The sequence below is a fragment of the Legionella brunensis genome, from assembly GCF_001467025.1.
GTDB classification, from domain to species: Bacteria; Pseudomonadota; Gammaproteobacteria; order Legionellales; family Legionellaceae; genus Tatlockia; species Tatlockia brunensis.
Map to the genome: position 1 here is coordinate 263,522 of NZ_LNXV01000029.1, position 57,671 is coordinate 321,192.

Sequence of the window (57,671 nt, forward strand, 5' to 3'; positions counted from 1 at the left end):
CACATTTGACCAAAACAATCTAGTCGTGACTTGTGCCAATCCAGTTGTTGGCCTAAAATCTCAAGCAACTCGCTGATATATTTCATATTATATCCTTTTTTAGACGAAATGATTATATGAAATACATTTAAAATCAGCGAGTTATTTCTTAGCTTTGCTTCCTATCTATCTTTTCAGAAATTTTTGTCCCGTACAAAGCAATTTATAACTAGATTACATCAACGTAACATCTATACTTTTCACAATATTAACTGCAATTACCAGCTCGATGATTACAGACTATATTTCGTAGGTTAGCAAATCGGGTATCTAACACCGAACTTCCTTGCAACATGATACGCTCATTAACATACCCATAAGATGTTATACCTACAATGGCATTCCTATAAGGATTATTGGCCCCCACCTGGCCAACGGCGGTAAGACCAAAATTTTGTACCCATGGCCCCCCGCTGGAGCCACCTTGCATATCAGAACCATATTCGACATTGTTGGGAGCAACCGAACGAAAACTCTGAGCCATCACCTGGTGCATTTTTGAACAAGAATCTAAATTACAAGGATATCCTAAAAGATGAACATGATTTGGAGTCAAGGAGACAAGTCGATAACCTAAATAACCAGTAACAGAGCCAAGACGCCTAACAGTACCACTAATGGTTTTATCATTAACTTCAATCATGGCATAGTCCGCAGCATTTGGAACGTTTCCTCCTCCTGTTGCCCATGTAGAGGTAGTAACAACATATCGCCATGACCAAGTCTGGTAAGGAGCCTTCCCATCTCGATAAGCCGGTATGAATAAAAAATTAGTAAAATAGCCAGAGCGGTTTCCTGAATGTACGCAATGGCCAGCTGTAACAATGACTCTTTGCTGAAGAACAGATGCTGAGCAAGTATAATTACCAGCTCCAGGAATAGTAAAGAATAATCGCCCTACAGTTCTGTAGGGATATGACAAATCGGCTGTTAAAGGAACTAAACGAGAACTTGTAAAATTAGCACCAGATAATCCGCGCTCAAAAAAGAATTGGGATGTGGTTTCCTGTTTCAAATCAAGCATATTTTGAGGAATCAAAGGGGTTGAACCAGGCTCAATTTCGTTTTCTGGAGGAGCACCTTCTTCTCCTTGAGGGAATCCTTCCACCTCGGAAGGTGCTTCTAATGAGTCTTTATCGATTTCCTGAACTTGATTGGGATCCGCTTTTGGATAAGGCATTTCTTTAGCATTCATCAAGCGTTCAGGGGTCCAATACTCAAGCAATGATTTCTCTGACTGCTTGTTTTCAACACCCTGTTCAATTTCATTATCCGCAAGCACTTGAAATGAATAAAGTGAAAAAATAAGAATGCTGCCTTTGATAAGTATGCTCATGATTAAACTCCTTTTAATCGGCTATAAGTATATTAATAAAGAGAGCTATATCCGCGATGATAGCTTTGGTTACTCTAGTTGAGTGAGAGTGAATTTTGGAGCGGGTATGCTTAAACTCTATAGTTCCATAAGAGAGTGGCATCGTCAAATCTTAAAGGCAATGCCCCTAATTAGGTCCACAAAACTGGATATTGTAGATTCTTGTCTGATTTTTAATCAGACAAGAATAGGGAATTGCGATGCTAGCTAGCAACTTTCCAAGAGCCATCTGCCTGACGGCAGGCTTTGCCATAGATTTGTTGTGACTTACCGCCAATTATTGCTCTGGTGATATATTCACGGCAAGGCTGACTATTTGTATAGTAAGTTCTTGTGGGTTGTACTGTATAACGGTTGCCGTTGTCTGGATTTTGCCAAACTACAGCGCGACCTGTTGGAGCCGTTTCTAATGCTTTTTGCATCTCCAAGCGATCGAGGCGATCCATGGTACGACCAATGTTACCCCCTAGAAAAGCGCCTAATAAAGCGCCACCTGCAGCCGCAGCAACTTTACCGGAACCACCACCAAATTGGCTACCAATAAGTCCACCAACAACACCGCCTGTGACAGTACCTACACCTTCGTTTGTTACTTGCGCACAACTAGCAAGAAAAACAGATAGTGATAGAGATACCAACGCTATTTTTTTCATGAATTCACCTAGTATCGTTGTAAAATCGGTTTGTATTCTAGCATCACGTTTAGATATTATCCATAATTCGCGCAATTTTTAACCTTTTACTCTTGACGAACTCGAGGTGAAAATTGACATAACAATTCATAAGCAATTGTTCCCGCAGATAATGCTATTGATTCTACAGGAATATGTTGCCCCCATAACTCGACTGGATCCCCAACTTTTACCTCAGGACAATTTGTTAGATCCACAGTTAGCATATCCATAGAAACACGTCCCACAATAGGAACGTGGCTACCATTGACCCAAACTGGAGTATTCTGAGCGATATGTCGGGGATAACCATCACCATAACCTACTGCCACCACGCCAATAATCGAAGGTCTTGAAGTTTGCCAAGTCCCGCCATAACCCACACGGGCTTGGGCAGGATAATGATGGATTGCACTAATTGCCGAAACGAAACGCATGACAGGCATTAAACCTAATTCTTGTCCTGTTTGATTATTAAAAGGAGAAACGCCGTATAGCATGATTCCAGGACGTACGACATCCGCATGGGTTTCTGGCAATGCTAAAATGGCTGCTGAATTACTAATACTTTTTGTTAGTTTTATCGCTGGTAAATCAAGTTCTCTAAAAACTTGCAATTGCCTTTGGTTGCTTGGGTGATCAGGTTCATCAGCGCACGCTAAATGGGTCATTAAACCAATCTCTGAATCAACCCAGGGACAATTAGTTAAGGCATTAATGATCTCATGTACCTCTTGAGGTGCGAAACCTAAGCGATGCATCCCTGTATTCACCTTCACCCACACTCTAATTTTATTGGCTAAAGGATTCGCCAATAACCATTGCAATTGGTATGGCTGATGAATGACACATTGCAGTTTATGGGCAGCAACTAAATGCAGCTCCTCTGGATTGAATACTCCCTGGAATAAAACACAATCACTGCGGATACCTAGTGCTCGAATAGCCATTGCTTCCTCAAGACACGCAACGCCAAAGGCATAAACTTGTCCTTCCAGCACTGGGACCACGGCGGCTAAACCACAACCATAAGCATTCGCTTTAACCATAGCAATAACTTTTGAGCCGGGAGCACAACGTTTTATGAAATTGAGGTTATGCAGGAGTGCCGTTGCATCAATTTGCACACGAGTGGGTCTTGCCACGCTAATCTTCCCCTTGGTAACCATTAAAAGCTAAATCTTCAAAACGCGTATACTTACCAAGAAAAGCAACCCGGACTTTACCAATAGGGCCATTACGCTGTTTTGCAATAATAAGTTCCGCTGTCCCCTTATCAGGGCTATCTTCATTGTAAACTTCATCACGATAAATGAAACAAATTAAGTCCGCATCTTGCTCAATTGCACCTGATTCACGAAGATCAGACATCACTGGGCGTTTATCTTGACGTTGTTCAAGGCTACGGTTTAACTGTGATAAAGCAATGACAGGTACTTCCAATTCTTTTGCTAATGACTTTAAACTACGCGAAATTTCTGAAATTTCTGCTGTGCGATTATCTGCCTTAAAACCAGGCACTTTCATTAATTGCAAATAGTCCACCACAATCAAGCCTAATTGACCATGCTCTTTGGCTAGTCGTCTTGCACGGGCGCGCATTTCTGCAGGACTTAAAGCGGCTGTATCATCAATGAATAAAGGCGCTTCTGATAATAAATGAACCGCAGAAGTCACTCGTGGCCAATCGTCATCTTCTAATTTCCCAGTGCGCAGACGGTGCTGGTCTATTCTTCCTAAAGAAGACATCATACGCATCGCTAATGAATCTGAGGGCATTTCCATAGAAAATACCAATACTGGCTTTCCTGCCTTTATCGCGGCATGCTCCGCCATGTTCATTACTAATGTGGTTTTACCCATTGAAGGTCGTCCAGCCACAATAATAAGATCAGAAGGCTGTAAACCAGAAGTTCTCTCATCAAAATCGGACAAGCCAGTAGGTAAACCAGTTAACGCATCACCATTGTGATAAAGTGCATCAATCTTCTCGACTGTTTTCACCAGAATTGTTTTAATACTTTCAGGGCCACCATCACCTGCTGTTTGCTCAGCAATCGCAAATACTTTAGTCTCAGCAAAATCCAAAAGTTCTGTAACTTCTCTTCCTAAAGGATTGTAAGCCGAATCAGCAATATCATTGGCGACAGTGATTAACTGTCGTTGTACTGATTTTTCACGCACAATGTCAGCATAAGAAGACACGTTAGCGACACTGGGTGTATTATTTGCTAACTCAAAAAGATAAGTTTCTCCACCAGCATCATCAAGTTGGTTCGTTGATTTTAGGATATCCAGTAAAGTCACCACATCAAAAGGCTGTTCTTTTTTTGCCAACTCGCTAATAGCACGGTAAAGAACCCTATGCTCAGTACGATAAAAATCGGCATCACATAATTTCGTATTGATGACATCCCAAACCTGATTATCAAGCATTAACCCACCGATAATAGCCTGCTCAGCTTCGGCTGAGTGTGGGGGAGCTTTCAAAGAATCAACAGTATGTTTTCGTGTTTTTAGTTCTGCAGCCATGATGATGATGGTAAAAAACTGGTATTCTGCCTATTGTAATGCTGAATAAAAAAAAAGACACACCAAAGTGTGTCTTTTTAACTGTTATTCTTTATAAGGGCAGAATTAGCGAACCCAAACTTGAGTGCGGCCTAGCGCAGAAACGCCGACATAACCACGTACATAAAGCTTGTTGCCTTTTAAAGTCATTTTGGCGCGATAAACTTTTCCGGTCTTAGGATCGAGGATTTGGCCACCCTCCCACTCACCATTGCCTTTATCTTTTAAGCCCCAAACAAATTGTAAACCTTGGATAGGTTTGCCTTTAAAACCACCTGGACATTTAGAGCAAATACCAGTATCACCAGGTTGTGGATAAATTTTTACAATAGTGCCATTTAACGTACCACCAGATACTGATAAACGAACAACAGCCCTCTTCTGGCCTGTTTTGTCATCAATAGTTGTCCAAGTACCAGCCGGTGATATTGCCAAAGCAGCTGGTATGAAAAATACTGTTAATACAAATGCTAATAATGCCTTCCATTGTCTCATGAGATTTCTCCATAATTTTTCTCATAAAAAGAATAGGCTAGGATTTCTAGGTTTGCAATCTAAAAAATTCTCAACAAGATAAATTTTGTTAAATAGCCCATATCCTTGAGTGCGGATGCATTATTCTGTGGGCAAAGGCATAAAAAATTGCTCTATATCTTTGGTAGTTAAACCGGACACCCCACTAATGCTGTCGGACAATATGCCATCGAATAATTGTCTTTTTCTATCCTGCATTGCCAAAATAGCTTCTTCAACTGTGCCAGTAGTGATTAATTTGTAAACAAACACTGGATTTTCTTGGCCAATTCTATGACTTCTATCTGTTGCTTGATCTTCAACTGCAGGATTCCACCAAGGATCATAATGAATAACTGTATCAGCGCGAGTTAAATTTAAACCTGTGCCTCCTGCTTTTAAGCTAATTAAAAAAATAGGAATATCTCCTTGTTGGAATGTATTAACAAGAGCTTGTCTATTTTGCGTTTGGCCAGTTAGTTTTAAATACTCATAATTGCGATTGATCAATTGTTCTTCAATCAGTTTAAGCATAGATGTAAATTGCGAAAAAATTAGAATATGTCGACCTTCATCGACCAGACTTTCCAACAATTCCATTAAAGTGTCTAGCTTTGCTGATGCCCCATAAGCAATTTCAGCCTCAGGCATTGATAGTAATCTAGGGTCGCAACAAACCTGTCTTAATTTTAATAAGGCATCCAAAAGCACAATATGACTTTTTTCCATTCCTTGCTTGGAAATTGCTTCACGTACTTTTTTCTCCATGCTCATTCTTATCGCTTCGTAGAGATCACGCTGCGGTCCTATTAACTCAATAGTACGAGTCATTTCCGTTTTGTCAGGTAACTCTCGCGCAACCTGATTTTTAGTTCGACGCAATATAAAAGGCTGTACGCGCTTTGCTAATAGTTGTCTTCTTTCCGTGTCATATTGTTTTTCTATGGGCTTTCTGAAAAATTGACTAAATTGCTTAGCCTCCCCTAATAAACCAGGCATTAAGAAATGGAATAATGACCATAACTCCCCTAAGTGATTTTCCAAAGGAGTGCCTGATAAACAAAGTCGATGTTTTGCTGAGATTTGCTGAATAATTTGTGTAGTTTTAGTACGAGCATTTTTTATTGATTGAGATTCATCCAGAATTAAATAATAAAATGGATAATCAATAAAACGCGATTTATCACGCTGAATCAGTCCATAAGTGGAAATAACAATGTCGTAGTCATCAAAATTATCTTGATGACGAGAAGCTCCATGAAATACCAATAGCTTCAGTTCTGGGGTAAAGCGCTTTGCCTCCTCAAACCAATTGCCGACCAGGCTTGTCGGCGCAACGATAAGACTGGCTTTGGTTAAACGTCCTTGCTCTTTCTCAACTTGCAAATGGGCTAATGTTTGTACCGTTTTACCTAACCCCATATCATCTGCAAGCACGCCCCCAAAATGACTTGCACGTAAAAATTGTAACCAATTAAGTCCCTCTTGTTGATAATCTCGCAGAGTGGCATTTAAACCTTGAGGGACAGGAATTTTCGGCAGTTTAGTTGATGTCGTTAGCTGTTGTAACTGTTGGCGTATGGTTTCTGCTCCAAGCCACCGAGCAGAAATGGCGAGCGTTGCTTGTTCAGTTTCCTGCATGAGTATCAATTGATAGCGATTAATCTGCAATCGTGCTTCATTTTTAGCATGGCGTGTGCCGTATTGAAGGAGAAAGCGAATCAATGGTTTAATTCGCCCTAACGTTACCTGCAGAACTTTTCCATCAGGCAAAGGCATTTTCACACGGGTTGTATTAGGCAGATCATCAATCTTATTTTTATCGAGACGACCAATCAAATCCGCTATTAAAGGGACAATACTAACTTGTTTACCATCAACCAAAATTCCTAACTGATATGAAAAGAAATCATTACTCTGCTCTTCGATTTCCGAAAACCATTCAACTTCATCGGCTTCAACTAATTCTTTATAAATAGGATGAATAAATTCAACCTGCCATTTCTTTTTTTCAAGTACAGGAATTATTTCTTTGTAAAATCGAGGCAAATCATTCTCACTATGAAAATGAGTCAATATTTTCTCTTTGCTAATATCGTATTCAGACCACAATTTTTCAGCAACAGAGGGGCTACGAAGACTAAGGACTTGGGTAATTTCATGGTAGATTTCTTTTTCAAAAGTAAAATTGCGTGGAATTTCTAATAGTTTTTTTCCTGTTGCCTGCATTAATTTATCATTGGTATCCGCAGCATTGACTTTTATTCCCGCATAATCAAAAAATACATCTACCACAAATAACATCTTTGGTTCTGCATTGGTTTGCTCTTGCGGATCGGCAGTTAATTCAATTGCATCAAAAATAAGACGAATAGAAGGCTCTATAAGTTGTACTTCTTTATCTTCATAAATTTGAGGTGTAGGCATATCAGGATTGCTGATGGTGATTTGCATCGCAATTGATGCGATTTGCTCCAACTCAATTGGTGGGGTATTAAGAATTTTTTTTAATTGCCCTAAGTTATAGGGAACATCAACAAAACCTAAAACATTCTCTTCTTTATCAAAGTACCAAATCTTATCCAGGAACATAGGGCAAATTTTCTCATCATAGGCTTGTAAAACAGCATGCTGTTTGCCGTCTGATGCTAATTGCCAAACTAATATTGCCGGTAAAGTTTCACCCAGTTCTAATTTGGGTTCATTTGCTTGCGCTAAATAGACTCTTTTTGTATTTAAAATCTGTTGCAGCAAGTCACTATTCCTAATTGAGAATTTATCAAACCAAAGTTGGCCATTATTTTTCTCAATTAAAGTTGCAATAATTTTTTCATCTTCAGCAGTAAAATATTGTCGGCGATTGTTGGTGACACTATTGAAAAAAATTTTCTTCCCTATACCTCCCTTTTTTCGCCGTTTTACTATCGCTGGTTTTACAATGATACGATGTTCATATTCATGAAATTGCGGCTCAACTAGATAAACAACTTCGTGAGAATTATCTCTTGTAATTTTTTTCTCTTCCTTTTCTCGTAAATCAGCTAACCAGGAGTCCAAAGACTGGTCTTTATTTTCTGTAGAAGGGGCTGGAATTTCATAGTTTTCTCTTACCTGTAAAGCAAACAAACTAGCCACTGCATGTTTGCAATTAATATGATAAGAACAACTGCAGTGAGCGGGATTTGCGGGCCAGGATTTGAGGTCAATGTGAACATCATAAATTTGACTGGAACCACCCTTAACTCGAGCCTTGAGTAAACCATCACTAAGGCGAATATTAAGAACATATCCTTTTTGCTGATACTCTTGACCATACATCAAGATGGTCGGTAAAAAAACTTCAGCCATCCGTGATAATGCATCTTTGAGCATACAACTTTACTCTTGAGAAGTTAAACGAGAAATTATAACCAATTCAGCTTATTTTTGATATTAGATAAGTCCACATTGCTCTTGAGAAAAACCAGGACGTGACTACAATACAATCTAATTAATTAATTATAACTCTCATTGAACAATATTTAATTCTTGTGTTTTCATAATTACTCGCCCTCTTAATACTCAGTTAATATATATGAAGTACTATCTGGTACAACATAAAACACATTGTATTTTTATCATGAAAATTTTAGCGAGTATAAATTTTATAAATCGAACACTGCGTGCAGTATATCTTAGCCTACCTGCGGAACATAAGGTCTTAGGAAATGATCTATTGATGAAATGCCGGCAAGAATTAAAATTGGGCAAGTATAAAGAAGCTTATAAAATTGCACAAAACCTTTATCAACTGAGTGGAAAGCCCAAAGAAGAAGTGACATCATTATTTCATGGTGTTCTCTTTGCTGAAGATGTGTTAACGGATAACTCCACCATCCTTATTAATCAAAAATCTCCTTACTACAAATCACTATGTAAGCTAAGCGAAGAGTTAGACTTTAGTATTACTACACACCAATTTCCTCAAGGTAATTGGACAAAAGATTATGTCATTTCCGTAGGCGACGAAATTCTAACCTCAGCAGTAAAAGTAAAACCTTATTTAACGCCATCATTTATTAGTACTGCTAAGAATAATGACAAACTCTATTATGGAAAGCTTAATTTAGACCAACATCACCAATCAAAAACTAATATAAAATCTTATTTTGATTGGTGGAACAGCTCCAAAGAGGTGATTGGTCAAACAACCTTACTCCATAAGGTAGTTATTGAAGGTGGTAACCTATTTTGTGCAATTAATAAATTTGGTGAGCGTTTTTACTTGGTTGGAGAAAACGTAGTATCGGAAACTATGGCTTATAATGATTGCAGCCGTAGTATAGCCATCGAACTAATCCTTGCAGAACTGCCTTGTGGTCCCAAAAATCTGCTGATAATCCCTCAGTGGACTTATCACCTTGACTTACAAATGGCTTATTTAGGGAATGGACAGTTTATTGTTCATTCTTTCCAACAAAACGACATCGATTTTGAATTGAGTGCAGATATAATTGCGAAAATCAAAGACACTTTCACCTCTCTTGAGAAAAAATTCGAGAAGAGCATTATTGACCAGACCTGCACATTACTTGAAAAGCATGGCTTTGAAGTAGCTAAAGTTTTTGGTTGCTTATTTTATCTCGATAATCATGAGGATCCCGCTGAACTTGCCTTTGTTCCTTATTGTAAAAGCTCAGATTGCTATGATGGTGCTTTGGCTTTAATGATGAACGGTGTAGCACTTGATTTAAACAGTGGTCGCTATTTCATTGCCTCCCACTGCGAAATGAAGTCTTTTGTCTCGCAATTCGAGGCATCACTACAAAAGTTAGGTATCAAAGAACTTCGAAGCGTCGATATGCTCGAAGGCTATGACTATGATGGCTCTTTTTCAGGAATCTATTATGGCATTATGGGGGCAACCAGTGTTACTCAAGTTGTGGCAACTATGAATGGTGCCTTGCGTTGTCAAACCTCAGTAATTAGTAGAAGTATCCTACGTATTCATAGTTTTGAACAAGAAGAAAGAATCTCCTCTCGATTTTTCCAGGTACCTAAAGTCAAAATAGATGATGAGAAGGAAAAGAAAGCTTTTAGCACTGAATCTAATGGAAAGGATACCTTAGACGGACCTACGTATATTTAAACTAAATTAGACAAGGATGTCCTGCCATTTTGTTAAGTCATTATTCAATGAAAAGGTTAACTTTGGATAAAGTTGTTATAGAATTAGGTAAAGTAATCACATTGGCTAGTATCTAAGGAATGTCCCATACTCTACAAATTCTAATGGCTCAAATGAACCCTACCGTGGGAGCCATTCAAGCAAATACTGAAAAAATTTGTAATATTGTTAAAGCATATCAGCACCAATACGATGTTATCGTTTTCCCTGAATTGGTAGTAACCGGCTATCCCCCTGAAGATTTGCTTCTGCGTGAGGATTTTCATCAACAGGTTGAAAACGCATTACAAACCATTCAAAAGCATAGCAAAGAATGCTATATCATCATTGGTCATCCCAGTTTAGAAGAGAAAGACTGCTTTAACGCTGCCAGTGTATTTTATAGTGGCACTCGCATGGCCCGCTACTATAAGCAACATCTACCCAATTACGGTGTATTTGATGAACAACGTTATTTTACACCGGGAGAAGCCAAACCTTGTATCTTGTCAATTAAGGGTTATCAACTCGGTGTCTGCATTTGTGAGGATATTTGGCACGTTGGTCCTATTGAACAATTACTGCAAGTAGGAGTGGACGGTGTTTTTTGTATAAATGCCTCCCCATTTGACTACCAGAAACAGCAATTACGTGAAGAATTATTACGTAAGCACACCTCACACGGCATAGCCATTTTTTATGTCAATCAAGTGGGAGGACAAGATGAATTGGTTTTTGATGGCCAATCCATGGCTTTTGATGCGCTCGGAGCCTTATGTGCTAGAGCACCGGCTTTTCAGGAAACCCTACACGCAGTGACACTTAGCGACAAAAAAATTACAAGTGAAATTACTCCCCTACTTGATTATGAAAAATTAATTTATGAAGCATTGGTCTGCGGTACTCGTGATTATGTAGAAAAAAATGGTTTCCCCGGAGTTTTACTAGGGTTATCAGGCGGTATTGATTCGGCTCTAACTTTAGCCGTTGCCGTTGACGCTCTAGGTCCTTCGAGAGTTCATGCAGTCATGATGCCTTCTCGCTATACAGCCAATATTAGTCTAGAAGATTCGCAGCAACAATTAACTGCGATGGGAGTAGGAAGTACAACCCTGTCCATTGAGCCAGCTCTCAACTCTTTTTTTGAAACATTAGCGCCCTCTTTTGCTGGATATGAACCTGATATTACGGAAGAAAACATTCAGGCAAGAATTCGTGGTGTATTATTAATGGCTCTTTCTAATAAAACAGGAAAAATGGTACTCACCACCAGTAATAAAAGTGAAACAGCGGTGGGCTATGCAACTTTATATGGTGATATGGCTGGGGGGTTTGCTGTATTAAAAGATGTCTTAAAAACCCAAGTTTATGCGCTTGCACGTTACCGTAACCGTATCTCTGCTGTTATCCCTGAACGTGTTCTTACACGCGCGCCTTCGGCTGAATTAGCTGAAAATCAGACTGATCAAGACTCTTTGCCAGAATATGCAATTCTTGATGAAATTATTAAGGCGTACATGGAAAATAATATTGACGCAGAAGAAATTATTAAAGCCGGTTACCCTTCAGCTGAAGTGAATAAAGTTATTCGTCTCATTACACGAAATGAATATAAGCGGCGGCAAGCGGCACCTGGAATAAAAATATCGCCGAGATCTTTTGGTCGTGATTGGCGTTTACCTATTACCTCGGGATGGATCTCGTAAACTATCCAGTCTCAGTAGTAAAAACCTCAAGGATCATAATATAAATCACCGCAAATGGATCCCGCGGTAAAGACCAGCGGGATGCCACTTCAACCATCATAAATGATGCAAGCCCGCTTTTTAATTACTTAAGCTACACTCACTCTTGTCCTCAATTCTCTTTTCATCATCCTCTCCAAAGACTTTGGTAGAAGGGGCTTTGTGACCAAAAAGAGTCGCCACCGCAAATTTAGACACATCCAATTTTCCGGGTTTTTTTTCTGTTGAAGTCAGGGGAAGCTCTACTTCCTGCTTCGCAACAGGAATAGAAGCCTTTGTTTTTCCATGGTTGCGTTTACCCAATACGCTCTCTAGTTCGGAAAATTGGGCGAGATTGAGGTGTGTCGCAGCTTTAAAGTCAGCAAGCGTTTTAGCAAGCTCATTTAATCTAGAATCACCTAAGGCCTCAGGCTCACAATCCCACTTACTCAATAAAGATAGAGCCTTAGAGGGACATTCCTGCATATTGACTTTAATGCATTTTTGCAAAGTATCTATATAGTAAAGTTGATAGTAAAGTTGGTAATTACACTCCTCTCTAGTAAGAATAAACGAACCAGGTTTCAACTGCAGTTTAGTCGTTGGCGCAAGCTGATTCATTGCATGACAAGACACCTTTTGAACAGTAACAGAAGATTGTTTGATGTATTCACGGAGTTTTTCTTTTGCCGCAAAACTTAAATTACCAGCAGACACGTCATTGTTACTTTTCAGAACTTTTTCAAAGCCCTCCATAGCATCAGCATTAGACCAAGCTTGTATATTCACCCTAGCGTTCACCCCGCCTATTTGTCTTTGGTATAAAACCCATTGCCCTGTCTTTGTATCAGGCTCACGAGTTAATATAAAGGTGTCTCTTGTAAGTTTATAAGCTGGTATCTTTGACCAATCGTCAGTCGTAATTAAAGTAATACCATGTATTTCCTTTAATAAGTTTTTAATTTTACTTTGTTTCACCTCATCAACGTTGCGACGAGTATTCACCTCTCTTAAATAAACTTTGAGACGTAGGACATCACTTTCTGAGAAACTTGATTTCTTACTTATCCAAATTGCAAGATCGGGATAATCTTCCAGATTTAATGGATTCTCTTTCCCTAAGCTATCATACCAATAAAGCTTGGTTGGCTTGGTTTCTTGTCTGAGAACATACGTAGAAGCCAAATTAGCCAGCTTTGAAGAGGCAGGATCAAATAATACTTGGGTTTTATCTAACATGACTTCAAGTATTCTTTTGCATTCTGCTTTAATTTCACGAACAGAACCGGACTTAGTAATTAACTCTGCTAATAATTTGTTTTTTTCTTGATCAGAATTACTATTTATTTTGAGCAATAAATTTTTTAGCTCCCCTTCCACATGACTTAGTACAACAGCCAGCTCATTACTTATCGTTAATGTAGTCGCTTTGCCGTTAAAATCATACCAGCTTAACTCCCATTTTGATTTTTCCGAATCCAATTGACTAACGCTCAAATAAAACACTTGATGATCGGGGTTTTTGATAGCCAGCAATTTAGCTCTTTCTTCATCACTAACAACATGAATGGTTTCTGCTTCTTTATTTTTAGCTTCACGCATAAGCTTTAATTCTTTTTCTCGCTCTGCTGCCTGTCTTTCACTGATTTCATATTGTTGGAGAAGTACTTTGATTTTTTTTAACAATAACTCTCTTAAAGGCGGGATAATAACTTCGTGAAGGTAGCTATCAGGCTCCTTCTCATACCCTGATATCGAGTTGATTAGAAGAAGAAATAACTCAGTATTGGCAGAAGTTGTCTCCCATTTTCCTGCACTAAAAAATTGTTGGAACTCTTGCAGACGGATTGTTGGCTTGGGGAATATCTTTAAAGTATCTATCGTGTGACTAAATTCTTCTGAGCGTTTACGACTAAAACTATAAACCCACCACCAAATTGTAGAATCTTCATTACTGTATTTTTTTTTTGCCTGACTAAAAATATTGATTAATTTCTGTTGTCCTTCTTCATTATCAGCGGCGATGCAGGTAAGTAGCTTGTCAGCGAATGTGGTTAATTCATTTATGATTTTATCTGGCATTTTTCCTTTGCTCCTTGTTCAATGACCATCCATTTTCTTATCTTAAACTATTAGTCGCGTAATACAACTACATTCTGTAGAAACGCTATTTTTTTTGGTTATTCTTCGCTAAAAATGCTTTGTCAATGTCCATTTTAAAAGTAAAAAAAAAACCAAATGACAACAAATAAGCCAATTCGATAGAAAAAAAACTGATATATCAGGTCCTCGCTATTCATAGTATCCATAACGGATGAAGTCCATTTTCCTAGCTACTATTCTAAGAACCTACTATTAATCCACTTTCAGTAGGCCTATCAAATTCATCTCCACGAAAACGATAAAAGCTGCTTGCAAAATAAAGGCAAATCGCTAACATTGGATTGCTGTTAAATAATAATAAAAAGGGATCTCATGAGAATTGCATTTTTTTCTGCTGCCATGCTTGCCTCTAGCCTTGCATCGGCTGCGGTGCCTATTGATGGCTGGTATGCCAGCGTTTTTGGTGGTTATACCTATATACCTGATAATATCAGTAACACTACTTTTGGCCTTTTGCGCGCTCACCCTTCCTACAATAGCGGCTGGAATGGTGGTGGACGCATAGGTTATCAAAGCATGCCCTTACGCTATGAAGGTGAAATTACTTACATTGACGCAAACCTAAGTAAATTTAAGATTAACGATGCCAGACAAGTAGGGGTAGACGGCGAAACTACAGGTACATTTGCCATGGCAAATGTTTACTATGACTTCCCCGAAATGGTGCCATGCATCGCTCCCTTTTTAGGTGTTGGAATTGGCTACGGATATGTGACTGCTCGTCTTAATGGTGACGGCCCTATAGGAATTTTGGGCCCTGCTTTGCATACGCGTTTTAAAATAACTGACAACGTTTTTGCTTATCAGGGAACGGGTGGTTTTACTTACAATTTTGCAGAAAACTACGCTGTTAACCTTGCTTATCGCTACATTGGAACACAACGTGCCACTGAGTTTAATAAGGTATACCAAGCTCATTTAGCAAGCGTGGGAGCAATTTATCGCTTTGATGGTGCGAGTTATAAGTAATGTAAAACTTCATCTCGTAAATATGCACCGCATTGTATGGGATCCAGCTTGAAATAGTTAAGTTCGGGATAAGAAAACTCTATCTTATGCCGAATCTGCATTAAGGATAAGTCATGAAAAATACGCTTAAATTTGGGCTAGCAGGGCTAATCGCTGCTAGCAGCTCTGCCTTCTCCGCAGTTCCTGGAGATGGATGGTACGCAGGTCTTATGGGGACACTTAGCCATACACCAAGTATGGACTTTACAATCTCTTCAACTGACTTCACCACAATTAATAGTTTTCTTACCTCCCTCGGTTACGCTCCTTTGACAAGTACTGCTGGTAGTGTGAACTACTCATCCATTGGTGGCGGTGGTGGTGGACAACTAGGCTACCGTTACTGCGGATTTCGATTCGAAGGGGAACTGTTCTATAACTACAACTCCTATGACGATATAACGCTAGGTGGATACACGTTGAATACCAGTCCGAATAGCACTCTAGCCTATCCATTTTCCAATCTCAGCATTAGTGGTAATACGACTTTAGGCGCAGCACTTTTTAATGTCTACTACGATTTCTATGATATGGATTGGGACGATGTAAGCTGGATGCCTTACATTGGCTTAGGTATTGGTTACGGTTATGTACGAAATAAAGTAAATCTGGAGTTTAATAGCACGAATTCTTCCGGTGCTACAGTAGTAACCACACTCGTTGATTTATCTGAAAATACATCAACCCCTGTTGGACAAGCCATTCTAGGCGTTAGCTATTTATTTAATGATAGTTTCTCCATGGGTCTTGATTATCGCTATATGACAACACGAGAATTAAGTAGTTTTAATGAGCGTTTCACCCTCCATACACTTAATTTGAATTTTAATTACTGGTTCAACAATGCATAATCCAGTTAGCCACTTTTTGTGGCTAACAATAGGGAAAATGTGCGCTTTTTTTGCGTCTGCTTTAAAATAAGGACTAAGAATGAACAAGTTTCTTAAGTTTACCCTTGCAGGGCTCGTAGCTACCAGCAGCTCAAGCTTTGCATCGCTTCCTCCTGACGGATGGTATTTTGGATTATTCGGTATTGCGAGTTACATTCCTACGAGTGACTTTACGCTCACAGGCTCACAATTCACAACCCTTTACAATAACATCAATAATTACAATAACAATCTTCCTGCAAATGCGAGCGTAGTTCCTCTTCCAACGAACGCAAATGGTGAAATTAAATACCAATTTGGTGGTGGTCTTGGTGGACAATTCGGCTACCGTTGGTGTGGGTTTCGTTTTGAAGGTGAGTTACTCTGGGATTATAACACCTATAAAAATATCACCATTGATGGTTTAAGTTTTGGCAGAAACCAACAAACAATCACTTCGCAAACCTCAACGGGCGTAACCATCACATCCGTTACCTCCCCATATAGCATGAGTGGCCATGCTCAGGTGCTAGGAGGACTTTTCAATATTCTTTATGATTTTTATAATCATGAGGCCCAAGATGTAACCTGGATGCCTTATATTGGAGCCGGTATTGGTTTTGCAAATATTAAAAACGACTGGATCATTAATATTAACCAGCTTAATCCCTCGACGGGGGTTTATGGTTTCTTCCCGGTGTTAGACGTCACCAATAGTGAATCCACTCCGATTGCCCAAGCCATTGTTGGATTTGATTATCAGATGGATGATTATTTTTCAGTCGGGATGGATTATCGTTATCTCATGAGTAAACAGCTCAATAATCTCAATGATCGTTTTACATTCCATACCCTCAATTTTAACTTTAATTACTGGTTTAATGGTTAAATGACTTATCTAATAGCACCATCTCTACTTTCCGCTGATATGACGCGACTTGGCGAAGAGGTCAGCTCTGTAATGCAAGCCGGAGCTGATCTTATTCATTTCGATGTTATGGATAATCATTATGTGCCCAATCTCACCTTTGGCCCTCCCATTTGCAAAGCACTGCATCAACGGTTTCCCAAAATTCCCATCGATGTCCACCTCATGACAAATCCAGTTGATGATTTAATTGTTAATTTTGCGAAAGCGGGTGCTAAACGAATCAGCATTCATCCCGATGCTACAATTCACCTGGATCGCAGCCTTGAGCTAATCCGTCAACAACACTGTGAAGCTGGCTTAGTATTAAATCCAGCTACTTCCCCTGAATGTATAGAATGGGTTTTACATAGGCTTGATTTTGTTTTAATCATGACCGTTAATCCAGGCTTTGGTGGCCAAAAATTAATCCCTGAAGTTATACAAAAAATAAAGTGGATTAAACAACAAACTCCCACGCTGCCAATTTGCGTCGATGGTGGAGTAAGCATTGAAAATATTGCAAGTTTAGCAAAAGCTGGAGCTACCCAGTTTGTGGCAGGTTCTGCTATATTCTCAAGTGATGATTATGATAAAACGATTGCCACCATGCGCAACGAACTGAAAGCAATCTGAGCTTGAGAAATTTGATATGAAAAAAATTCTGTTAACATTTTGCATGGTAGGCCTTGTGTTTACGGTGCATGCATTATCAGGCACTGATTACCTAAATCGGTTTATGGCTTATACCGAATGGAGTCAAAATTTGCCCGCAAATCCCGGTCCAGATTTTTTTACATTTATTGATAGCGATACCCCACTTGCCAAAAAATTACGCGAAAAATGGCTGTATCAATTGGCTCAACAAAAAGATTGGATAAATTATTCAAAGCATTATAAGCCTTCTCAGGATATTAGTTTGCAGTGTTACGCATTGCTTGCCGATTACCAACAAGGCAAACAGCTGGAAGCACTAAATGGAGCTAAACCCTTGTGGCTTCACGGCGACTCACAACCTGCGGCTTGTAATGAGCTTTTTTCTTTATTGCTGAAAAATGAAAATTTTGATGAGCGTCTCATTACGCAACGAATTAATTTGGCACTCGATCAACGTAATATTGGCCTTGCCCGATATTTGTTAAAACAATACAAACAACCTCGCCTAAAAGATGAACAACTATTGTTGGGTATTTTTCAAAGTCCAGCACGAATCACGCAACTGGAACCCGGTGAACTCCATGACAGCTTTTACCTTTTTGGCTTAAAGCGTATGGTTTCTACCAATATGGATCAAGCCATAAAGCTTTCACAAACTGAAAAAAGCAAAAAAATGTTAACGGTCGCCCAACAACAAAATTTTCTTGCTCATGTAGCTTTGTACAAGGCCATGCGTAATCATGAAGATACGCAGTATTGGTTCTCCAAAGTAAAACCTGCCTACTACAATGATGTCCTTCTTGATTGGCAGATTCGCTATGCACTTAAACGCCAACAATGGGCTTTGGTTGAACAATTAGTTAATCACTCAAAAGATAAAGATAACCCTTGCTGGCAATATTGGCTGGCGCGGGCACTTGAGGCACAAGGTAAAAATGTCCAAGCGAAGGAAATTTATAAAGAGCTCGCCAAATCAAGAAATTATTATGGTTTTTTAGCAAGTTCTCGTCTCAACAAATCTCCTAGCTTTGAAAATGAGCATCCTGTCGTTGATATGTCCATCCTAAAACCTTATCAACCTTTTACTGACAATATTAAGTCACTTTATCAGACCAAACAGGAAGCCCAGGCATCCAGACTGTTAAATGATTTTGTGATTGAGCTCCCTAAAGAAGATAAGAGTGCATTGGCTTATTGGATTGCCAATGATTTACAATGGCATGGCAAATCCGTATATCTAAGTAATACCACGGAGGATTTAAATAATCAGCTTATCTTGCGTTTCCCGTTAGCCTACCGCAATGCAGTAAGTGAGTATTCCAAGAGTTACAGCATCCCTCAAGAGTTAATTTATGCAATTATTCGGCAAGAGAGCGGTTTTCGTGATAATGTGGTTTCTCCCGCAGGAGCTCGTGGCTTAATGCAGGTCATGCCTGCCACTGCAAGTTCAGTCGCTAAACATGAAAAAATTGCTTATGCTGACAAAATACAGCTTTTTTCATTTCAAAAAAATATCAATATCGGGGTTGCTTACTTAAAACAACTTGGCAATTGTTACAATAAACATCCGGTTTTAATGGCTGCAGCCTATAATGCAGGTCCACATCAGGTTAATTATTGGCTAAAAAACCATCCACCTAAACAAATGGATATTTGGATAGAAACACTCCCATGGCGCGAGACGCGGAACTACCTAAAAAATATCATTGCTTTTTACACTGTCTATCAATATCGCATGCATACAAGACCAAATTTAGGTGCCTTTATGCAGCCATTATAGGGTACCCTGCTTATATTGTGGCTAAAGTTTGCAGCATTTATAACATTTTACCAGCGCTCATCAATACCACGGCTTCCTTTGTACTCTTCAATTCGGCGCTGGGTTGCTGGGGAAATGTCTTCTGGAAGATTTTGCAAATCAAACCATCTTGCATCTGAGATCTCTACAGAGGTCATTACTTCTTTGGCAAAATTTTCAATGAGATAAAAAACAATATAGTCATCTCGTTTTTCTTTAGAGCTATGGTAAACATTGAACAGTCTTGGCTCAGTCAAACATTTAATACCGACCTCTTCAAAAAGCTCTCGTTGTACCGCCTGCACTGGAGTTTCCCCTCTTTTAACCCCTCCACCTATGGTGTACCAACCTGAAATATAACTATGCTTAATTAAAAGAACTTTATCATCTTTGATAACTAATGCACGCGCCCCAACCGTTTTTAACGGAAGTAATGAAAGAAAAATACTTTTTATTTTCCATAAAAAATGGCGCATTAGCTAACTCCCTATTTCTAAATAAATCTAATTTTAAAATTACAGTTTGACTCAATGATTATTTACCAGTCTATTTTAGAATTGCCATTGGTCAAATTTTGAACTATTATAGAGTTATGGATAGTATTTGTTGCTCAGCTAACATTAAAATTTGGGAATCCTGATTTGTAGGCATGGTGTGCAATTTAAGCCTAAAATGTCTCAAGAGGTTTCCACCATTGTAGGAACAACTGAAACGCGCAGATACTATCTGCTTTATCCCCCATTAACAACCACATTTCTGTTGATTTTCCGTGAGCATATCTTGCCTGAACGGACTTAATTTTTGGATAAAAAATCCTACTACATTGCGGCCTATCCAATTTTCAGTACCATTAAAACGCTTTACGGAAGTTGCCTGCTGAGAGGTTCCGATAAGCACTTTGTCGACATAGCTGAAACAATCTTTTTCGCCAGGCTTCATTTTTGTCAAAATATACTTCATGGTGGCGTGAGTAACTTTTAACTGTTCATGTATAGCAAGCATCTCAACAATTTTTTCACCAGAAACAAAACGACGCTCATATTGCGTAACAGGACGCTGTAAATCAGTTTCCCCTGTCGAAAATTCAATAGTAAGCGGTGGTTTTTGTGTATCGATTATAATTTTGATAAAAGCATGATGCCCCAAATAACCTTCTAATGACGGACTTATGAATTGTGCTTGAAAAGTATTGATTTCATAAGCTACTTCCTCCTGCAAAAAATCAGTCAACACAGTCTGGTCGTTCTTAAAATAATCCTGTAACAGCTTTTGTTTAACTTTTTCCTTATGGATTGCGAAAGATTGAAGGTTTGTTTGTTGCAAATTATCAATGCACTCATGGATTCCATCCAAACAGTATTTAATTTGTCGAATCAATTCATCTTTAAATAATTTTTTAGGAATTCTAAAGCCAATGGCAGCGCCTACCACAATCCCAGTTGCCACACCTGTAGCAAAGGAAGATAGCGGGTTTGTTAAATTCCATATTCCGCGAGCTAATCCGGCAAACCCACCGATTAATCCGCTTGCTGTCCCTAGTAAAAATGCTAAAAGTGCAGCACCTAAGTTAATGAGATGATGAGAAATTTTAGTAGTCAGTGTTTCGGTTTGTGCTAGAGAGGTTAGATACTTGTATTCACGAAGAATTCTTTCATAACAATCCCTTTTATCGACGTATGATAACAAGTGACCGTCCATAATTATTTCCAAGCCCTCAATTAAGGCTTTCATTCCTTCTATAAATTTACTATTAAATTCATTGTTAATATCTTTTACTGCACTAACTGCCAGTAATAAATGATACTTAATTTCATTTTGGGGTAAATTCGCTATCTTCTGAGTACAAGCAAGAATAAAGTTATTGTATTCAATGGTTTTCATAGGCTGTAGGCTCAAACTTAACTACTCATTCAAAAGAATTATCATACCTTACTATATGCGCAATGATTAGAGAACAAGTCCATGCAATTGAAATACACCTTTTTCAAATTGATACCTAATAGCGTAATATTCTTGATTGTACTCTCCTTCCGATAAGGTTTGGGAGACCTTACTATTTTGGCTTACCTAGGGGCCGGGTAAAAGAGAGAATTAGTCCATATCATTAGCTAGTGTGTATTTGGTAAAACCGGTCTGTGTTCATAATTTCTTTGAAATTAAGCTCTGGTTCAGACGCTTCTTCAAGTTTTTCACGAATGAATCTAAAATTAGTGGCATCACCCATATCAAATATTTCTATTATTTTTTTAGCTGGGGAAGCCATTTTTGAGAGCTCCTCTTTTTTAATTAAATCCTTTATTTGTGACAAGTTATACAATATATTTTTGCTATCATTAGTATCCGTATTTTGAATAATAACTATCATATTTTGAATAATAGGATGTTTTTTTCTAACATTTGATAATTGCTCACTCTCAAGAAGTTTAAGCACCGCGGCGAGATTCTGTTCTCTTTCAACAACCTCAATTCGTTCTATGCGCATGGAGTATTTCATATTATTGGATTTGTCTTTGAGCAAGACCTCATCTGCACCCATTTTGGGATTCTGTTCTTTATAAGCAGAAGGGTTCAATAGTTTATTAATATCATCTTTTGAGAGCTTAAACTTATCTCTATGCTTCTCAATAATTTTCAGATCAGATTCTTTATTTTTTTCAATAACTCCGGTTTTTACAGCATTTTGAATAGTTGTTATAAAATCTTCTTGACTAATGGAGGCAGGAGATATTTCAATAATTTTATCAATTGTATTGAAGTAACTTTTCTCAATAGCAACTTTTTTTAAACTTGGTATGTAATTTGGGGCAGAAATGCATATAAAAGAAGTTTTCGCGAAAATTGGAAAATCAGAAAGTTGATTTATAACCAATTCAAAAATCTCACTACTTGGTTTGACCTGTAAAGTAAAATCTAATATTTTTCCTGTCTGAGGGCGTAAATTCCCATTGGCAGCATCATTAATAATGTGCTGATAAGCTTCAATATATTGTTTAACTTTCTCCGTATTCCCCTTTTCTATAGCATTATATAAGTGATGAATGTCTTTATTTTTAATAACTTTACTTTGTGAGCCATCTGATTTTATTTCATTTTTCTTATCTTTTTTAGCAGAAAGTAATCCTAAAACAGTAACAATTTCTCCAAGATCATCTATATATAACTGTGTTTCTGGTCCATATTTATTTTTATAGAATCTCATTAAATTTTTAAGTTGATGTTCAACCTGTTCTTTATTAAGTAATTTAGATTCGTAAAAGTTAGGGTCATATATTTTAAAGCCAAGAATTTTACTCGGATCATTTTTATCTCTTCTAACTTCTAGAGAAAACTGATGCCCTCCGTCCTCGCTGCCTACCCCTAAACCTATAACCCTAGCTTCCGGACAACTAGATAGCAATCTATCAATAAAGCTAATATCATTTATTTGTTCTTTCTCAAACTTTAAAAAATGCTTAGTCCGCATTTTTTTTTTATAATCTCTAAACACAGGCACATCAGCTAACGTGGATAACTTACTCTCTGTAGATCGGGAGGTAGTATTGATTCTTAATGCATAACTATGAAAGCGTTTTAAATGCTTTTTAGCATCCTCGATAGGTGTCTCCATAAGCTTTTTAAGGCCTTCAACATATGATTTATCTTCAAGTTTATCTTCCAAGATCCGGGTCGTACGGTCAAAAGTCAGGCCCATGCACAAACCTATTTTATTTAAACCATCTTTTTCAAAGAAGTTATAAAATTTACTTATTAGACTAACTTGAGCAAAAAATAAGTCTTTTTCTGTTTCCAAAATCGATGACTCATTATATTGCTCTGGCGTTAATACTTTTGCGATATTGTCATCAGAGACAATAAGTGCGCCCTGGAATTTAGCTGTTTTTGTATTTTGCAGTTTTGCCGAATCAATAAAACCATCGAAAATTTTGACATCGCTAAAGTCAGTTCTATCTAAGTTAATATTTTGGCAAGTATGTAAATTATATATCACACAACCTTTGAGTGATAAACCAGATAGATCAACATTTTTTAGATTATTGGGTAAATCAAACTGAATATTATGAATTATTCGTGAGTATCCATTTTTATCAAGCAATTCACCTAAGTTTAACGACTCACCTTTAAAATCATTAAGAAGAGATTGTAATTCCTTTTCGCTTATCGCTTTAAAAGATACTTGAGATTCAATAAGGGAATCTGTACTAGAAAAATCACCATTCATAACTGATTTATCAAGGTCGCTAATCATAGTGTGCCCGGTAAGTGATATTTATAAACATATTATAGGTATCAATTTGGGAGGACTTCAAACACGCATCTGTTGTTTTGAGAATATTACCCAATAATAGCCTCGACCATTGAGTATTTCCGAGAATTATTTCGAGCACATATCAGGCATCCAGGCTTATTTTTTGCTCAGTTATAGATTGTTGCCTACTATAGGTGTTTTTTGTTACATAACTATCATATTTTTATTCCTGAGCAAACCCGCAGTATAATTGCCTCGATTAGATCGCCATATGAATGGCACGATTTGTAATGAGCTGAGACACTAAGCTGACTGGAATCGTATGTACTTTAAAGACACTTCCACACGATCGGCATAGTTCAATCAAACATCGCTTTGCCCAACCTGAGTGAGCCTAGTTGAAAGGAGATCAATTCTCATGTTTGCCGAAAGTTCAAGGGAAAAAAGAAAATCTATGAATGAAGCCATCATTGAGATAAGTCAATTCAAATTCAAATCTGAGAAAACAAATATTTTTTGAGTATAATACAAATAATTATTTTTTAGGGTATTAAGCATCACATTAAAAAGCATTAAATATTTTCTAAAAATCAATAAAAAAACAGCAATTAAAACAATTTTTTTAAATAAAAAGCCAGACTAAATAGAATTTAATATCACAAAATCTAGGGTTTGGCAGATTAAAATCTGCCAAACCTTCATTTTTATTGCTTAAAAGCCTGCTTCAAAGCATAACTTGAAACGCCGTATGCTAACAAAGCCGCTTCATAATGCGAGGGTAATGCGCAGAAATCATGAAGAATGCCACCACACTCCATAAATTCTGCATGATTACCGCCGTCAACTAATTGCTGATAATATTTTTTGGCATCATCATGAATAGGATCACATTCTGCAGCAACAATTAATGCAGGCGGCAGATTTGAAAAATCCTTTTGAAATTGTGGGTTGGCAATTGGATCTTTTTCATCTTCAGGTTTTGACAGATATTGTTTTCTCATCCAATTTAATGTCGCAGTTTCAAGAAAATAACCGCTTTCGAAAGTTTTATCGGAAGGCATCTTATTATTTAAATCTACCCATGGGTAAAACAATAATTGGAAACAGATTTTTAAGTCTTTATTTTTTTTAGCTAGATGACAAATACTTGCTGCGATATTTCCACCAGCACTGTCCCCCCCCACTGCCAAGATACCATTACTACCAAATTCTCGAGCATTTTCTTGTACATAACGAGCGACGTTATAACAATCCATATGAGCAGTTGGAAATTTATGTTCTGGAGCACGGCGAAAATCAACAGCGACCACTAGGCAATGAGCCCCATCACATAATGATCTACATGCATAATCTAGAAAATCAAGTTCACCAAAAACAAACCCGCCACCATGACAATAGATTAAGGCAGGTAAATTCATAGCATCATGCTTTGGTTTATATAAACGAACCTTGATATCAGCTTCTTTCAAGTGAATGACCCTGTCTTCAACATGGACATCAATGGGCTTTAATTTTCCAGAGACAGGTGCAGTTAGCTTGTTAAATACCTGCCGTCCCTTTTCAGGCGATAATTCAAGAAGATTACTGCCATTTAAAGCAGTTTTTGCACGTTCATTTAAACAATGTATAAATTCTTTTGAATCAGGGTGAAGAGCATGCGATGTGTTCATGATAAACTCCTTCCTAGAAATTTATTAAGAATAGGCACTCACTAAACTAGGTATATCCAAAATAAAAATAGCAGAAAAAAATAAAGACGCAATTTCTTAAAGATCTCATCACCCTTAAAAAGCATAGTCTTAATGGCTTTGAAACCATACTGATATATTCATTTGCAATGATTCGATAATTATCAATTTGACTCAATTAAAACCAAAAGTTAAAATATATGTAACTCTTTTTCAGACTCGACTACGATGCCTATTCATACTAAAAAAATTAATCAACGATCATTAAGAAAGAAATCTATTAATGAAGATGTTACAGACTTACTATCAAATAATCTGCATACCTTTGTAGAAGAGTTTTTTATAAATGATCAGGAAAAGATCAAAGAGGTTCTATCACCAGAACGCCGCGCAGATGGACGTTACGTTACCAGTGAGGCTAATCTTAATAAATTTATCGACTTACGAATTTTTCGTGAAACGCAAATAAAGGGCTTTTTACGTTGGCTCACTTCTACCCCTCCCTTGTTAAGAGTATTTTTTACCTGGGTTTTTATAACGAAAATGAGAATGAAACTTGCCTATTTTGACCAGCAAGAAAACAACGACCCTGCAAAGATTTATAAACAAGGTCCTGAACATGCTATTAATAATGATAATTCAGAAACGTTCACTATCCACAATTTAGGACATGCTACTCAATTAATCCAAACCTCAGGCATGAATATTCTTACTGACCCCGTTTTTGGCGATTTAGCCCCCTTCGTGTATCCAGCAATGACACGCAGTTTAGGGCAAGATGTCAAAGCAGAAGAACTACCCTCTATTGATGTTATACTTATATCCCACAACCATCGAGATCACGTGGACACCACCTCGTTAAAGAAATTACTTGTCCACCAACCACAATTATTGGTGCCTGCTGGGGATGAGGAGTTTTTTCGATCATTAGGATTTACCAAGGTTCAGGCTTTTGAATGGCATGAACAAATCACCATTACCTCAAAAACTGATAAAAAAGTTACTTTTTGCAGTGTCCCTGCCGATCACCGTTCTGGACGTAATGGTCATGACTCCCATCACTCTTTAGTAACCGGATGGACTATAAGTCCTAAAGAAAGAAGAGAAATTCTTTACTTTGCTGGAGACACTGCAAGAATCAACAATGCCCGCATGACAGGATTAGCTCTTGATATTTATCATCTCTATCAGCATAAAAAAGGCTTAGAACCTTCAGAACTGCCTCGTCTGATTAATATGGAGCCTGGTGGACCCAATTATACTCGCAAAGATATGTCACCAACCCACCAATCTGCAGTCGATAGTGTGGTTAGCTCTTTTCGTCTGGCTTTGGCGTTGGAAGAAATAAGTTGTAAAGATAAAGGTATTGAAAATCAAATTTCTGCATCTGCATGGTTGGAATCAACTGCAACTATCTTTATGCACCAAAATAAATATGAGTTAGGTCCCGATCGTTTTAACGAAAATTATTTTATTTTTACGCGCCTTTGCAGTTATTTACAAATGTCAGATGAAACATTAGAAGTACACAAGCAAAAGCAAGAAAGTAAAAGCACATCCTGGAGTTTATTCCACCGCCGTAAAGATTTTATTATTTCCGGAGTAGAAGAATTAAAAGAAATGGCAAAAACTTTATGGCCAAACGAAACACCAGCGACTCAACGTCTTAAAATTATAGAGTTTATTACATCTCGTACCCATTTCCCTTTAATCCGAGAAAAACTAACCTCCGAGGATCCCTATAAATTTGCTCCGGGAGAAATTTCAACCATAGCTCCAGACACCTGGGATTCTGGGAAGCAAAAATTGAAAGGTGCAAAAGATCTAAGCTTAGACGAAAGTCCTACACTTATTTCTGCTCTATCTATGAAAAAATAGAGCTATATAAGCACACAAGGAAAATAATTTTGACGCTCCTCTCTTTGAGCACTTATCGCCCTCAACTTTGGATGGAGTGTCACTCCCTGTATTAAAATCCAGTGACATAGTAGCCCTAATGATTTATTTTGATCATTGTGCGATAATACGGAACATAATCTGCATTCCATAAACACATTAATAATGAAATATGCTGATTTAATCGACCCCGAGAATTTAACTTATTCTGAAAATATATTTAACCAAAATAGCGATGAGAAATTTACTATTCGCAGGTCCTTTTCTGATAATTCATATTTTATTAGTTTCCTCCCAAAGCCTTGGAAAAATAAACATCCTAAATCCCTAGCAACCAACTGGAAAGCTCGTCTGAGTATTCATCCTGAGGATTTGGATAAAGCCTGGGAAATCATTTATCCCATACTTTGTCAGAATGCCGCAACCTTTAAAGTTGCAAATCGCAATACTTTTAAAAAACTTATGGATGACAGGAAACAAAAATTAGATAGGCTACTTCGCCATTACAATCAGTTTTTAGCTGATTATGATGCTGATTGCCTGGATTATCACTCATTAAGAAATAAATATTATGAACTATCTAAAATAATCAATATTTATAATCCTAACCAATGGCGATTTGTTTCATTTGCCCAATATTACTATACAAAATTAGCCAATTTTTTTAGTTTTTATTTTTTAAGTAAAGACCAGTTATTTATCCATACCCGACAAAAGTATGAACAATTAATAGAGCAAAGAAAACAAAAGGTTGCCAATAGCTCAAGATTTTACGAAGGGATGCAGTTCACACTCTATATTTTGCAGGGTTTAGAAAAAAATTTACAACTCATGTTAAAAGAAATTGAGATTCTTTTACTCAGAGAAAATATTAGACCTGGCATAATTTATCCAACAGATAGACAAATTGGTATTTATAGCTCTATTCGTCACCCCGGAAAAACATACTATCATGATGCTATTAGTGTTGATAACTACAATCCTGATAACGCCAATGATCCCTTTGATTTTCTTGAAACTATTCCGACAGAAGAAATCATCCAAGAGAATGATTACCTGCAACAGCAAAGCAAGCAGACCACTCAATTCATTATTCATGCACTAACAATGAAGAAATTCATTTCTCCAACAGCATTAAAGGCAATGGCTAAACACAAAGAAGACGTTGTTGACTATATAAAAAACCTGCCTCTTGACGCCAGAAAAAAGTTAGTCACTGAAAGCTTGGATAAATCTACGAATCTGGGGGCTTTTTTTAGAGTGCAACGCGGTATTTTTAAACCACGACTAAGCCGAGGAACATTACAAGAAATAGAACGAGAAAGAAAGTTACTTGCCTGATTGGATCATGCAAGTAACTTAATCTTAAGAGTCAATGGATAAATCTCTCCATCGTCTCTGAGACAATGGAGAGATAGTAATATTAGAATTGCGGCTCAAGAGATGAAAGTGAGTTTGGACTCCCACCTTTTGAGACCACTGATTCGCCACCAAAAAGAGCATTTGGATTCCTTCCAGGACTTGCCTTGCTACTAGGATTTTCGACTTCCTCCATGTCTTTGCTTAACTGGGAAACATACACAGCCGCATTGTCTTCCTCATATTGGGCCATATAACCATTAGCTATAGTGCTAGGTAATCGTAAAGCAGTTCTCACATCCTCTTGTAAATAAAAACTGATTGCTTTATTAACCTCAAGTTTTTTAAGATTAAAAAAGCAAGGGCATGGCACGCCCCGGTTTATAACAAACATGAGTGAGGACAAATAGTTGATGATTTCAGTTTTTACTAAGCGATGCTTTTGATTTGCGTATTTTAAGCATAACTTTAAACCTAGCTCGACCGTTTGGTTTTTATCATCTACCCCCTTAAATCCTTTTGGTGGATTTTCCATTTTTTCTAAGGCATTAAGAGCGTTTTCAAGCGCGGTTATCCTATCCTTAGGATCTTCCTGATTAGACCACAATGCTGTATGAATGTTAGATCTAAGAGATCTAAGAGTAGCCATAAGCTCTTCCTCTTTACAGCTATAATTTTCTGAGATTCGCGTTTCAGTTTTCTTTGGTAGCTTTTGTTCATCATCAAATCTCAATTCAATTTCTTTTCCACCTGCAGATATCTTAATATTTGCACATAAAGGTGTTTTCTCCTTTCTAGCCATTGAAAGAGGTATTTCTATTCGAATATTTTCTGCACTTTCTTCTACCCACGTCTGAGCCGTCAAAATCTTGGCGTTATCTGTACTACCACTTGTCTGAGTAGAGAAGTGAGTGGTAACACGTACGCCCTGTTCACAGTGCACTACAAAATCTATTTTCTTAGGATAAGGGAGCAATAAATTTTTAGCGATACTAAAATAGGCAGCAGCTTCTAAATCAGCTGGTTTCGTGGATGATAATAGATCTATAACATTAAAAGAGGCAGGAAGGTGAGCAGGAGATGAATCAAACATATCAATCATTTCAAGGAAACTACTTTCAGAGTTATCAAGAATTAATCCAGACATTGAAACATTTTCCTGATGAAGAAACTTGCGCAACTCATTTCTTGCGTAATTTACTAATTCTTGCCCCCATCTACCATCATTGGGCGTGCCATCCGTTATCATAGATACATGCAATTCGTTTTTCCCTGACTGCTCCTTACCAAGGTTTCTCCAGAATTCCATTAGCTTATCTGTTGCACAAGAAGGATTTGTACTTCCTTCTAATACTATCTTTTCAAGAGGCTGAAAAATCTCTTTTTCGAAATCACATTTTTTAAGATCTATTCGATCTAAAATTATGTTAGCTTCAAAGTTCCATCCAATGATAGTTAAATAGTAATTCCGATTTGGATCGCTTAATTCCTTAAAGTTATTTTTTAGAAATTTCATAAAAACCAAAAATTTGTCATATTTGGAAAGCTTTAGCATGCTTCCTGTAATATCAAGCAAAATAACAGCATGCTGGTTAATTTTTTCAGCTTCTTTTTTTTCCTCTACACTCTCTTTTTTTGTTTCTAAAAATAAATTTTTAGGCAATTCGATAATTAATTTTTGACCTTTTGCCTCTACATAATCGTATTTTAATGCAGATCTTACGGCAACTTCTCTAAGTTCAGGGTGCTCTTTAAGACTTTTCTCAGAAAATTTGACATAGGTACTAGAAGGTAACGCAGTTTTCCCTTTAACTTCATTCTCTCCTTCTTTTTTGAATAAATGTCCGGGGAATTCTTTGAGATCATCATCCAATTTTTGTACAAAATCTTCTTTACTGAGAGAATAATTCAATAAATCTATTCGATTTGATTTCACCGCCGTATATAAAACAGTCAGGTAATTTAACATCAAGGGAAAATTTTCAATACAGTAATTATTTTTTATTAACCTCAAATTCTCACACACTATGTCTTGATTAGAGGGTAGAACTTGTTTAATTAAATTTTCCTCTAATCCCACCAAGATTGAATGAGGATTTACTTGAGGTACCTCGTTTTTATTAATGATCTGTTCTACAGCATTAAAAAATGCTTGTACGTATTGTAGAAGCACACGCTCATTTTTTCTTGCATTGATAACAGGCGTTAGTGTTTCAGTAGTTCGTTTTCCTCTCAAAATAATGGGGGAGATTCCATTGAATCTTATAGACATGGTTGACTTTTCGTCAGCAAATTTAGCGACGTTAATTTCAGCTTTTAGAGGAAATTCTTGTACCTGATTTTCTATGACCGGTATTGTAAGCACATGATGTTTGTTATGCTCAAGTGTTGTAAAGGTAGAACTATTGGTAGGCAAGTTAATTACAAAACCATCTTCTGCTTTTATTTCCAGAGTGACTACTGCTGGCGTTGTACTTAAACTATGAGCTAATACTCCTAAAACAGGCGTTTTTTCTAGATCGTAATCACGAACTGCGTGGTATCCTCCCACATTCTTAATTTGAGTTTGGTTGGCAATTTTAAGTGTCGCCTTAGAATCGCTTCCATTGGCATTGAAGTTAACTACATCAACTACCACACCTAGTCGACTTTGCTCCTTAATAAATTGTTCAACATCTTGCAGATTGGAGTTATTATCAATGTAAATCACTATATGTTTGCGTTGATCATATTTTTCTTGTTCTTGGCTAATTTTTTCAGCAAAAGCTTTTTCATCATAAAAAATCTGAGTTTTATCGGAAGTAGGATTTAATTTTTCCAGTAACTTCCGCGTATTTTCCCGCATAACTTGAGCATTTTTTTCTTCTTTAGGCTTAGTAAAATCTTTTATTAAGAAATACTGTTGTTGTTCTTTAGTGGTTGCTTTAGGCTCTACTTTAATCCCATATTCAAAAGTACTTCTTAGGGCAAGACTCTCTGAATCTTGAACCGTCCGGGCAATAACAAATGCACTTGCATTATTATTCTCACCGACTTTTATTGAGGTAACGGGAACTGGATCCGTATTGTTTACTACAACAGAATTAAAATCACTCAAAAAATATTCTTTAGACTCTTTGTCTACATTCTGGCTTAATACCTCACCAACCAGCTCTTTTGTGATTTCCTTTTTACGGCTTTCTTCCAAGTTCACTTCAATTTTTTTCAATTCTTCATCAGTATACATTTCTCGAAGATTCAACAAGATGTCAATTTCTTCTAAATAGCTTTTTTCAGCTGCATTAATACTAATTACACCCACTTTTTCAGCTTCTTCGCAATTATTAGGGTCATCATCCGCTAGTAGTGATTGCTGAAAAACATTGCCAGACTTAAATTTATTGGCATCTTTTCTGTTTTCTAACGTCTTGTGCATATGAGGGGTTTTACTTACCATGACTCCTTTAATATCGCCAGGGCAAATAATGGTATCTATGGGGGTTTTGCTAAGGTCAAAATTCCCATTAACATCAACGGCCTCTGGATATAAAGCAGCGAAATATTCTTTAATTCGTTCTTTGTCAGGATGGAAGGTTACAATTGAGACAAAACCTTGACGTTCCTTTATTCGCTGAAACAAGGCTCGAAGCTTGTCTGGATTACGTATGTTTTTTAATAAATACTCTTTATAGGCCGTTGGGTTTTGTTCTTTATTAGGTGTTGTTTCTTGAAATCTATATTCACTAAAATCATGTATTTGAGTAATTGTCTGATCAAAATCAATAAATAAAGCAATTTCACTAATATCTTCTTTAAGTTTTCGCGCTTTTTTTACACACTCTAGAAACCTGGCTAATCCATTTGTTTCCTCTAGGAATACTGAAAACAATTTAGAGTTTTTTTTTAATATCTCAGAGGTTTTGGGATCTTCTTTTTTGAGTTTCATATGATTTGCTCTCAACTTTAAAATGGTGCAAAATTATAACACAATGCCATAAATCATCCATAATTAATAAAAATAAATCTAATTGTAGAAACTATACTAGCTACATCTCGAAAAAATAATCTTACCCAGATTTAGTATTGCGATTAAAGCGCATTAATGTGTAGTTCACACGCAAGGCGGCCTCATCAATATATGAGAGTCGTACTCAAAATCACTATACTATTTGAAATAGATTATTTCTTGAGGTCTCCTAGAGCAAGAAAGAATATGCTTGCTTCGGTATGAGGCTTGAGAAGAGCTGGATGATGTTTTGCTAGGTATAGGCGGATACAATAATAAACACCGCCATAAACCCAGCCCTGCCAATAGTTCAGGGGACAAAAGGAGCGCAAATATAACAAGCTGCCCTAGCCCTAAAACTGAAGAGTGAATCAGTTGTTTATAGAGATTTCATATCTACTTCCTTTCCTGGAAGTTACCTTTCAAGCTCTAGAAATTGGCTTCCTCTTTCACTATGAATAACCTTCTTCTATTTTCTTTTGTCAATCTATAGTCTCCACCGTCTCTAAGACGATGGAGTCATGATGATATTAGGATTGCGGTTCGGGAGGCGGCGGTGGAGGATTTTTATCTGTATCGGTTTTAGGTTCACCACCAAAAAGGGTACCACGATGACTAGCTGGATTTACCACACTAGGAGTTTTTTCAACTTTCTCCATGTCTTTGCTTAATTGTGAAACATAAATAGCATCATTCTCCGTTGTGTAATTCGCCACATAACCATTTGGTATTTTTTGAGGGACTTTTAGAGCAGAGTTGATACTGGTAGTTCTTAAAAGAAAAGAATCTATAACTCCGCGAGCCTCAAGGTTGGCAAGGTTGAAGAAACAAGGACATAGTGCTCCTCTCTCTATAACAAAAATTAAAGATGACAAATAATTGGTGATTTCTGCTTGTACTGAAGAATGAGTTTGATTTGCATATTTTAAACATAACTTTAAGCCTATCTCGATCGTCTGACTTTTATCATCTGTTCCCTTGAATCCTTTCGGCGGATTATCCATTTTTCCTAAGGCATCAAGAGCACTTTGAAGTGCTGTTATTCTATCTTTAGAATTAGACCACAACGCTATATGAATACTATCCTTCAGAATAGCCATAAGATCTTCATCCTTACAACTATAATTTTCTGAGATTCGGACTTCAGTTTGCTTTGTTAGTTTTTTTTCATCATCAAACTTCAACTCAATTTCTCTTCCTCCCGCGGATATTTTAATATCTGCACATAGAGGGGTATTCTCTCTCCTAGCCATTGAAAGAGGTATTTCTATTCGAATATTTTCAGCACTTTCTTCTACCCACGTCTGCGCTTTCAAGAGCTTATTATCGTCCGTTTGACCACTTGTCTGAGTAAAAAAGTGAGAGGTAACACGCACGCCTGGTCCACAACTCACTGTGAAATCTATTTTTTCTTTAGTAGATGGTGGAGAGTAAGGGCCCAATAAATTTTTTGCGAGACTAAAATAGGCAGCAGCCTCTAATTCAGCTGGTTTAGTGGATGCTATTAGATCTACAACATTAAAAGAGGCAGAAAGGTGTGCTGGAGATGAATCAAACATGTCAATAAGCTGAAGAAAACTACTCTCAGCATTATCAAGAATTAATCCGGACAATGAAACATTTTCCTGGTGAAGAAAATTTCGCAAATCTTTTCTTGCATAAATTTTTAGGTCTTGCCCCCATCTACCATTATTAGGCTCGCCATCCGTTATCATAGCTGCATGCAATTCATTTTTTCCTGGTTGATTCCCCTTCACATTTTTCCAGAACTCCATTAACTTATCTGTAGCCTGGGAAGGGTCCGTACCACCTTCTAATTTCGTCGCTAAAAGGGGTGGAAGAATATCCGTTTCAAAATTACATTCTCTAAGGTTTATTTTGTCCAAAATTATCTGAGTTTCAGTATTCCAACCTATAACTGTTAAATAATAATTTCGGTTCGGATCGCTTAGGTCCTTAAAATTTTTCTTAAGGAACTCCATAAACACTTTAAATTTTTCATACTTGGAAAGCTGCTTCATGCTCCCTGTGGTATCAAGCAAAATAACCAGGTGCTGGTTAATTTTTTCGGCTTCTTTTTTTTCCTCTACAATCTCTTTTTTTGTTTCTAAAAATAATCAGGCGCTTTTTTTATGTTTCTATATTCATTAAAGTCATGTATTTTGGTGATTGTTTCATCGAAATCAATAAATAAAGCCAGTTCATTAACGTCTTCCTTCAGCATTTGTGCTTTTTTTACGCAATCTTGGAATCTGGTTAAGCCATTCGTATTATCGAGGAGAGAGGACAATAATTCTGAGTTTTTGGTTAATATCTCAGAGGTTTTGGGGTCTTCTTTCTTAAATTTCATGATCTGTCTCTTGTTAGCTGTGTGATTTTAATTATACATTGTGATTTTAAAACTACCAACCAAGCCCAGAAAACTTAGGCCATTTATGGAAAAGGAATTCTAGCTACACAGGTTTAGTATTGCGATTAAAGCGCATTAATGTGTAGTTCGCACGCAAAACCGCCTCATCAATTGCTTGTTTTGGAGACAGCATACCTGCAAATATAGCCTCTAGGGCTTCATCATTAATGGCTCTTATTAAATTTTGCGGCCCCACATGTAATCTTGCTGTTGAATCTTGTTGTTTAGCTAAATCAGATTGAGCAAGCTTTAAAATTGGATGCCTACTTTCCGCAGCTAAGGATGCGTAAACCCCAGAGATTCCCAATGGTAAATAACCTGTGTTTTGGTGCCAGTGCTGTTGTACATCAGGTTGAGCAATATAAGAAAAAAACTTAGCAATTCCGCGATACACCCTAGGGGATTGCCCCGCTACAGCCCAAAGAGCGGCTCCTCCGGCAATATTATTATGACGCCGAGAACTTGCTGTAGTATCTAGTGGCAGAGGAGCAACTCCTAATTTGAATTTAACCAATTCAGATAGGCTATTGTAGCTTCCTGATGACTGACTAAATAAAGGGCAACGGCCACTTGTAAACAATACAGTAGCATCGCTTGCGCGACCACCATATTCAAAATAACGTTTTTTTTGCCATTCCTTCAAACGAGTAAGGTGCTTAACAATTGCATTGTTATTATAAGTCACTTTGGAAAGGATTGGATGAGTCATCGACAAGCCATGAATAGCTGAAAAGGACTCAATTTGTATCCATGCTGGATACGCTGTGGTATAGACGCAGGAAAAACCGACCTTCTGTAATTTGTTAGCTAAAGTTTCCATTTCCTGCCAAGTCTTAGGAAATGATTCTTGAGTAAAACCCACCTTTGCCAAAGCATCTACATTGTAATAAATAACAGGCACTGACGTGTTAAAAGGCATGGCCACCAAGTGGCCCTTTTCGCTATAAAAAGAACGTACTGCTGGAAGAAAATTCTCTTTAGGAAGAGTCATTCCCTGCTCTTCCATAACCTCATCCACAGGCTTAATAATACCTTTCGGATAAAGCATTGTTGTGGTGCCCACTTCAAAAATTTGTACGATTGCCGGCGGTTGTTTAGCGCGAAAGGCTGCAGCAAAACTTGTCATTGCTTCAGTATATTCACCTTTATAAACTGGTTTAATTACATATTCATTTTGACTATGATTAAAACCCGTTGCTAATTGCCTGATTTCACTCCCCAAATGACCAGCAAGGGAATACCACATTACAATCTCAACAGGTTTTGCTTGCAAAGTCTGTACAAAAAAGAAAAATAGGAGACTTAACAAATATCTCATGATAAGAGATCAGGATAATCACTAAACACTGCGTCGACCCCCCAATCAAAAAGTTTTTTCGCTAACCGCTTACGATTTACGGTGTAAACCAAAAGTGCATAACCTTGTGCTTTCACTTCCTGCACACGAGCAGCTGTTAGGGCTCGTTTACTGTAGTGAACCGAGTAACATTGTAACTCCTGGGCCTTTTGTAACCAATCTTTATCCCATTCATCCAGCAATAACCCTAGAGGCATTTCAGGAGCAAGGCTGCGACAAAGCGTTAAGGCAGCAAAATCAAAACTTGAAACTAAAGGCAGGGGCTTATTCTGTGGCCAGTAACGATTAATATGTGACAGTACAGCAACAGTGGTTTGCTCAGTAGTGCCCGGATAAGGCTTAATTTCGATATTTGCTTGAGCATTGGAAAACGTCAACCACTCTATTGCTTCACGAAAATGAGGTATTTTTTCTCCGCGATAGTGTCGAGAAAACCAACGGCCAGCATCTAACGATTGTAAATATTCGGCAGTCACTAATCCGACTTCGCCTTGCCCATTGGTTGTTCTTTTCAAACTGTCATCATGAAAAACGAATGGTTCTCCATCAGCACTTACCATCACATCAAATTCAAGATAACGACAACCAAGAGCCAAAGCTTTATCGAATGCTGCCAGCGTATTTTCCGGGGCGTAAGCTGAGGCCCCGCGATGACCAATTATTTTATCAATGGCTTGCAACTGCATTACTACCCTCTACTCGATTGGACGCTAACTCTACCATGGCATTCATAGTCAACTCATTGCTTACTGTCAAAGCTGGCTCTGGCGCTGCTGCACTCATAGCCATCGTATTCATCGTACGCTGATAGATCTTAGGTTGTAGGGGAGCTACTTCTCCTTCATACAATGTTAATGTATTCAAACTATAATTTTGATTGGTGTAAACCTTATTTAATCGAGCTATCTCATCATTGACCTGTTGGTATAAACGCTGGCGCAGCTGCAATTTAATTTGCTGCACCTCTTCAAGACTAGGTTTGAATTCAACACTGTTAATCGTATAAGTCGCGCCAGGCTTACTAACATCTTTGGCATTCTGATAAATATTAGTTAAGCTAGCCTGAGAAACTCTTGCCTCTGCGGAAACGAATAGCTTTTCCAAACCAGAGCTGTCTTGGGAACGATCAAATTGCGTTATATGCCAATCTCCCGAAGCTATTTTCCCCAGCATACTCATAATATCAGCACGGGTTTTTACTAAATCAGCATTTGTTAAAGTCGCATTGACATTTACTGATAGGAGCGCAGTCTGAGTAGTAACCCATTGCCTCGCTGAAATCTGGAACATCACCTTATCAAGCAATATTTTGGGAGGTGGAAGTGCCATTGATAACGTACTAACCATCCCTAATCCAAGTATTGCAGCCAGTTTTTTCATCCTGTATCTCCAGTATTTTTGAAGCTCAGTTTACACCATGCCAGTAATGCTTCCAATTCGTTTAAACCAGATTCTTAAGGATTTGCATTTTTTGTATTAGCTCTACCTAAAATTTTTACAAAGAAGAAATTAGCCTCTAAAAAAAGATCATCAAAAACACAATTTCCACAAATAATAGACAAAAAAGATATAGACTATAAGTGAGGGTTATTATCGCCATTGATTTAGTTGTTGAATGAGTCTATAACATGTGCACGAGAATTTCTTGGAGCTTTACAGATGATGTCTGTTGATACAATAAAAAAAAATGAAACCAGTACAATAATTCAAGAAGATTTTCTTGACTATGCTCTTTCTCACGGCTTTGGAGATCTGCACTTTAAAGTAGACAATGAAACAGGGATGAAGGCAATTGTCGCTATTCATAGTACTAAGCTTGGTCCCGCTTTAGGTGGATGCCGTTTCATTGAATACCCGAATACTGTAAGTGCGATTAATGATGCTATGCGTCTTGCAAGAGGAATGAGCTATAAAGCTGCTTCCGTTAATCTACCTCTAGGTGGTGGAAAAGCAGTTATTATTAAACCAACCAAGCCTTATGACCGGGAAGCTTACCTTCACGCTTTTGGGCGCTTTGTTAATGATTTAGGCGGCCGATACATTACTGCCTTAGATAGTGGTACACAGTTAAGTGATATGGACATTATTGCTCAACACACTCCTTATGTGGCCAGTTTATCTAGTCATAATGGTGACCCATCACCTTATACTGCAAAAGGAGTACTAAGAGGTATCCAAGCCGCAGTCGAATTTAAATTAGGTAAAGACAAGCTTGCAGGTCTACATGTTGCCATTCAAGGCTTGGGGCATGTAGGTTACTTATTAGCAGAACATTTACATGCTTTAGGGGCACGATTAACTGTTGCAGATGTGAATCCTATGGCTGTTGAGCGTGCAGTCGAAAAATTTGGCGCGACTTCTGTTTCAACTGACATCATTCATAAAATTCCCTGTGATGTATTTGCACCTTGTGCTTTGGGTGCGGTTATCAATGACATAAGCATTAATCAACTACAAACTCCGATTGTTGCAGGAGCTGCTAATAATCAATTGGCGCATACTTATCATGGTACAATGCTACATGAAAAAGGAATACTTTATGCGGCAGATTATGTCATCAATGCCGGCGGCTTGATTTTTGCTGCAAGTAAATATTTTAATACTCCCGAAGCGCAAGTGAACCAACAAATCGATGGTATTGGTACTTCGATGTTAGAGATTTTTACTCGTTCGCAGAAAGAAAATCGTCCAGCAAGTGAGATTGCCGATACTCTGGCTCAAGAGAAATTGGCTTAAATAGTTTAGGCAAATAACCTTTGGATTGTCCCAAAGGTTATTTGAGGAATAGGTGAGATGGATGAAACAGCATTTAAATCTGACGCCAGCATTATATGAATACATGTTGGATATTTCTTTACGTGAAGACCCTATTTTGAAAGCCTTGCGTGAACAAACTTCCAAATTGCCCCTTGGCAATATGCAAGTCGCTCCTGAACAAGCACAATTTATGCAATTTCTAATTCGCATGCTTAATGCAAAAAAGATACTTGAGCTTGGAACTTTTACAGGATATAGCGCTTTGGCAATGGCGTTAGCCTTACCTGATGATGGACAGTTAATTACCTGTGACATCAATGCGGAATGGACTTCACAAGCACATCCATTCTGGCGTGAAGCCAAGCAAGAAAAAAAGATCCAATTACGTCTCGGCCCCGCACTAACCTCTCTTCAGGATTTAATTATGGAAGGACACATCAATAGTTTTGATTTTATTTTTATTGATGCTGATAAAACCAATTATTTAAATTATTATGAATTTGCCTTGCAACTAATCAAACCTCAAGGGGTTATCGCCGTTGATAACATTTTTTGGGATGGGAACGTCATTAATGAGCAAGACACAAGTGGTCAGACACGGGAAATTCGACGTTTAAATGAAGTCCTAAAACAAGATAATCGCGTTGATGTAAGCTTATTAGCAATTGCCGATGGACTTTTTTTAATCAGACCTCATGCTTAATTACTAAGCGATCGAGTGGATTATTACAGACTAACAAGGGAGTTACATATGCATGAAAACACTACAAACCATCCAAATGGCAATCCTTGTGGGTTGGATGGCTTTGCATTTCTAGAATTCTCAGGCCCTAACAAATCCCTATTGCATCAACAATTTTCTGATATGGGCTTTCAGCTAGTAGCGACCCATAAAGATCAAGATATTGCGCTTTATCAACAAGGTGCTATTCAATTTATTGTCAATGCAGCCGCTAATTGTCAAGCAGAGGAGCATGCAAAAGTTCACGGAGCTGGCGCTTGTGCCATGGGTTTTCGAGTAAAAGATGCTCAACAAGCTTATGACTATGCTCTTAAACATGGAGCAGTGGCTTTTGAAGATAGTAAACATGCTAACCATGGCTTACTTGCTATTCAAGCGATAGGAGGCAGTGTCATTTATTTTGTCGATGATAATCTCCATCCTTTTGCAAGCCATTGGGAACGTATAGAACCAATTGCCCGCGAAAATTGTAGCTTAACTTTTATTGATCACCTCACCCATAACGTCTATCGTGGCAACATGGATAAATGGGCTAAGTTCTATGAATCCATCTTTAATTTCCATGAAATTCGATTTTTCAATATAAAAGGCCAAATGACTGGTTTAATTAGTCGTGCCCTATCCAGTCCTTGCGGAAAAATCAAAATTCCTTTAAATGAATCAAAAGATGATGTGTCACAAATTGAAGAGTTTTTGCATGAATACCACGGCGAAGGAATTCAACATATCGCCCTTAATTCTGAGAATATCTATCATACGGTACACACTTTAAGAAAACATGGTGTTAAATTCCTTGATGTGCCAGATACTTATTATGAAATGATTGATAAGCGTGTTCCTTGGCATAAAGAACCGTTGGCAAAATTACAGCAAGAACGCATTCTAATTGATGGAGAACATGATCCAAGCTCAGGATTACTACTACAGATTTTTACTGAAAATGTGTTCGGTCCAGTATTCTTTGAAATCATCCAACGCCGCGGTAACCAAGGGTTTGGAGAAGGTAATTTCCAGGCTTTATTTGAAGCAATTGAGCGCGATCAGATTAGACGTGGTACTTTACAGGAAGCTCATTAATTCTCAGTGGGTATTGACGGTTACCCACTAGTCATGCAGATAGCGAAGAGACTCTCATTGCTGTACAAATTGTCCTTCGCTATGAGAACAGAGGACGACACGTCAAAAAACTAACGATTAACTTCCCAATTAAATTCTACTAAGAGAAAAAGCATGAAACTTGCGAGCATGAAATCGGCAGCTAGCCGGGATGGTGAACTCTGTGTGGTCAATCAAGGATTAACCACCGCGACTAAAGTACCTTACATTGCGAAAACTCTACAAGATGCACTTGATCACTGGAGTGAGGTTGAAGATAAATTGAAGGAGGTTTATTTGTCTCTTAATGAAGGGCAAGTAAAAGAGAGTTTTCCTTTCGAGCCTGAAAAATTTACCTCTCCCCTCCCCCGAGCCTATCAATGGGCAGATGGCAGTGCTTATGTAAATCATGTGGAATTAGTTCGCAAAGCTCGCGGTGCTGAGATGCCTGCAGATTTTTGGACTGACCCTTTAATGTATCAAGGTGGATCTGATAACTTTTTAGGTCCCAGAGAACCCATTTTAGTAGCAGATGAAGTCTATGGTGTTGATTTCGAAGCTGAAGTTGCAGTGATTACGGATGATGTACCTATGGCTGTTAGTAGCAAACAAGCAGCTCAACATATTAAACTCATTTTGCTAGTTAATGATGTTTCTCTACGAAATTTAATTCCTGCAGAAATTGCAAAAGGCTTTGGTTTTTTCCAGTCCAAACCAGCAAGTAGTTTTTCGCCTGTCGCTATCACACCAGATGAGTTGGGCTCACATTGGGATGGCGGACGAGTTCATTTACCTTTATTAAGTTCTCTGAATGGCAAACTTTTTGGCGAACCCAATGCAGGAATAGACATGACTTTTTCTTTTACTGAGTTAATTGCCCATGCTGCAAAAACAAGATTTTTAGCGGCAGGGACAATTATAGGATCAGGCACTGTTTCTAACCTTGATCGCAGTAAAGGTTCCTCTTGTATTGCAGAAAGACGCATGCTAGAAATTCTTGCCGATGGGAAGCCCAAAACAGCCTATATGACTTATGGGGACACGATTCGCATTGAAATGCTTTCTCCTCAAGGACAATCGTTATTTGGTGCTATAGAACAAACCGTAACTCACTATGAAGGTGTCAAGTGAAACTTTATGACTATTACCGTTCGACTGCATCTTACCGCGTCCGCCTAGCTCTTAATATTAAACATATTAGCTATGAAAAACTCGCTGTGCAATTAGTAGGGCATAGCGGCGAACAGCATCGTCCTGAATACCTGCAGCTTAATCCTCAAGGATTAGTTCCTACACTTGATGAAAATGGTCATATCCTCACGCAATCCTTAGCAATTATTGAGTATTTGGAAGAGATAAGCCCTACCCCACCCTTATTACCTGCAAATCCTCTAGGACGAGCTCAGGTAAGAAGTATGGCATTAACTATTGCATGCGACATGCATCCTTTGAATAATTTGCGAGTTCTAACCCGTTTACGAGATCAATTTCAGGCCACTGAAGAACAAGTTATGGATTGGTACCACCATTGGCTAAAACTTGGATTTGATGCTTTGGAAAAGAAATTACAATCATTACCGCATAAAACTCAATTATGCTACGGCAATGAAGTCACCATGGCAGATGTTTGCCTAATTCCGCAAGTATTTAATGCAAATCGCTTTGGCTTTTCTATGGCTAATTATCCCATTATTAGTGAAATCAATGCGCATTGCCTAACGCTTGCTCCTTTTAAAGATGCAGCCCCTCAAAATAATTAAATTTTTTTAATCGAGCTATCTGTTGTCCAGTTGTGGACACAGATAACTTTAAAAATGGACAATAATATCTTCGTTATATTAAAAATTGTGCGTTTCGGGTCATACTATTTATTTACTCGCCTCATATGCTCGCTGCAAAAGTGCAATATCAAATTTCTTCATCTGAAGAAACGCTTTAGTCACATGTGCGATTTGCTCAGCTGTGCCTTCGGTCATCATCTCGCCCATCACGGTTGGCCAGACTTGCCATGAAAGACCGTACTTATCTTTAAGCCATCCACACTGCTCAGCCTCGGGTTCTGCAGAAAGTTTATCCCAATAATAGTCTATTTGCTCTTGCGTTTCACAAGGGATTAAAAGAGATATGGCTTCGTTAAAAGCAAACTTGTGCTCCTGGGCACTATCCATAGCAGCAAACCACTGACCGTTAAGCGTAAAATCGCAAAACATGATGTTTCCTTCCTTATCTGGCTCCTGGTCGCTACCATAGCTAGCCATGGTCCCTAGCCTTGAGTTTTTGAACACCGACATATAGAAATTGATCGCTTCTTCCGCACGCCCTACAACAGCCCCAACAAACATCAACGACGGAATGATTGCAGGTCTTTCTTCACCGTTAGGATTTGAAAGAATCAGTTGCCATGAAAGTCCATATTTGTCCTGTATCCATCCATAATGTTCGCTGAAAGGGTACCTATTTAAAGGCATGAGCGCCGTACCTCCTCGAGAGAGTTTTTCCCATAGCTCATCGAGATTTTTCATAGCATTCTCATCTCTCGACGGGTCGAAATTCACAATAAAGGATATAGATGGATTGAATTTAAACAAAGGACCTGCATTGATGGCCATAAAAGGATACCCCAAGAGCTCAAGAGTAACGATATCGCAATCTCCAGTCGGAGTCGGAACCTCATGAATAGTTGCTATATTCACGATCTTGGAGTTCGAGAAAATAGAGGTATAAAAATTGGCAGCTTCTTTGGCTTCTTTATCAAACCATAAGTGTGGAGTAATTTTTTGCATAGTTTGTTCTCTCGTTCTAGACACTATTTTTGATGCGCCAAATCAAGAGGGCAATTTAACATCCAATGAAAACCATATTTATCGACCAGCATCCCAAAATAAGCGCCCCAGAAAGTATCAGCAAGCGGCATGGTAACTTTGCCATCAGCACTGAGTGCTTTGAATAATTCTTCAGCTTGCTGTTTGGTTGAGCAATTGATATTGAGTGATAAATTATCCCCAATTTTAGGTTTATCCATAGGATTGTCCGAAGCCATTAAAACAAAATCACCGTGAGTCAAACAAGCATGCATGATTTGATTAGGAGCCAATTTCATATTACCTGGGCATGCATCTTCGGGTGCTTCAGCATTAGTCATGATTTCCAACTTGCCTCCAAAGCAGGCTTGATAAAAATTCATAGCTTCTTGGCAATTGCCATTAAACAATAGATAAGGTGTCAGTGCTTTCATTGATATTCCTCCTGTTAAATATCAACTACCATATTAAATCCACCATAAATCAAGCGCTTACCATCAAAAGGCATGGGGTTGGTACTTGGATGTAAGCGAGGATCTTCCATAGCTTTTTTCATCCCTTGATCGCGAATTTCCTTAGAGGGCCAAAGAATCCATGAAAAAACAACTATTTCATCGTCTTGGCACTTAACTGCCATGGGAAAAGAAGTAAGTTTACCTTCAGGAACCTCATCTCCCCAACACTCAACTAATTGTAAAGCACCATACTCTTTAAATACCCGGCCAGCTTTCGTTGCATGTTCAATATATTGAGCCTTGTTAGTTTTTGGTACCGCAACGACAAATCCATCAACATAATTCATAAAAATCTCCATTTAATTTATGAAATACAACATTTATTAATTGACATATCGAATGCCAATAGTTTTTGTTGATCAAACCGATTATCAAATAGGCAAATAGGAACGAGTTGCTCTGCTAAACTAAAGCACAATAATTAAAGCTTTTTGATGCTTCTGTTCTTGGGTAAAATAATAAAAAATTTTCAATATCATATTTGCCGCATTCTAATAAAATTTTAATATTTTCATCCATCGGTATCTGCAAATATTTATCTGCGAAATTAAAAAAATCTTGCATTTTTTCTATTCTTTCGTTAATGCTAGCTCCATTCAACACTCCCTTAATTGTGCACAAAATTCGTATACCATTATACTCATGTGCATCTTGCCCCATGTTGACAAGGTCTTTTATTACAGCGTCGTAACACTTTTTAATAAGGCCACAAAATAAAATATGAATATTTCTTATTTCTTCTTTAAAGGAGTCAACAGTATCATGCTCAATTACATGAGGAGCCCCGCTTCCCATACGGCTGCAAGTGCCAATTTCATATTCTGTTTGTATAGTAATTTTTGTTTTTAGGAAGAACATTTCAACTTCTATCCATTCTACTTAAGATTGTTACAAAAAGGGCAATGGTATATACCTAGGGTAAATATTTCTAAAATTGCGACAACATAAAACATGCCCCATTCAGTGTAGGGACATGCTTATACACCTGTTGTTAAAACTCCGGATAAAAATGGTAGAAACCTTTTGAAATAAGGATAATGCCGAGAATTGCTAGGACAGCAACAATGACATAATATCCCGCGCCTGCGTAGACTTTCTTACTATAAGCAGCCATTGTGTCGGGGATAGAAAGCCATAAAATGGATTTTATAAGAATTAGCCAACCCAGAATAGTAACAATTAATATGTGAGCTTCCCAAATCCAAAAGTTATGCGTGACTACCATTAGTAATCCGATAACCAAAGCACATGACGCCCCAACAACAATCGTTCCGTAATCGGCTGACAAACTCATTAAAAATCGCCGATAGAAATTTACCCTTGCTAGCAAAATTATTGCCATAATAAGCAAATAAAAACCTAAAATCTGTGCAAGCAAATATGAATGAAAAAACGAGGAAAACATAGTTCGCTCCTTAAAACTTGTCTTCGCTTATTAATAGTATAGTACTTTTCATTTTAACGCAGCTAATAATGCATACTTAGAACCAAGCTTTAGCAACTAAAGCCGTCGACACTCCTGCTGAAGTACGTTGCAAAATACTCCATTCAGCCTTACAGCGTTGCACATGTCCCAGCAAGACAGTTTGGCTATCACATTGGTAATGAATGGGTAAACCGTCATAAGTTCCACCAGCATCAATAGCCTGACATTTCTCGCCAGTTGATAACTCTAATGCCCAAGGATATGCTTCCGACATATCTAACTCAGTATTCTGACTATTGTCTACGGCAGTGGATAAATCAATTTTTACACTGGTACCAATCCAGGGTGACTGAGGGCATATAGCTTCCTTATGCGAGCCAAATTGCTTAACAAAGCAAGGATCGTAAATTTTACCAGCAGCCATACATCGCCATGCATCCTCGCGTTTAATTCGTTGTGATTGCTGCCAGCACTGACCGCTAACGACTTCATTAATAACAATGGGGGCTTGTTGAGTAGCTTCGCCAAAAGGCCGATAAAGTTTAAGTTCTGTGTCGTAAGCCAATAACTTAAATGAACTAATCAGCATAAAAGCAACGGTCATTGCCCGTAACATATTACCCCCTCATTAGATTAGGACTAACTCATCAATAGACTTCTTTATGTCGAAGTCACGCTATTTAGTGTATCATCCAATTTTATTTTTGCCTGCAACTCTATCCCTGGATAGAGTTGCAAAACAAGTTATTACAAGCTAAAAGAGAAATATTAGTTTTCCGGAGTAGATAATGACAGAAGTCTATACAATAAAACAATGTTTAGATGGCGAAATCAGCATTGATGAATTAATCACGGTTAGAGGATGGGTTAAAACACGCAGAGACTCGAAGGCCGGATTATCATTTATTAGTCTGCATGATGGTTCTTGTTTTGACCCAATACAAATAGTAGCAACGGACAAATTAGAAAATTATCACAATGAGATTTCCAAACTAACAGCAGGCTGTGCAATTAGTGCAACAGGAAAATTAGTAGCCTCTCAGGGTAAAGGGCAGTCCTTTGAAATTCAGGCTGAAGTGATTGAAGTTGTGGGTTGGGTAGAAAACCCCGATACTTATCCTATTCAACCCAAACGTCATACGCTTGAGTTCCTAAGAGATGTAGCTCACTTACGTCCACGTACTAATACTATTAGTGCTGTTACCCGAATCCGTCATTGTCTGGCCCAAGCCGTTCACCGATTTTTTCATGAGCGTGGTTATTTTTGGATTCACACACCCATTATTACCGCTAGCGATTGTGAGGGTGCGGGAGAAATGTTCCGGGTGAGCACCTTGGATCTTTTAAATTTACCCCTTACACCTCAAGGACAAGTAGATTTCTCCAAAGATTTCTTTGGCCGCGAAGCTTTCCTCACTGTTTCTGGTCAGCTAAACGTCGAAGCCTACTGTCTAGCGATGTCTAAAGTTTACACTTTTGGGCCAACTTTCAGAGCTGAAAATTCGAATACCAGTAGGCATTTGGCAGAATTCTGGATGATAGAACCTGAAATAGCCTTTGCTTCTTTAAATGATATTTGTGAACTTAGTCAGCAATTGCTTCGTTTTCTTTGTCAAACTGTTCTTGAAGAACGTGCAGATGATATGAACTTCTTTAATCAATTCGTAGCCCCAGGTTGTATCGAGCGTCTTGAGCATATTATTAAATCAAATTTTGAAATCATGACTTATACTGATGCCATTACAGCACTTGAAAAAGCTCCCCGCAAATTTGATTACCCTGTCAGTTGGGGGCTTGATTTGCAATCAGAACATGAGCGCTATTTGGCTGAAGAACTGTGCAAAAAACCAGTTATTCTCACTGATTATCCTAAAGATATTAAAGGGTTTTACATGCGACTTAATGAAGATGGTCGTACTGTGGCAGCAATGGATGTTCTTGCCCCTGGAATTGGAGAAATTATTGGCGGCAGTCAACGTGAAGAGCGATTAGACATTCTGGATCAGCGAATTGATGAGTGCAATTTAAATCGTGAGTATTATCAGTGGTATAGAGACTTACGCCGATATGGCACGGTTCCTCATGCCGGCTTTGGCCTCGGTTTTGAACGTTTAATAAGCTATGTGACCGGAGTCAACAACGTGCGTGATGTCATTCCTTTCCCACGCACGCCAGGTCATGCAGACTATTAAAACGAGGCTCTATATATTAGGCCCCGACAAATCAGAAGTCACGTTCTGAGTTTTTTTAGCCTTATCATTGCTCAGGCTTCTATCAAAAAAGCCTTGAGCACTTCTCCCCTCTTCGAAACAAGCTCGTGTCACTAATTTCTCTTGTTCTTGAACATTTTTTATCCATTTATTAACTATTTTCCTCGTCTTTGTATCCTTTGGTTCTGTATCCATTATATAAACCTCGCTTTTGCTACTATTCGATTTATGCTTTCTATTATCAAATTACTTAAGATCACAGTAAGTGATCCAGCGTATAAAGCCTACTGATTATTTATTGCAAAAGATAGTCCCTTGGTTAAAATTTTGAACTCTAAAAATAATTACTAATCATTTAATTTTGTAGCTACCAATTAACGATAGAAAGAGGGGTAATATTGAGCAATCTCATGACTACTGAGGAATACCATAGGGAGGATTTTTGGAAATAATTCAGAGCTTATTAATGCGAAATAAAAGGATGCCAATTAATTAATTGGCATCCTTAAAATTTTAATGCCAATTGTGACGTTGAAAATCTTTTACAGCTTTTTCGGCTTGTTCTCTTGAGTAGCCATAATGTTTTTGGAGTTTACCAAAGATTTCTTCTTGATTACCTTGCAATTCCCTCAAGTCATCGTCAGTCAGCCAACCCCAAAATTTTTTCATTTTGCCTTTAGTTTCTTCCCATTTACCTTCAAAAATATCCTTATTCATAGCGTCTCCTTAATAAAGTAAATTAGAGAATCGACTACAACACCATAAACTGAAGTAGTCGGAATTTAAGGATAGTAGACCAAAATAAATTATGCAAAACAGCTTAATAAATCTTTAATCCGATAACAAGCCATCTTGGATGGTCAATATTTTGTCCATTTTACCTGCCAATTGCCTATCATGGGTGACAATTACCAGCGCTGTATTTAAACTTTCATTTAAACCCAACATAAGTTCAAAAACCTTTTGGGCTGTAGCATGATCTAAATTACCTGTAGGCTCATCGGCTAAAACACATTGTGGTTGGTGCACCAAGGCTCTGGCAATGGCAACTCGTTGCCTTTCTCCACCGGACAATTGCGAGGGTTTGTGTTGTAACCTATTCCCAAGACCCACTTGCTCTAAAATTTTCTCAGCTTGCAACTGCGCCTCTTCAATAGACTTTGCACCTAGCAAAAGAGGCATGCAGACATTTTCCAAAGCAGTAAATTCTGGCAATAAATGATGAAATTGATAAACAAAGCCTAATTGCCGGTTACGTAACTGACAACGCTGCTTTTCAGAAAGGCTTTGCCACTCCGTATTGTCTATCAATACCGTTCCCGCTGTAGGACGATCCAATCCCCCTAATAAATGCAGAAGAGTACTTTTGCCTGAGCCTGAAGGGCCTACAATAGCAATTCGCTCACCAGGTTGAATCGTAAGATTAATACCTTTTAACACTTCGACCGAGTTAGTACCATCATGGTAAGACTTGCTTAGATTTTGACAAGTTAAAATCACATTACTCATAGTGTAAAGCCTCCGCGATGACGGTTCTTGAAGCTCGCCATGCTGGGTATATTGTTGCAAGAAAACTCATCAATAAAGCCATACCACAGACCTGCCACAAATCGCTGCACAAAATTTTAGAGGGTAAATAATCCACGAAATAGATATTTGAGGATAAAATTTGTGTATCAAACAAGGTTTGCAATTTATTAACGATAGCCGTTGCATTGGAGGCTAACAACAAACCACCAATAAGGCCAAATAGCGTACCAATGACACCCACCATCATTCCTTGCACAATGAATATCCAAAGAATTTTACCCGGTGTTGCACCAATGGTTCTTAAAATAGCAATTTCAGCTTGCTTGTCGTTAACAACCATAACTAAAGACGAAACTAAATTAAAAGCAGCTACAGCGATGATTAACAATAAAATAAGAAACATCATAGTTTTTTCCATTTTTACAGCTTGGAAAAAAGCCCCAAATTGCTGTGTCCAATTTCCTACCTCATACTCTTCACCTAATTTTGCCGCGAGTTGATCAGACATCGCAGGTGCTTTATAAATATTTGCTATTTTCATCTTAAGCCCCGTAACGTCGCTACCTAACTGCATCAACTTTTGTGCATCCACCAAGTTAATAAAAGCCAGCTTCGTATCAAAATTAAATCCAGCCCCAGCTGAAAATACGCCTACGACGGTAAAGCGCTTAAAGCGAGGAATCATGCCCGCAGGGGTAACCGTTGCCTGAGGAATCATAATAGTTACTTTATCCCCTATTAATACACCCAAGCTGTCTGCAAGATTACGCCCAAGAATAATGCCAAAATTCTTAAGGTCAGATAAATCACCGGCTAGCATTTTTTCTTTAAGATGAGTCACTGTTTGTTCTTGCACAGGATCTACTCCTGTTAGCACAATAGGTAAGACCTGTCCCTCACTCGTTAGTAAGCCTTGTCCTCCAACATAGGGAGCAATAGCTTTCACGCCAGGTGTTGCTTTAAGTTTACTTTCAAGTTTTGGCCAGTCGCTAATTTTTCCATTCCTGCCACTAACCGTAATTTCCGGCGCCATGCCAAAAAAGCGTTTATGAATTTCCTCATCAAAACCATTCATGACTGAAAGAACAGTAATTAATACCATGACGCCTAATCCGATTCCTAGCATGGAGCTTAGTGAGATAAAAGAAACAAAATGATTTCTTTTTTTGGCGCGGGTATAGCGTAACCCAATAAATAATGCCAGCGGCTTGAACATAAGTGGTCTAATTTTGTTAAAAGACTATTGTAGTTAAATTTAGCCCTGTAAGATATAGCTATTCCTACGAACGCTAAATTCTATTCCCCATCAATCATCAGATAATACACAGAGTTATCCACAGATTCTGTGGATAGGAGCATTTCAGGATATATCCTATTCAAATACAACTTGATACTATTTTTTTTGTACGTGCGACAAGGATATGATTTTGGTATTATTTCTTCCTTCATTTTTTGCCTTATAAAGTGCCTTGTCAGCCAGTTCAATTGCTTGCTCAACAGGTATATCAGCCTCAATTGAAGTGATACCAAAAGATACAGTAATTTTGATTAATTCTTTTTTAGCAGGGATTTGCATCGTAGCAATTCCCACACGTAGCCGCTCTACTATTTCAAAAGCAAGGTCTGTATTTGCATTTTGGAAGCAAATTAAAAACTCTTCACCACCAATGCGAAAAAATTTATCATAAGGTCGTATATTCTCCATTATAAAGCGAGAAATTGTAGTTAATACAATGTCACCTGCCGCATGACCATATAGATCATTAATCGCTTTAAAGTGATCCAGATCTGCCATAGCAATACTGCATAACTGAACCTTTCGTTTCACTAATGCTTGTTGTTCTCGTAACATGGGCAACATATTAATGCGACTAATTGCACCAGTGAGAGCATCATGATTATAAAGCAAATCACCTAACTCTCTCTGCAGTACTGCTAATTCAAGTCTCACTCTCTCCAAGGAATTAGCAAAAGCATCATAATCATAAGGAGTTATTGGGCTGTTGGTAGTTATTGAAAGTAGCAACTTCGCGGCTAACTGGTGCATTTTTTCATGCTCTACACCCAGTGCAACAAATCCTGGATTTCCTTTCAACTTGTCAGGGGCCATTTCGTAATACCATTGACCAAACAGACACTCACGATGAGGATGAGCTCTTACATCATGCTTGTTAGGCGACAACCTACAAATCAAAGAGCGAATAACTGAAGTGTACCATTGCTGATGAGTATAATTGGCTTGCTCTAGCTGAGATAAAATGTCTTGTATTTCCTCACGACTAAAAGATTCCATTTGCATCTTATTTCACCCAAATAAAATAGACAATTTACTATAAATCGAAATGAATTGTGTGGATAGATAAATATCCATATCTAATAATTTTATTTTTTTTACTCAAATTTCCAAATTATTCTTGACAGAAAGTCGGTACTGTTAGAATTTCTTTATAAAAGATAGGGTTAAGGGGATTTAGGTTGGACAATGCTGCAAAATTTGAAAAATTTAATAACCTCTCTCCTCTTATAATCAGTAATGGTGCCCTTGAAGGATTAAAATGGTTGGCCGTTATATCAATGACCATCGATCATTTTAACCGTTTTTTTTTCAATGCTGATGTTTATGCTGCTTATTGCGCTGGTAGATTGGCCATGCCATTATTTGCCTTTATCTTTGCCTACAATCTTGCGCGACCAGAAACCTTAGCTCGCGGTATTTATTTTCGGGTTTTTAAACGATTAATTCTTTTTGGCATCCTGGCAACTCCTGCCTACATAGCCATGCGCCACTTACAGCATTTATGGCCACTGAACATTATGTTTATGCTTTTTATCGCCGCAGCTTTATTTTTTTTATATGAGAAAGGTAGAAACCTCAATATTACACTCGCCGTTTTTTTATTTTTTATTGGAGGAGCCTTTGTTGAATACAATTGGGTTGGGATAATTTTTTGTATAACCTGTTGGTTTTATTGCAGAAATCCTTCTATTTTAGCCTTGGTTTCTTGTTTTGTTTCTTATGTCTTCATTGATTATTTAAATGGTAACCATTGGGCTCTAGCCAGCCTACCGTTGATTTTTATTGCAACCAAAATCGAATTGTCTATTCCCCGCATTCCCTATTTTTTTTATATCTATTACCCAGCGCATCTTACCCTATTCTGGCTAGGAAGTAACATATTCTAAAGACTTACCAAAATACTTTCGCACTGATCGATTATACTCATATTAACGCTTGAGGAATTATCCCCATTCACTCATGGGAAGGGGCTGGGATGAAGAGATTATCTTTCAAAAAATCCAAGCTTGGCTCCATTGGAGTTGAACTTGAGCTTCAACTGATTGACCCCAAAACTTTTTATTTGATTTCACGCGCAAAAGATCTTATTCGCAGTATCAGCGAAAGTGCTTATCAAGAAATTATCAAACCTGAAATCACGCAAAGCATGATCGAAATTAATTCCTCCATTCATTACTCTGCGGCGGATCTTTTAGATGAACTCTCTCGTCTTACATCTTTTTTATTGGAGCAAGCAAACCAATTAGATGTTGCAATTTGTGGTGGTGGAACTCATCCTTATTTAAAATGGTCGCGACAAAAAATATTTCCCACCCCTCGTTATAAAAAAATTTCAAGCAAATTTCGTTATTTATCAAAGCGATCAACCGTTTTTGGACAACACATTCATTTCGGCTGTAATAATACCGAGGATGCACTCTATCTCACCCATGCATTTGCTAGGTACATTCCCCATTTTATTGCCATTTCAGCCTCGTCTCCATTTTACCAAGGAGCTGATACAGGGTACGCCTCTTCGCGATCCAACGTCTTTAATTCTTTTCCACAAAGTGGACATATCCCCTATTTGCTCAATTGGAGCGAATTCTCCGAGTATTATCACAAAATGCGCACATTGGGGATCATCATCAGCATGAAAGACTTTTATTGGGACATTCGTCCTAAGCCTGAATATGGAACCGTCGAAATTAGAGTTTGTGATACGCCGTTAACTATTCAAAAAGCTGTTCATATTGCGGCCTATATCCAGGCATTAGCCCTTTATCTACTTGAAGAAAAACCATTTTCTATTAACAAAGACCTGTATTATCTTTACACTCATAATCGCTTTCAAGCCAGTCGGTATGGATTGGAGGGTATTTTTATTAATCCTTTTACTTATAAACAAACATCCATTACTGAAGATATCCTTATCACCATGCAAAACATAGCCCCTTATGTTTTCAGACTAGGAAGCTCAAATTATATTGAACAGTTAAAGACAGATGTAACTAACAAAATGAATGGCACAATTTTATTGAGACAATTATTTAAAGAAATTGGCTTTCTGCCAAAAGTTGTAGGTGAACAGTGCAAAATTTGGTCTCAATCTGTTAGCTCAGGCTAATATGTAAATGCCACCCAAGATGAACTCCGCACTTGGTTGTAAGGCGACTATTCTCACCAATACTCCTATTTTTTATTTTTTTCCTACCTAATCTTAAAATTCTGTCTATAGTTATGAATAAGAAGGATTTAGCAAGGAACTCAGTGAAGAACGCTAAACCAAAAAATTTAATAATGCAAGCTTGAAGTTACTAAGCACTAAACTTCTTATAAATGGACTTTATGGAGTGATCATGCCAGTACACGAACGACGTCAACATTTCCGCATCGAAGATCAAATCTATTTTGACTACAAATTAATTGGAACCGAAGAGCTCTGTTCTGATAAATCCCTTACAGAAGATTTATTAGGACAAAGTGGACAAAAATATTTGGAAACGACACAATATTTTCAAAGCTTGGACTACGAGTTATCCGAACTTACTCAATCTTTAGCACTGCGTGAACCTTCCCTTGCGCATTATTTAAATTTGTTGAACGCCAAAATTGATCATTTGGCACGCAATCTTTTAATTGGGGATAAAATTCATTTACGCAAAGTTAATATTAGCCTTGGCGGGATGTCTTTTAAGACTAAAGAACGTATCAAAGAAAAAACCCATATGAAAATAGTTATTTACACTAAACCTAAAATGCTGCCAATTGTTGTTGATGCAGTTGTGGTTTATAGTCAATTTCATAATGAGAACCAATACCGCACTGCTGTGCAATTCGAAGAGCTGAGTACAGAACAGGAACAATTACTTTCTCAGCATATCATGCTAGCTCAAGCCAGGTGCAGAGCAGATTAACTTAAGTAGCATTGCTGATAGGATAGTATTCCCGCATAATCAGCATTTATTCTTTAGTTAAGGTTATATTATGACCAGGCAAGTTTTTTGTTACAAATTAAATCAAGATGCCGAAGGTTTGGATACCCCTCCATTTCCTGGTGCATTAGGGGAAAAGATTTTTAATCACGTTTCAAAACAAGCTTGGAAAATGTGGCTTGCGCATCAAACCATGCTTATTAATGAATATCGTCTAAGTTTGATTGATCCTAAAGCACGTGAATTTCTTAATGAAGAAATGAAAAAATATTTTTTTGGTGAGGGTTCGGAGAAACCGGCAGGCTATAGCCCTAAAGAATAAAGGACTCATCATGTTTCATGAATTGCTCGTTCTTGGCGAGGAGGTTAAGGACGCTATTCATAGGCAATTGCCTATAGTGGTATTGGAATCTACTATTATTTCTCATGGAATGCCCTTTCCACAAAATTTAGCTACTGCAACAATGGTTGAGCAGATCATTCGTGATCAAGGAGCTATTCCCGCAACAATTGCCCTTCATGAAGGAAAAATTCATGTGGGCATTGATCAAAACATTATGCAAAGTTTAGCAAGCAGTAAGGAAGTCATTAAAGCTTCGCGCCGTGATATTGCTTTTGTCCTTAGTTGTAAAAAAACAGCTAGCACTACTGTCGCTGCAACGATGTATTGTGCCTATTTGGCTGGCCTAACTCTTTTTGTGACGGGAGGTATCGGAGGTGTTCACCATTGTGTGGAGGAGAGTTTTGATATTTCCGCCGATTTAATAGAATTATCATCTACCCCCATTACCGTAATTTGCTCTGGAGCCAAATCAATCCTTGATTTGCCGAAAACTCTCGAAATGCTGGAAACTCATGGAGTCCCGGTAATTGGCTATCGTACGGATGAATTTCCAGCGTTTTACAGTCATTCCAGTGGAATTCCACTATTGCATCGCCTGGATACTGCTACAGAAATTGCCAATTTAATGTCCTATCAGTACAAATTAAAGTTAAATAATGGCATTGTTATCGCCAATCCCATCCCCAAAGAGGCTGAAATACCTGATGAAAAGATTCTACCGATCATCAAACAAGCACAGAATGAAGCAAATCATGTCAATGGCAAATCAATTACCCCTTTTTTATTGCAGCGTATCTCTGAACTTACAACAGGACAAAGTGTACAAGCGAATATTGAATTAATTAAAAATAACGCACTTCTGGGTGCTGAAATTGCTATTGCTTACCAGCAACAACAGAGCAATAGAGCAAAATAAAACCGTTAAGATTAGGAATTACCCACACACACTCTCAGCTACAATTTTTTTGCAAAAAAACAACATACGATACTTGACTCAAAAGCATTCTCGGAGTTTAATAGCAACCTCTTCGGCCAGATAGCTCAGTCGGTAGAGCAGAGGACTGAAAATCCTCGTGTCGGCAGTTCGATTCTGCCTCTGGCCACCATGAGAATCAAGGCTCATCCTCAAATCCGGGGGGCACTTCACTCATCCACCCAGCACTCTAACCCTCAACCTATAATTAGGTCTTTCCCATTTACGGGGGCACTCAATCAACAACATAATACTCTAACCCTTGTTCTATAATTTTCAAAGTTTTTAAAGCCATAAGCTCTTCGTTGAATCAATTTCATCTTTCGATGAAAGCAAAATTGAAACCGACTATTAGATGGAGTTGATTTTAATTTAAGTGTTGTAAAGACAAACATAAAAACTATCTTGGAAATTTCGGGGTAAGCCCTTGGATTTTTTCGGAATAAGAAATATAAAAGCTATTCTTTTAAGAGAGCCTTAAAGCCTCATTGAAGTAATTTGGTCGCTCTGCTCTAATAAATTCTTACATCTCTTAGTGACCATTTCTTGATATTTTTTTAAATAGGTCTTTTCTTTATCATTAATCAAAATAAGGTCAATTTCTTCTGGTAAGGCAGCAGTTAGCTTCCCAACCAAATATTTTAAACGTTTAGCCACTAATGAGCGTGGCAGCTGGCATGTATCTGAAAAATCAGCTAACTGATATGCATTGATATTATCCTCTTCAAATTCATCTCCTAATGCCATCGCCAAGTTATGCTCAAATTCAGGATACATTTTTATATTAACTAAATCATAAAATGGAGCCAGCGAAATACCATTAGGTCCAACAAAAAAACTTATATTTTTACCATGAGCGTCACAATTAAATATCAAAATGTTAAATAAAACCCAGTCGAGTATTTGTTGTTTAGTTTTTGCGGGATTGATATTTTGATTTGCAAAATCAAATAGCTTAGGCAAACTTACTCCATCTCTAATATGAGCAACATCTCTACTGTTTCCAAAATTTTGTTCATATTTATATTCAGGGGGTAAATTCAATGCCTGACAACCGTCTATTAAATGTCGTCTTTTCACTATATTAGTAGTAATCAATTTCCTATCAAAACGCTCTACCAATAAAGCAGGATGCTGACCGAAGCGTTTCATCTGGACATTGGCCACACTCAATGCACAGCGTTTAGCGAGCTGCATACTAAGGTATTCATTTAAAACTAAATAAGAGAGCTTCTGTGTTTCAAATTTAAGAATATGGGTAGAACACAAGCTACCTTCTCCAAAGCCAAAGTGCCCTTCTTCATTTAACACTACATTAATTTTATCTTGTACCCCAGCAACTGAAAGACGATGTTTTCCATCCCAAACGATTAAACTGTAGGAATCACGATTATTTAAACGACCTTCTAATTCTTCATTAGTTATTTGTCGAAAATGAGCTTGCTCAGGAATTGCTTGATTCGACGGCAATATTACTAATGAGCCTGAGATATCTAATCCTAATGCTCGAATAAGTCCAAACGTATTGGATTTACTCAAGTGAAAACTATTAACCAATACTTCCAAAGGATTTCCTTCGGGTAATAAATTTCGCAGAAATCGTTGTACATTTGATGGTGGAATATCTTCATGCAAAGGTAGATGTGGGGACAAAGCATAACCTGACTTTTTCCAGTTTTCATGATA

Annotated in this window: 49 protein-coding genes, 1 tRNA gene and 1 pseudogene (1 of these 51 cut by a window edge); 21 read left to right on the top strand and 30 right to left on the bottom strand. The window is 37.9% G+C overall.

Translation table 11 applies throughout. From position 1 onward, the window contains the following. Positions 1-247: 247 nt before the first annotated feature. The 6 genes from Lbru_RS09940 to Lbru_RS09965 all read right to left on the bottom strand — a co-directional run bounded on the left by Lbru_RS09940 (position 248) and on the right by Lbru_RS09965 (position 8,541). Positions 248-1,375, bottom strand: coding sequence for a trypsin-like serine peptidase (locus Lbru_RS09940; protein ID WP_058441979.1), 1,128 nt, complete (start codon positions 1,373-1,375; stop codon positions 248-250). A 242-nt stretch (positions 1,376-1,617) separates the two neighbouring features. Then, positions 1,618-2,067: an RT0821/Lpp0805 family surface protein gene (locus Lbru_RS09945; RefSeq protein ID WP_058441980.1), complete on the bottom strand. Its 450-nt coding sequence runs from the start codon at positions 2,065-2,067 to the stop codon at positions 1,618-1,620. 86 nt (positions 2,068-2,153) lie between these two features. Then, positions 2,154-3,230, bottom strand: a complete 1,077-nt coding sequence (alr, locus tag Lbru_RS09950; RefSeq protein ID WP_058441981.1) for an alanine racemase — start codon at positions 3,228-3,230, stop codon at positions 2,154-2,156. A gap of 1 nt (position 3,231) precedes the next feature. Then, positions 3,232-4,617, bottom strand: coding sequence for a replicative DNA helicase (gene dnaB, locus Lbru_RS09955; protein ID WP_058441982.1), 1,386 nt, complete (start codon positions 4,615-4,617; stop codon positions 3,232-3,234). A gap of 105 nt (positions 4,618-4,722) precedes the next feature. After that, positions 4,723-5,151, bottom strand: a complete 429-nt coding sequence (locus Lbru_RS09960) for a DUF2147 domain-containing protein (protein WP_058441983.1) — start codon at positions 5,149-5,151, stop codon at positions 4,723-4,725. Positions 5,152-5,271: 120 nt separating this feature from the next. Beyond that, the gene (locus tag Lbru_RS09965; protein WP_058441984.1) at positions 5,272-8,541 is read right to left on the bottom strand and encodes a DEAD/DEAH box helicase; all 3,270 of its coding nucleotides are present in this window, start codon (positions 8,539-8,541) and stop codon (positions 5,272-5,274) included. A gap of 247 nt (positions 8,542-8,788) precedes the next feature. On the opposite strand from Lbru_RS09965, the gene Lbru_RS09970 reads away from it, so the two are divergent. Together Lbru_RS09970 and Lbru_RS09975 are read left to right on the top strand one after the other, a co-directional pair. Then, on the top strand, positions 8,789-10,297 hold the full coding sequence (locus Lbru_RS09970; protein ID WP_157061507.1) for a hypothetical protein: 1,509 nt from the start codon (positions 8,789-8,791) through the stop codon (positions 10,295-10,297). A 119-nt stretch (positions 10,298-10,416) separates the two neighbouring features. Beyond that, positions 10,417-12,021, top strand: coding sequence for an NAD+ synthase (locus Lbru_RS09975; protein ID WP_058441986.1), 1,605 nt, complete (start codon positions 10,417-10,419; stop codon positions 12,019-12,021). 120 nt (positions 12,022-12,141) lie between these two features. Here Lbru_RS09975 and Lbru_RS09980 read toward each other — a convergent pair whose 3' ends face one another. After that, positions 12,142-14,121 (bottom strand): hypothetical protein, encoded by a 1,980-nt coding sequence (locus Lbru_RS09980; RefSeq protein ID WP_058441987.1) that lies wholly within the window; start codon positions 14,119-14,121, stop codon positions 12,142-12,144. Between the two features lie 393 nt (positions 14,122-14,514). On the opposite strand from Lbru_RS09980, the gene Lbru_RS09985 reads away from it, so the two are divergent. From Lbru_RS09985 to Lbru_RS10005, 5 genes are all read left to right on the top strand, one after another. Further along, positions 14,515-15,171, top strand: a complete 657-nt coding sequence (locus tag Lbru_RS09985; protein WP_058441988.1) for an outer membrane protein — start codon at positions 14,515-14,517, stop codon at positions 15,169-15,171. A 113-nt stretch (positions 15,172-15,284) separates the two neighbouring features. Beyond that, complete coding sequence (locus Lbru_RS09990) at positions 15,285-16,061, top strand: outer membrane protein (protein ID WP_058441989.1); 777 nt, start codon at positions 15,285-15,287, stop codon at positions 16,059-16,061. A gap of 79 nt (positions 16,062-16,140) precedes the next feature. After that, entirely contained in the window at positions 16,141-16,968 is an 828-nt protein-coding gene (locus Lbru_RS09995; RefSeq protein WP_058441990.1) for an outer membrane protein, read from the top strand. Beyond that, complete coding sequence (gene rpe, locus Lbru_RS10000; RefSeq protein WP_058441991.1) at positions 16,969-17,622, top strand: ribulose-phosphate 3-epimerase; 654 nt, start codon at positions 16,969-16,971, stop codon at positions 17,620-17,622. Between the two features lie 16 nt (positions 17,623-17,638). Further along, entirely contained in the window at positions 17,639-19,423 is a 1,785-nt protein-coding gene (locus tag Lbru_RS10005) for a transglycosylase SLT domain-containing protein (RefSeq protein ID WP_058441992.1), read from the top strand. A 47-nt stretch (positions 19,424-19,470) separates the two neighbouring features. On the opposite strand, the gene Lbru_RS10010 is transcribed toward Lbru_RS10005, so the two are convergent. The 4 genes from Lbru_RS10010 to Lbru_RS10025 all read right to left on the bottom strand — a co-directional run bounded on the left by Lbru_RS10010 (position 19,471) and on the right by Lbru_RS10025 (position 25,357). Then, positions 19,471-19,917: an NUDIX domain-containing protein gene (locus Lbru_RS10010; protein ID WP_058441993.1), complete on the bottom strand. Its 447-nt coding sequence runs from the start codon at positions 19,915-19,917 to the stop codon at positions 19,471-19,473. A 265-nt stretch (positions 19,918-20,182) separates the two neighbouring features. After that, positions 20,183-21,322, bottom strand: a complete 1,140-nt coding sequence (locus tag Lbru_RS10015; protein WP_058441994.1) for a hypothetical protein — start codon at positions 21,320-21,322, stop codon at positions 20,183-20,185. 223 nt (positions 21,323-21,545) lie between these two features. Beyond that, positions 21,546-23,687: a hypothetical protein gene (locus Lbru_RS10020; RefSeq protein WP_058441995.1), complete on the bottom strand. Its 2,142-nt coding sequence runs from the start codon at positions 23,685-23,687 to the stop codon at positions 21,546-21,548. 704 nt (positions 23,688-24,391) lie between these two features. Next, entirely contained in the window at positions 24,392-25,357 is a 966-nt protein-coding gene (locus Lbru_RS10025) for an alpha/beta hydrolase (RefSeq protein ID WP_058441996.1), read from the bottom strand. Positions 25,358-25,603: 246 nt separating this feature from the next. On the opposite strand from Lbru_RS10025, the gene Lbru_RS10030 reads away from it, so the two are divergent. Both Lbru_RS10030 and Lbru_RS10035 read left to right on the top strand, forming a co-directional pair. Beyond that, the gene (locus tag Lbru_RS10030) at positions 25,604-27,253 is read left to right on the top strand and encodes an MBL fold metallo-hydrolase (RefSeq protein WP_058441997.1); all 1,650 of its coding nucleotides are present in this window, start codon (positions 25,604-25,606) and stop codon (positions 27,251-27,253) included. Between the two features lie 183 nt (positions 27,254-27,436). Further along, positions 27,437-28,612, top strand: coding sequence for a hypothetical protein (locus Lbru_RS10035; RefSeq protein WP_058441998.1), 1,176 nt, complete (start codon positions 27,437-27,439; stop codon positions 28,610-28,612). Between the two features lie 82 nt (positions 28,613-28,694). Here Lbru_RS10035 and Lbru_RS10040 read toward each other — a convergent pair whose 3' ends face one another. The 6 genes from Lbru_RS10040 to Lbru_RS10065 form a co-directional block, all read right to left on the bottom strand. After that, the gene (locus Lbru_RS10040) at positions 28,695-32,555 is read right to left on the bottom strand and encodes a vWA domain-containing protein (RefSeq protein WP_058441999.1); all 3,861 of its coding nucleotides are present in this window, start codon (positions 32,553-32,555) and stop codon (positions 28,695-28,697) included. 590 nt (positions 32,556-33,145) lie between these two features. Then, on the bottom strand, positions 33,146-34,636 hold the full coding sequence (locus tag Lbru_RS10045) for a vWA domain-containing protein (protein ID WP_058442000.1): 1,491 nt from the start codon (positions 34,634-34,636) through the stop codon (positions 33,146-33,148). A gap of 86 nt (positions 34,637-34,722) precedes the next feature. After that, a complete protein-coding gene (locus tag Lbru_RS10050) occupies positions 34,723-34,965 on the bottom strand; it encodes a hypothetical protein (protein ID WP_058442001.1) in 243 nt (80 codons plus the stop codon). A 103-nt stretch (positions 34,966-35,068) separates the two neighbouring features. Beyond that, positions 35,069-36,343: an extracellular solute-binding protein gene (locus Lbru_RS10055; RefSeq protein WP_131793487.1), complete on the bottom strand. Its 1,275-nt coding sequence runs from the start codon at positions 36,341-36,343 to the stop codon at positions 35,069-35,071. Then, a complete protein-coding gene (gene ugpQ, locus Lbru_RS10060) occupies positions 36,340-37,068 on the bottom strand; it encodes a glycerophosphodiester phosphodiesterase (RefSeq protein WP_058442003.1) in 729 nt (242 codons plus the stop codon). The genes Lbru_RS10055 and ugpQ overlap by 4 nt, the downstream gene beginning before the upstream one ends. Further along, positions 37,049-37,762, bottom strand: coding sequence for a hypothetical protein (locus tag Lbru_RS10065; protein WP_058442004.1), 714 nt, complete (start codon positions 37,760-37,762; stop codon positions 37,049-37,051). The genes ugpQ and Lbru_RS10065 overlap by 20 nt, the downstream gene beginning before the upstream one ends. A 279-nt stretch (positions 37,763-38,041) precedes the next feature. Here Lbru_RS10065 and Lbru_RS10070 point away from each other — a divergent pair, with 279 nt between their 5' ends. From Lbru_RS10070 to maiA, 5 genes are all read left to right on the top strand, one after another. Then, positions 38,042-39,118 (top strand): Leu/Phe/Val dehydrogenase, encoded by a 1,077-nt coding sequence (locus tag Lbru_RS10070; protein ID WP_058442005.1) that lies wholly within the window; start codon positions 38,042-38,044, stop codon positions 39,116-39,118. Positions 39,119-39,179: 61 nt separating this feature from the next. Continuing rightward, positions 39,180-39,842, top strand: a complete 663-nt coding sequence (locus tag Lbru_RS10075) for a class I SAM-dependent methyltransferase (RefSeq protein WP_058442006.1) — start codon at positions 39,180-39,182, stop codon at positions 39,840-39,842. A 48-nt stretch (positions 39,843-39,890) separates the two neighbouring features. After that, a complete protein-coding gene (hppD, locus tag Lbru_RS10080; RefSeq protein WP_058442007.1) occupies positions 39,891-40,958 on the top strand; it encodes a 4-hydroxyphenylpyruvate dioxygenase in 1,068 nt (355 codons plus the stop codon). Between the two features lie 153 nt (positions 40,959-41,111). After that, a complete protein-coding gene (locus tag Lbru_RS10085; RefSeq protein ID WP_058442008.1) occupies positions 41,112-42,107 on the top strand; it encodes a fumarylacetoacetate hydrolase family protein in 996 nt (331 codons plus the stop codon). Beyond that, complete coding sequence (maiA, locus tag Lbru_RS10090) at positions 42,104-42,736, top strand: maleylacetoacetate isomerase (RefSeq protein WP_058442009.1); 633 nt, start codon at positions 42,104-42,106, stop codon at positions 42,734-42,736. Before Lbru_RS10085 ends, maiA begins: the two co-directional genes overlap by 4 nt. Before the next feature lie 108 nt (positions 42,737-42,844). On the opposite strand, the gene Lbru_RS10095 is transcribed toward maiA, so the two are convergent. From Lbru_RS10095 to Lbru_RS10120, 6 genes are all read right to left on the bottom strand, one after another. Further along, positions 42,845-43,759 (bottom strand): VOC family protein, encoded by a 915-nt coding sequence (locus Lbru_RS10095; RefSeq protein WP_058442010.1) that lies wholly within the window; start codon positions 43,757-43,759, stop codon positions 42,845-42,847. Positions 43,760-43,782: 23 nt separating this feature from the next. Then, complete coding sequence (locus tag Lbru_RS10100; protein ID WP_058442011.1) at positions 43,783-44,211, bottom strand: VOC family protein; 429 nt, start codon at positions 44,209-44,211, stop codon at positions 43,783-43,785. A 14-nt stretch (positions 44,212-44,225) separates the two neighbouring features. Next, positions 44,226-44,579: a DUF1428 domain-containing protein gene (locus Lbru_RS10105; protein ID WP_058442012.1), complete on the bottom strand. Its 354-nt coding sequence runs from the start codon at positions 44,577-44,579 to the stop codon at positions 44,226-44,228. A 115-nt stretch (positions 44,580-44,694) separates the two neighbouring features. Continuing rightward, entirely contained in the window at positions 44,695-45,150 is a 456-nt protein-coding gene (locus tag Lbru_RS10110; RefSeq protein ID WP_058442013.1) for a hypothetical protein, read from the bottom strand. A 133-nt stretch (positions 45,151-45,283) separates the two neighbouring features. Further along, positions 45,284-45,697, bottom strand: a complete 414-nt coding sequence (locus Lbru_RS10115) for a hypothetical protein (RefSeq protein ID WP_058442014.1) — start codon at positions 45,695-45,697, stop codon at positions 45,284-45,286. Between the two features lie 76 nt (positions 45,698-45,773). Further along, positions 45,774-46,334, bottom strand: a complete 561-nt coding sequence (locus Lbru_RS10120; protein WP_058442015.1) for a hypothetical protein — start codon at positions 46,332-46,334, stop codon at positions 45,774-45,776. Between the two features lie 172 nt (positions 46,335-46,506). Here Lbru_RS10120 and asnS point away from each other — a divergent pair, with 172 nt between their 5' ends. Next, positions 46,507-47,910: an asparagine--tRNA ligase gene (asnS, locus tag Lbru_RS10125; RefSeq protein ID WP_058442016.1), complete on the top strand. Its 1,404-nt coding sequence runs from the start codon at positions 46,507-46,509 to the stop codon at positions 47,908-47,910. Positions 47,911-47,919: 9 nt separating this feature from the next. On the opposite strand, the gene Lbru_RS10130 is transcribed toward asnS, so the two are convergent. The 5 genes from Lbru_RS10130 to Lbru_RS16610 form a co-directional block, all read right to left on the bottom strand. Then, positions 47,920-48,123, bottom strand: a complete 204-nt coding sequence (locus Lbru_RS10130; protein ID WP_058442017.1) for a hypothetical protein — start codon at positions 48,121-48,123, stop codon at positions 47,920-47,922. 318 nt (positions 48,124-48,441) lie between these two features. After that, positions 48,442-48,645, bottom strand: a complete 204-nt coding sequence (locus Lbru_RS10135; RefSeq protein ID WP_058442018.1) for a CsbD family protein — start codon at positions 48,643-48,645, stop codon at positions 48,442-48,444. A 114-nt stretch (positions 48,646-48,759) separates the two neighbouring features. Beyond that, on the bottom strand, positions 48,760-49,437 hold the full coding sequence (gene lolD / locus Lbru_RS10140; protein ID WP_058442019.1) for a lipoprotein-releasing ABC transporter ATP-binding protein LolD: 678 nt from the start codon (positions 49,435-49,437) through the stop codon (positions 48,760-48,762). Then, positions 49,430-50,674, bottom strand: coding sequence for a lipoprotein-releasing ABC transporter permease subunit (locus Lbru_RS10145; RefSeq protein WP_058442020.1), 1,245 nt, complete (start codon positions 50,672-50,674; stop codon positions 49,430-49,432). The genes lolD and Lbru_RS10145 overlap by 8 nt, the downstream gene beginning before the upstream one ends. A 177-nt stretch (positions 50,675-50,851) precedes the next feature. Beyond that, positions 50,852-51,757 (bottom strand): diguanylate cyclase, encoded by a 906-nt coding sequence (locus tag Lbru_RS16610; RefSeq protein WP_083500893.1) that lies wholly within the window; start codon positions 51,755-51,757, stop codon positions 50,852-50,854. 176 nt (positions 51,758-51,933) lie between these two features. Here Lbru_RS16610 and Lbru_RS10155 point away from each other — a divergent pair, with 176 nt between their 5' ends. The 6 genes from Lbru_RS10155 (at position 51,934) to Lbru_RS10180 (ending at position 56,118) form a co-directional block, all read left to right on the top strand. Further along, positions 51,934-52,641 carry a TraX family protein gene (locus tag Lbru_RS10155; RefSeq protein ID WP_058442021.1) on the top strand — a complete coding sequence of 236 codons (708 nt, stop codon included), beginning with the start codon at positions 51,934-51,936 and terminating at the stop codon, positions 52,639-52,641. Between the two features lie 89 nt (positions 52,642-52,730). Next, the gene (locus tag Lbru_RS10160; RefSeq protein ID WP_058442022.1) at positions 52,731-53,861 is read left to right on the top strand and encodes a YbdK family carboxylate-amine ligase; all 1,131 of its coding nucleotides are present in this window, start codon (positions 52,731-52,733) and stop codon (positions 53,859-53,861) included. Positions 53,862-54,093: 232 nt separating this feature from the next. Next, complete coding sequence (locus Lbru_RS10165; RefSeq protein ID WP_058442023.1) at positions 54,094-54,651, top strand: PilZ domain-containing protein; 558 nt, start codon at positions 54,094-54,096, stop codon at positions 54,649-54,651. 70 nt (positions 54,652-54,721) lie between these two features. Further along, positions 54,722-54,991, top strand: a complete 270-nt coding sequence (locus Lbru_RS10170; RefSeq protein ID WP_058442024.1) for an oxidative damage protection protein — start codon at positions 54,722-54,724, stop codon at positions 54,989-54,991. 10 nt (positions 54,992-55,001) lie between these two features. Next, positions 55,002-55,928 carry a pseudouridine-5'-phosphate glycosidase gene (locus Lbru_RS10175; protein ID WP_058442025.1) on the top strand — a complete coding sequence of 309 codons (927 nt, stop codon included), beginning with the start codon at positions 55,002-55,004 and terminating at the stop codon, positions 55,926-55,928. Between the two features lie 114 nt (positions 55,929-56,042). Then, positions 56,043-56,118, top strand: a tRNA-Phe gene (locus Lbru_RS10180). Between the two features lie 106 nt (positions 56,119-56,224). Here the strand turns inward: Lbru_RS10180 and Lbru_RS17215 are convergent. Both Lbru_RS17215 and Lbru_RS10185 read right to left on the bottom strand, forming a co-directional pair. Then, positions 56,225-56,317, bottom strand: a pseudogene (locus tag Lbru_RS17215) (transposase); the annotation flags it as partial. Between the two features lie 145 nt (positions 56,318-56,462). Beyond that, positions 56,463-57,671: the 3' portion of a HipA domain-containing protein gene (locus tag Lbru_RS10185; RefSeq protein WP_193786920.1), read on the bottom strand. Its footprint extends 90 nt past the window's final position; 1,209 of the gene's 1,299 nt are visible here — the last part of the coding sequence; its start codon lies beyond the right edge, outside the window — the gene reads right to left on this strand; it ends in the stop codon at positions 56,463-56,465.

Coding starts and splice junctions, on each gene's coding strand:
- Lbru_RS09940 (WP_058441979.1), bottom strand. CDS start 1,375: ATGAGCATACTTATCAAAGGCAGCATTCTTATTTTTTCACTTTATTCA.
- Lbru_RS09945 (WP_058441980.1), bottom strand. CDS start 2,067: ATGAAAAAAATAGCGTTGGTATCTCTATCACTATCTGTTTTTCTTGCT.
- dnaB (WP_058441982.1), bottom strand. CDS start 4,617: ATGGCTGCAGAACTAAAAACACGAAAACATACTGTTGATTCTTTGAAA.
- Lbru_RS09960 (WP_058441983.1), bottom strand. CDS start 5,151: ATGAGACAATGGAAGGCATTATTAGCATTTGTATTAACAGTATTTTTC.
- Lbru_RS09965 (WP_058441984.1), bottom strand. CDS start 8,541: ATGCTCAAAGATGCATTATCACGGATGGCTGAAGTTTTTTTACCGACC.
- Lbru_RS09970 (WP_157061507.1), top strand. CDS start 8,789: ATGAAAATTTTAGCGAGTATAAATTTTATAAATCGAACACTGCGTGCA.
- Lbru_RS09975 (WP_058441986.1), top strand. CDS start 10,417: ATGTCCCATACTCTACAAATTCTAATGGCTCAAATGAACCCTACCGTG.
- Lbru_RS09980 (WP_058441987.1), bottom strand. CDS start 14,121: ATGCCAGATAAAATCATAAATGAATTAACCACATTCGCTGACAAGCTA.
- Lbru_RS09985 (WP_058441988.1), top strand. CDS start 14,515: ATGAGAATTGCATTTTTTTCTGCTGCCATGCTTGCCTCTAGCCTTGCA.
- Lbru_RS09990 (WP_058441989.1), top strand. CDS start 15,285: ATGAAAAATACGCTTAAATTTGGGCTAGCAGGGCTAATCGCTGCTAGC.
- Lbru_RS09995 (WP_058441990.1), top strand. CDS start 16,141: ATGAACAAGTTTCTTAAGTTTACCCTTGCAGGGCTCGTAGCTACCAGC.
- rpe (WP_058441991.1), top strand. CDS start 16,969: ATGACTTATCTAATAGCACCATCTCTACTTTCCGCTGATATGACGCGA.
- Lbru_RS10005 (WP_058441992.1), top strand. CDS start 17,639: ATGAAAAAAATTCTGTTAACATTTTGCATGGTAGGCCTTGTGTTTACG.
- Lbru_RS10010 (WP_058441993.1), bottom strand. CDS start 19,917: ATGCGCCATTTTTTATGGAAAATAAAAAGTATTTTTCTTTCATTACTT.
- Lbru_RS10015 (WP_058441994.1), bottom strand. CDS start 21,322: ATGAAAACCATTGAATACAATAACTTTATTCTTGCTTGTACTCAGAAG.
- Lbru_RS10020 (WP_058441995.1), bottom strand. CDS start 23,687: ATGATTAGCGACCTTGATAAATCAGTTATGAATGGTGATTTTTCTAGT.
- Lbru_RS10025 (WP_058441996.1), bottom strand. CDS start 25,357: ATGAACACATCGCATGCTCTTCACCCTGATTCAAAAGAATTTATACAT.
- Lbru_RS10030 (WP_058441997.1), top strand. CDS start 25,604: ATGCCTATTCATACTAAAAAAATTAATCAACGATCATTAAGAAAGAAA.
- Lbru_RS10035 (WP_058441998.1), top strand. CDS start 27,437: ATGAAATATGCTGATTTAATCGACCCCGAGAATTTAACTTATTCTGAA.
- Lbru_RS10040 (WP_058441999.1), bottom strand. CDS start 32,555: ATGAAACTCAAAAAAGAAGATCCCAAAACCTCTGAGATATTAAAAAAA.
- Lbru_RS10045 (WP_058442000.1), bottom strand. CDS start 34,636: ATGAAGCAGCTTTCCAAGTATGAAAAATTTAAAGTGTTTATGGAGTTC.
- Lbru_RS10050 (WP_058442001.1), bottom strand. CDS start 34,965: ATGAAATTTAAGAAAGAAGACCCCAAAACCTCTGAGATATTAACCAAA.
- Lbru_RS10055 (WP_131793487.1), bottom strand. CDS start 36,343: ATGAGATATTTGTTAAGTCTCCTATTTTTCTTTTTTGTACAGACTTTG.
- ugpQ (WP_058442003.1), bottom strand. CDS start 37,068: ATGCAGTTGCAAGCCATTGATAAAATAATTGGTCATCGCGGGGCCTCA.
- Lbru_RS10065 (WP_058442004.1), bottom strand. CDS start 37,762: ATGAAAAAACTGGCTGCAATACTTGGATTAGGGATGGTTAGTACGTTA.
- Lbru_RS10070 (WP_058442005.1), top strand. CDS start 38,042: ATGATGTCTGTTGATACAATAAAAAAAAATGAAACCAGTACAATAATT.
- Lbru_RS10075 (WP_058442006.1), top strand. CDS start 39,180: ATGAAACAGCATTTAAATCTGACGCCAGCATTATATGAATACATGTTG.
- hppD (WP_058442007.1), top strand. CDS start 39,891: ATGCATGAAAACACTACAAACCATCCAAATGGCAATCCTTGTGGGTTG.
- Lbru_RS10085 (WP_058442008.1), top strand. CDS start 41,112: ATGAAACTTGCGAGCATGAAATCGGCAGCTAGCCGGGATGGTGAACTC.
- Lbru_RS10095 (WP_058442010.1), bottom strand. CDS start 43,759: ATGCAAAAAATTACTCCACACTTATGGTTTGATAAAGAAGCCAAAGAA.
- Lbru_RS10100 (WP_058442011.1), bottom strand. CDS start 44,211: ATGAAAGCACTGACACCTTATCTATTGTTTAATGGCAATTGCCAAGAA.
- Lbru_RS10105 (WP_058442012.1), bottom strand. CDS start 44,579: ATGAATTATGTTGATGGATTTGTCGTTGCGGTACCAAAAACTAACAAG.
- Lbru_RS10110 (WP_058442013.1), bottom strand. CDS start 45,150: ATGTTCTTCCTAAAAACAAAAATTACTATACAAACAGAATATGAAATT.
- Lbru_RS10115 (WP_058442014.1), bottom strand. CDS start 45,697: ATGTTTTCCTCGTTTTTTCATTCATATTTGCTTGCACAGATTTTAGGT.
- Lbru_RS10120 (WP_058442015.1), bottom strand. CDS start 46,334: ATGTTACGGGCAATGACCGTTGCTTTTATGCTGATTAGTTCATTTAAG.
- asnS (WP_058442016.1), top strand. CDS start 46,507: ATGACAGAAGTCTATACAATAAAACAATGTTTAGATGGCGAAATCAGC.
- Lbru_RS10130 (WP_058442017.1), bottom strand. CDS start 48,123: ATGGATACAGAACCAAAGGATACAAAGACGAGGAAAATAGTTAATAAA.
- Lbru_RS10135 (WP_058442018.1), bottom strand. CDS start 48,645: ATGAATAAGGATATTTTTGAAGGTAAATGGGAAGAAACTAAAGGCAAA.
- lolD (WP_058442019.1), bottom strand. CDS start 49,437: ATGAGTAATGTGATTTTAACTTGTCAAAATCTAAGCAAGTCTTACCAT.
- Lbru_RS10145 (WP_058442020.1), bottom strand. CDS start 50,674: ATGTTCAAGCCGCTGGCATTATTTATTGGGTTACGCTATACCCGCGCC.
- Lbru_RS16610 (WP_083500893.1), bottom strand. CDS start 51,757: ATGCAAATGGAATCTTTTAGTCGTGAGGAAATACAAGACATTTTATCT.
- Lbru_RS10160 (WP_058442022.1), top strand. CDS start 52,731: ATGAAGAGATTATCTTTCAAAAAATCCAAGCTTGGCTCCATTGGAGTT.
- Lbru_RS10165 (WP_058442023.1), top strand. CDS start 54,094: ATGCCAGTACACGAACGACGTCAACATTTCCGCATCGAAGATCAAATC.
- Lbru_RS10170 (WP_058442024.1), top strand. CDS start 54,722: ATGACCAGGCAAGTTTTTTGTTACAAATTAAATCAAGATGCCGAAGGT.
- Lbru_RS10175 (WP_058442025.1), top strand. CDS start 55,002: ATGTTTCATGAATTGCTCGTTCTTGGCGAGGAGGTTAAGGACGCTATT.